At 43.2% G+C, this 57,671-nt stretch carries 53 protein-coding genes, 1 tRNA gene and 6 pseudogenes (1 of these 60 cut by a window edge); 20 read left to right on the forward strand and 40 right to left on the reverse strand.

The annotated features are described in order from the left end of the window. From thyA to ygdT, 5 genes are all read right to left on the reverse strand, one after another. Positions 1-788: the 5' portion of a thymidylate synthase gene (thyA, locus tag ACJHYR_RS03350; protein WP_000816232.1), read on the reverse strand. The gene continues 7 nt to the left of window position 1, outside the view; the window shows 788 of its 795 coding nt (coding positions 1-788); it begins with the start codon at positions 786-788; its stop codon lies off the left edge, out of view. A gap of 6 nt (positions 789-794) precedes the next feature. Further along, a complete protein-coding gene (gene lgt / locus ACJHYR_RS03355; RefSeq protein WP_000204658.1) occupies positions 795-1,670 on the reverse strand; it encodes a prolipoprotein diacylglyceryl transferase in 876 nt (291 codons plus the stop codon). Positions 1,671-1,820: 150 nt separating this feature from the next. Further along, complete coding sequence (gene ptsP, locus ACJHYR_RS03360) at positions 1,821-4,067, reverse strand: phosphoenolpyruvate--protein phosphotransferase (RefSeq protein ID WP_000957927.1); 2,247 nt, start codon at positions 4,065-4,067, stop codon at positions 1,821-1,823. Between the two features lie 12 nt (positions 4,068-4,079). Beyond that, positions 4,080-4,610, reverse strand: coding sequence for an RNA pyrophosphohydrolase (gene rppH, locus ACJHYR_RS03365; protein WP_000564489.1), 531 nt, complete (start codon positions 4,608-4,610; stop codon positions 4,080-4,082). 352 nt (positions 4,611-4,962) lie between these two features. Further along, complete coding sequence (ygdT, locus tag ACJHYR_RS03370) at positions 4,963-5,109, reverse strand: protein YgdT (protein ID WP_001305801.1); 147 nt, start codon at positions 5,107-5,109, stop codon at positions 4,963-4,965. A gap of 185 nt (positions 5,110-5,294) precedes the next feature. On the opposite strand from ygdT, the gene mutH reads away from it, so the two are divergent. From mutH to ACJHYR_RS03390, 4 genes are all read left to right on the forward strand, one after another. Next, on the forward strand, positions 5,295-5,984 hold the full coding sequence (gene mutH, locus ACJHYR_RS03375; RefSeq protein WP_000081853.1) for a DNA mismatch repair endonuclease MutH: 690 nt from the start codon (positions 5,295-5,297) through the stop codon (positions 5,982-5,984). A 68-nt stretch (positions 5,985-6,052) separates the two neighbouring features. Continuing rightward, positions 6,053-6,766 (forward strand): TerC family protein, encoded by a 714-nt coding sequence (locus ACJHYR_RS03380; RefSeq protein WP_000895624.1) that lies wholly within the window; start codon positions 6,053-6,055, stop codon positions 6,764-6,766. 137 nt (positions 6,767-6,903) lie between these two features. Next, positions 6,904-7,122: a lipoprotein YgdR gene (ygdR, locus tag ACJHYR_RS03385; protein WP_000758655.1), complete on the forward strand. Its 219-nt coding sequence runs from the start codon at positions 6,904-6,906 to the stop codon at positions 7,120-7,122. 107 nt (positions 7,123-7,229) lie between these two features. Next, the gene (locus ACJHYR_RS03390; RefSeq protein ID WP_001199299.1) at positions 7,230-8,270 is read left to right on the forward strand and encodes an NADP(H)-dependent aldo-keto reductase; all 1,041 of its coding nucleotides are present in this window, start codon (positions 7,230-7,232) and stop codon (positions 8,268-8,270) included. A 31-nt stretch (positions 8,271-8,301) separates the two neighbouring features. Here the strand turns inward: ACJHYR_RS03390 and lplT are convergent, their stop codons facing one another. Both lplT and aas read right to left on the reverse strand, forming a co-directional pair. Beyond that, a complete protein-coding gene (lplT, locus tag ACJHYR_RS03395; protein ID WP_000004624.1) occupies positions 8,302-9,495 on the reverse strand; it encodes a lysophospholipid transporter LplT in 1,194 nt (397 codons plus the stop codon). Further along, positions 9,488-11,647 (reverse strand): bifunctional acyl-ACP--phospholipid O-acyltransferase/long-chain-fatty-acid--ACP ligase, encoded by a 2,160-nt coding sequence (gene aas / locus ACJHYR_RS03400; RefSeq protein ID WP_000899041.1) that lies wholly within the window; start codon positions 11,645-11,647, stop codon positions 9,488-9,490. The genes lplT and aas overlap by 8 nt, the downstream gene beginning before the upstream one ends. 585 nt (positions 11,648-12,232) lie before the next feature. Here aas and galR point away from each other — a divergent pair. After that, positions 12,233-13,264: an HTH-type transcriptional regulator GalR gene (gene galR / locus ACJHYR_RS03405; protein WP_059327665.1), complete on the forward strand. Its 1,032-nt coding sequence runs from the start codon at positions 12,233-12,235 to the stop codon at positions 13,262-13,264. A 6-nt stretch (positions 13,265-13,270) separates the two neighbouring features. On the opposite strand, the gene lysA is transcribed toward galR, so the two are convergent. After that, the gene (gene lysA / locus ACJHYR_RS03410) at positions 13,271-14,533 is read right to left on the reverse strand and encodes a diaminopimelate decarboxylase (RefSeq protein WP_001120720.1); all 1,263 of its coding nucleotides are present in this window, start codon (positions 14,531-14,533) and stop codon (positions 13,271-13,273) included. A gap of 121 nt (positions 14,534-14,654) precedes the next feature. On the opposite strand from lysA, the gene lysR reads away from it, so the two are divergent. Then, positions 14,655-15,590, forward strand: coding sequence for a DNA-binding transcriptional regulator LysR (gene lysR / locus ACJHYR_RS03415; protein ID WP_000741815.1), 936 nt, complete (start codon positions 14,655-14,657; stop codon positions 15,588-15,590). Here lysR and ygeA read toward each other — a convergent pair. The 5 genes from ygeA to ACJHYR_RS03440 all read right to left on the reverse strand — a co-directional run bounded on the left by ygeA (position 15,577) and on the right by ACJHYR_RS03440 (position 21,226). Then, positions 15,577-16,269, reverse strand: coding sequence for an amino acid racemase (gene ygeA / locus ACJHYR_RS03420; protein WP_000848654.1), 693 nt, complete (start codon positions 16,267-16,269; stop codon positions 15,577-15,579). The two genes, lysR and ygeA, sit on opposite strands and share 14 nt — an antisense overlap. A gap of 128 nt (positions 16,270-16,397) precedes the next feature. Continuing rightward, positions 16,398-17,816, reverse strand: coding sequence for an arabinose-proton symporter AraE (gene araE / locus ACJHYR_RS03425; protein ID WP_059327664.1), 1,419 nt, complete (start codon positions 17,814-17,816; stop codon positions 16,398-16,400). Positions 17,817-18,130: 314 nt separating this feature from the next. Further along, positions 18,131-18,892 carry a 2-dehydro-3-deoxy-D-gluconate 5-dehydrogenase KduD gene (gene kduD / locus ACJHYR_RS03430; RefSeq protein WP_000603518.1) on the reverse strand — a complete coding sequence of 254 codons (762 nt, stop codon included), beginning with the start codon at positions 18,890-18,892 and terminating at the stop codon, positions 18,131-18,133. Positions 18,893-18,921: 29 nt separating this feature from the next. Beyond that, positions 18,922-19,758, reverse strand: a complete 837-nt coding sequence (gene kduI, locus ACJHYR_RS03435) for a 5-dehydro-4-deoxy-D-glucuronate isomerase (protein WP_000383253.1) — start codon at positions 19,756-19,758, stop codon at positions 18,922-18,924. A 286-nt stretch (positions 19,759-20,044) separates the two neighbouring features. Next, positions 20,045-21,226, reverse strand: coding sequence for an acetyl-CoA C-acetyltransferase (locus ACJHYR_RS03440; RefSeq protein WP_000656042.1), 1,182 nt, complete (start codon positions 21,224-21,226; stop codon positions 20,045-20,047). A 254-nt stretch (positions 21,227-21,480) separates the two neighbouring features. On the opposite strand from ACJHYR_RS03440, the gene ACJHYR_RS03445 reads away from it, so the two are divergent. The 4 genes from ACJHYR_RS03445 (at position 21,481) to yqeJ (ending at position 25,420) form a co-directional block, all read left to right on the forward strand. Further along, complete coding sequence (locus tag ACJHYR_RS03445) at positions 21,481-22,710, forward strand: amino acid permease (RefSeq protein ID WP_000065942.1); 1,230 nt, start codon at positions 21,481-21,483, stop codon at positions 22,708-22,710. A 459-nt stretch (positions 22,711-23,169) separates the two neighbouring features. Next, positions 23,170-23,802, forward strand: a complete 633-nt coding sequence (locus ACJHYR_RS03450; protein ID WP_001305805.1) for a helix-turn-helix transcriptional regulator — start codon at positions 23,170-23,172, stop codon at positions 23,800-23,802. A 333-nt stretch (positions 23,803-24,135) separates the two neighbouring features. After that, positions 24,136-24,945 (forward strand): transcriptional regulator, encoded by an 810-nt coding sequence (locus ACJHYR_RS03455; protein ID WP_001305806.1) that lies wholly within the window; start codon positions 24,136-24,138, stop codon positions 24,943-24,945. Continuing rightward, entirely contained in the window at positions 24,938-25,420 is a 483-nt protein-coding gene (yqeJ, locus tag ACJHYR_RS03460) for a protein YqeJ (RefSeq protein ID WP_000568330.1), read from the forward strand. Before ACJHYR_RS03455 ends, yqeJ begins: the two co-directional genes overlap by 8 nt. A 32-nt stretch (positions 25,421-25,452) precedes the next feature. Here the strand turns inward: yqeJ and ACJHYR_RS03465 are convergent, their stop codons facing one another. Next, positions 25,453-25,533 (reverse strand): hypothetical protein, encoded by an 81-nt coding sequence (locus ACJHYR_RS03465; protein WP_072132081.1) that lies wholly within the window; start codon positions 25,531-25,533, stop codon positions 25,453-25,455. A gap of 35 nt (positions 25,534-25,568) precedes the next feature. Next, a complete protein-coding gene (gene yqeK, locus ACJHYR_RS03470) occupies positions 25,569-25,994 on the reverse strand; it encodes a protein YqeK (protein WP_000350603.1) in 426 nt (141 codons plus the stop codon). A gap of 429 nt (positions 25,995-26,423) precedes the next feature. Between yqeK and ACJHYR_RS03475 the strand changes: the two genes are divergently transcribed. The 5 genes and pseudogenes from ACJHYR_RS03475 (at position 26,424) to ACJHYR_RS03495 (ending at position 30,315) form a co-directional block, all read left to right on the forward strand. Continuing rightward, complete coding sequence (locus tag ACJHYR_RS03475; RefSeq protein ID WP_000804519.1) at positions 26,424-26,915, forward strand: hypothetical protein; 492 nt, start codon at positions 26,424-26,426, stop codon at positions 26,913-26,915. A gap of 225 nt (positions 26,916-27,140) precedes the next feature. Beyond that, positions 27,141-27,632, forward strand: a complete 492-nt coding sequence (locus ACJHYR_RS03480) for a tetratricopeptide repeat protein (protein ID WP_001090785.1) — start codon at positions 27,141-27,143, stop codon at positions 27,630-27,632. Between the two features lie 334 nt (positions 27,633-27,966). Continuing rightward, positions 27,967-29,343, forward strand: coding sequence for a HilA family transcriptional regulator YgeH (gene ygeH, locus ACJHYR_RS03485; RefSeq protein WP_000362668.1), 1,377 nt, complete (start codon positions 27,967-27,969; stop codon positions 29,341-29,343). A 167-nt stretch (positions 29,344-29,510) separates the two neighbouring features. Further along, entirely contained in the window at positions 29,511-29,729 is a 219-nt protein-coding gene (locus ACJHYR_RS03490) for a hypothetical protein (RefSeq protein WP_000184108.1), read from the forward strand. Positions 29,730-29,812: 83 nt separating this feature from the next. After that, positions 29,813-30,315: pseudogene (locus ACJHYR_RS03495) on the forward strand (lytic transglycosylase domain-containing protein). 18 nt (positions 30,316-30,333) lie between these two features. Here ACJHYR_RS03495 and ACJHYR_RS03500 read toward each other — a convergent pair. From ACJHYR_RS03500 to ACJHYR_RS03530, 7 genes and pseudogenes are all read right to left on the reverse strand, one after another. Beyond that, positions 30,334-30,966, reverse strand: a complete 633-nt coding sequence (locus ACJHYR_RS03500; protein ID WP_000516283.1) for a LuxR C-terminal-related transcriptional regulator — start codon at positions 30,964-30,966, stop codon at positions 30,334-30,336. Between the two features lie 222 nt (positions 30,967-31,188). Then, a pseudogene (locus ACJHYR_RS03505) lies at positions 31,189-31,895 on the reverse strand (hypothetical protein). Next, entirely contained in the window at positions 31,837-32,418 is a 582-nt protein-coding gene (locus tag ACJHYR_RS03510; protein ID WP_410233064.1) for a type III secretion apparatus protein OrgA/MxiK, read from the reverse strand. Before ACJHYR_RS03510 ends, ACJHYR_RS03505 begins: the two are co-directional and overlap by 59 nt. Positions 32,419-32,433: 15 nt before the next feature. Next, on the reverse strand, positions 32,434-33,168 hold the full coding sequence (locus ACJHYR_RS03515) for an EscJ/YscJ/HrcJ family type III secretion inner membrane ring protein (RefSeq protein ID WP_000875229.1): 735 nt from the start codon (positions 33,166-33,168) through the stop codon (positions 32,434-32,436). Further along, positions 33,165-33,497 carry a type III secretion system inner rod subunit SctI gene (gene sctI, locus ACJHYR_RS03520; protein ID WP_000116709.1) on the reverse strand — a complete coding sequence of 111 codons (333 nt, stop codon included), beginning with the start codon at positions 33,495-33,497 and terminating at the stop codon, positions 33,165-33,167. Before sctI ends, ACJHYR_RS03515 begins: the two co-directional genes overlap by 4 nt. 19 nt (positions 33,498-33,516) lie before the next feature. Further along, positions 33,517-33,756 (reverse strand): type III secretion system needle complex protein, encoded by a 240-nt coding sequence (locus ACJHYR_RS03525; RefSeq protein ID WP_000796272.1) that lies wholly within the window; start codon positions 33,754-33,756, stop codon positions 33,517-33,519. 13 nt (positions 33,757-33,769) lie between these two features. Continuing rightward, on the reverse strand, positions 33,770-34,951 hold the full coding sequence (locus ACJHYR_RS03530; RefSeq protein ID WP_001305813.1) for a PrgH/EprH family type III secretion apparatus protein: 1,182 nt from the start codon (positions 34,949-34,951) through the stop codon (positions 33,770-33,772). A 258-nt stretch (positions 34,952-35,209) separates the two neighbouring features. On the opposite strand from ACJHYR_RS03530, the gene ACJHYR_RS03535 reads away from it, so the two are divergent. Together ACJHYR_RS03535 and ACJHYR_RS03540 are read left to right on the forward strand one after the other, a co-directional pair. Next, on the forward strand, positions 35,210-35,710 hold the full coding sequence (locus ACJHYR_RS03535) for a helix-turn-helix transcriptional regulator (protein ID WP_001195865.1): 501 nt from the start codon (positions 35,210-35,212) through the stop codon (positions 35,708-35,710). Between the two features lies 1 nt (position 35,711). Next, positions 35,712-36,005 (forward strand): invasion protein, encoded by a 294-nt coding sequence (locus tag ACJHYR_RS03540; protein WP_000060686.1) that lies wholly within the window; start codon positions 35,712-35,714, stop codon positions 36,003-36,005. Between the two features lie 69 nt (positions 36,006-36,074). Here ACJHYR_RS03540 and ACJHYR_RS03545 read toward each other — a convergent pair. The 17 genes and pseudogenes from ACJHYR_RS03545 to actS form a co-directional block, all read right to left on the reverse strand. Further along, a pseudogene (locus tag ACJHYR_RS03545) lies at positions 36,075-37,186 on the reverse strand (EscU/YscU/HrcU family type III secretion system export apparatus switch protein). An 8-nt stretch (positions 37,187-37,194) separates the two neighbouring features. Then, complete coding sequence (sctT, locus tag ACJHYR_RS03550; protein ID WP_000503296.1) at positions 37,195-37,962, reverse strand: type III secretion system export apparatus subunit SctT; 768 nt, start codon at positions 37,960-37,962, stop codon at positions 37,195-37,197. Position 37,963: 1 nt separating this feature from the next. Beyond that, positions 37,964-38,224, reverse strand: a complete 261-nt coding sequence (locus ACJHYR_RS03555; RefSeq protein WP_000341004.1) for an EscS/YscS/HrcS family type III secretion system export apparatus protein — start codon at positions 38,222-38,224, stop codon at positions 37,964-37,966. Between the two features lie 9 nt (positions 38,225-38,233). Then, positions 38,234-38,899: an EscR/YscR/HrcR family type III secretion system export apparatus protein gene (locus ACJHYR_RS03560; RefSeq protein WP_000071528.1), complete on the reverse strand. Its 666-nt coding sequence runs from the start codon at positions 38,897-38,899 to the stop codon at positions 38,234-38,236. Further along, a pseudogene (locus ACJHYR_RS03565) lies at positions 38,889-39,876 on the reverse strand (YscQ/HrcQ family type III secretion apparatus protein). Before ACJHYR_RS03565 ends, ACJHYR_RS03560 begins: the two are co-directional and overlap by 11 nt. Then, the gene (locus ACJHYR_RS03570) at positions 39,836-40,405 is read right to left on the reverse strand and encodes a type III secretion system needle length determinant, SpaN/EivJ family (RefSeq protein WP_122986657.1); all 570 of its coding nucleotides are present in this window, start codon (positions 40,403-40,405) and stop codon (positions 39,836-39,838) included. Before ACJHYR_RS03570 ends, ACJHYR_RS03565 begins: the two are co-directional and overlap by 41 nt. A 75-nt stretch (positions 40,406-40,480) precedes the next feature. Beyond that, a pseudogene (locus ACJHYR_RS03575) lies at positions 40,481-40,711 on the reverse strand (type III secretion protein); the annotation flags it as partial. Then, complete coding sequence (locus ACJHYR_RS03580) at positions 40,689-41,147, reverse strand: type III secretion protein (RefSeq protein ID WP_001305819.1); 459 nt, start codon at positions 41,145-41,147, stop codon at positions 40,689-40,691. The pseudogene ACJHYR_RS03575 and the gene ACJHYR_RS03580, both read right to left, overlap by 23 nt. Then, entirely contained in the window at positions 41,137-42,429 is a 1,293-nt protein-coding gene (gene sctN / locus ACJHYR_RS03585; protein WP_000734303.1) for a type III secretion system ATPase SctN, read from the reverse strand. The genes ACJHYR_RS03580 and sctN overlap by 11 nt, the downstream gene beginning before the upstream one ends. Positions 42,430-42,460: 31 nt before the next feature. Further along, positions 42,461-44,521, reverse strand: coding sequence for an EscV/YscV/HrcV family type III secretion system export apparatus protein (locus ACJHYR_RS03590; RefSeq protein WP_001603412.1), 2,061 nt, complete (start codon positions 44,519-44,521; stop codon positions 42,461-42,463). After that, complete coding sequence (locus ACJHYR_RS03595; protein ID WP_000974418.1) at positions 44,514-45,659, reverse strand: YopN/LcrE/InvE/MxiC type III secretion system gatekeeper; 1,146 nt, start codon at positions 45,657-45,659, stop codon at positions 44,514-44,516. The genes ACJHYR_RS03590 and ACJHYR_RS03595 overlap by 8 nt, the downstream gene beginning before the upstream one ends. 4 nt (positions 45,660-45,663) lie before the next feature. After that, positions 45,664-47,366 (reverse strand): annotated as a pseudogene (sctC, locus tag ACJHYR_RS03600) (type III secretion system outer membrane ring subunit SctC). Continuing rightward, complete coding sequence (locus ACJHYR_RS03605) at positions 47,363-48,112, reverse strand: helix-turn-helix domain-containing protein (RefSeq protein ID WP_000568782.1); 750 nt, start codon at positions 48,110-48,112, stop codon at positions 47,363-47,365. The pseudogene sctC and the gene ACJHYR_RS03605 overlap by 4 nt, the downstream one beginning before the upstream one ends. A 345-nt stretch (positions 48,113-48,457) precedes the next feature. Next, positions 48,458-48,637, reverse strand: a complete 180-nt coding sequence (locus ACJHYR_RS03610; protein WP_001305821.1) for a GhoT/OrtT family toxin — start codon at positions 48,635-48,637, stop codon at positions 48,458-48,460. 65 nt (positions 48,638-48,702) lie between these two features. Beyond that, positions 48,703-50,313 carry a glycoside hydrolase family 15 protein gene (locus ACJHYR_RS03615; RefSeq protein WP_000676948.1) on the reverse strand — a complete coding sequence of 537 codons (1,611 nt, stop codon included), beginning with the start codon at positions 50,311-50,313 and terminating at the stop codon, positions 48,703-48,705. A 232-nt stretch (positions 50,314-50,545) separates the two neighbouring features. Then, positions 50,546-50,619 (reverse strand) — tRNA-Gly (locus tag ACJHYR_RS03620). A 78-nt stretch (positions 50,620-50,697) separates the two neighbouring features. Then, complete coding sequence (actS, locus tag ACJHYR_RS03625) at positions 50,698-51,450, reverse strand: amidase activator ActS (RefSeq protein WP_001587386.1); 753 nt, start codon at positions 51,448-51,450, stop codon at positions 50,698-50,700. A 415-nt stretch (positions 51,451-51,865) separates the two neighbouring features. Here actS and xdhA point away from each other — a divergent pair, with 415 nt between their 5' ends. The 3 genes from xdhA to xdhC are packed head-to-tail and all read left to right on the forward strand — an operon-like array spanning position 51,866 to position 55,528. Next, positions 51,866-54,163, forward strand: a complete 2,298-nt coding sequence (gene xdhA / locus ACJHYR_RS03630; protein WP_000388113.1) for a xanthine dehydrogenase molybdenum-binding subunit XdhA — start codon at positions 51,866-51,868, stop codon at positions 54,161-54,163. 10 nt (positions 54,164-54,173) lie between these two features. After that, complete coding sequence (gene xdhB, locus ACJHYR_RS03635; RefSeq protein ID WP_000459165.1) at positions 54,174-55,052, forward strand: xanthine dehydrogenase FAD-binding subunit XdhB; 879 nt, start codon at positions 54,174-54,176, stop codon at positions 55,050-55,052. Next, positions 55,049-55,528 carry a xanthine dehydrogenase iron sulfur-binding subunit XdhC gene (xdhC, locus tag ACJHYR_RS03640; protein ID WP_001016583.1) on the forward strand — a complete coding sequence of 160 codons (480 nt, stop codon included), beginning with the start codon at positions 55,049-55,051 and terminating at the stop codon, positions 55,526-55,528. Before xdhB ends, xdhC begins: the two co-directional genes overlap by 4 nt. 39 nt (positions 55,529-55,567) lie before the next feature. Here xdhC and ACJHYR_RS03645 read toward each other — a convergent pair whose 3' ends face one another. After that, entirely contained in the window at positions 55,568-57,346 is a 1,779-nt protein-coding gene (locus tag ACJHYR_RS03645; protein ID WP_000417794.1) for a sigma-54 interaction domain-containing protein, read from the reverse strand. Positions 57,347-57,671 lie beyond the last annotated feature (325 nt).

Below are 57,671 nucleotides of genomic sequence, written 5' to 3' on the forward strand. Positions count from 1 at the left end.
GCCACCGGCGCTTTAATGCCCGGATGTGGATCGTATCCTTCAATCTCAAAGTCTTCGAAACGGTAGTCGAAGATGGATTCGGGTTTACGTTTGATAATCAACTTCGGCAGCGGACGCGGTTCGCGGCTTAATTGCAGATGAGTTTGATCCATATGGTTGCTGTACAGGTGCGTGTCGCCACCGGTCCAGACAAAATCACCCACTTCCAGATCGCACTGCTGCGCCATCATATGCACCAGTAACGCGTAGCTGGCAATGTTGAACGGCAGCCCGAGGAAAACGTCACAGGAGCGCTGATAAAGCTGGCAAGAGAGTTTGCCGTCTGCCACATAGAACTGGAAGAATGCATGGCACGGTGCCAGCGCCATTTTATCCAGTTCGCCTACGTTCCACGCTGAAACAATAATGCGGCGGGAATCCGGGTCGTTTTTCAGCTGGTTCAATACCGTAGTAATCTGGTCAATATGACGACCATCTGGCGTTGGCCAGGCGCGCCACTGTTTACCATACACTGGCCCGAGGTCGCCATTTTCATCGGCCCATTCGTCCCAGATGGTGACATTGTTTTCGTGTAGATAAGCAATGTTAGTATCGCCCTGCAGGAACCACAGCAGTTCGTGGATGATGGAACGCAGGTGGCAACGTTTGGTTGTCACCAGCGGGAATCCATCCTGCAGGTTAAAACGCATCTGATGACCAAAAATGGAAAGCGTTCCGGTTCCGGTACGGTCGTTTTTCTGTGTGCCTTCGTCGAGCACTTTTTGCATCAGTTCTAAATACTGTTTCATGGTTCCTCAGGAAACGTGTTGCTGTGGGCTGCGACGATATGCCCAGACCATCATGATCACACCCGCGACAATCATCGGGATGGAAAGAATTTGTCCCATGCTGATGTACTGCACCCAGGCACCAGTAAACTGCGCGTCGGGCTGGCGGAAAAACTCAACAATGATGCGAAACGCGCCGTAACCAATCAGGAACAAACCTGAGACAGCTCCCATTGGGCGCGGTTTACGAATATACAGGTTGAGGATAATAAACAGCACTACACCTTCCAGCAACAGCTCGTAAAGCTGTGATGGGTGGCGCGGCAGCACACCGTAAGTATCGAAAATGGATTGCCACTGCGGGTTGGTTTGCAGCAGCAAAATATCTTCTGTACGGGAGCCAGGGAACAGCATGGCAAACGGGAAGTTCGGGTCAACGCGGCCCCACAATTCACCGTTAATAAAGTTGCCCAGACGCCCGGCACCAAGACCAAACGGAATGAGTGGTGCGATAAAATCAGAGACCTGGAAGAAGGAACGTTTAGTACGGCGGGCGAAGATAATCATCACCACGATAACGCCAATCAGGCCGCCGTGGAAGGACATGCCGCCGTCCCAGACACGGAACAGATACAGCGGATCGGCCATAAACTGCGGGAAGTTGTAGAACAGAACATAACCAATACGTCCACCGAGGAAGACGCCGAGGAAGCCCGCATAGAGTAAGTTTTCAACTTCATTTTTGGTCCAGCCGCTGCCCGGACGATTCGCCCGACGTGTTGCCAGCCACATTGCAAAAATGAAACCCACCAGATACATCAGGCCGTACCAGTGAAGCGCTACGGGTCCTATTGAGAAAATGACCGGATCAAACTCCGGAAAATGCAGATAGCTACTGGTCATCTGTCACCACAAGTTCTTGTTATTTCGCTGAAAGAGAACAGCGATTGAAATGCGCGCCGCAGGTTTCAGGCGCTCCAAAGGTGCGAATAATAGCACAAGGGGACCTGGCTGGTTGCCGGATACCGTTAAAAGATATGTATATGATCCGCGCTATAACCCTCCGCGAATCAACCCGCCCATGCCGCGACGCTCCATAAAGGCTGCAACCTGATGGCGAACTTCGGTCGCCAGTTGCGCTTCCAGACTACGCTGCGCAAGATTTTCTGCTTCGGCATAATCAATGCGCCGCAGCAGGTATTTTACGCGCGCTACAGAACGTCCGTTCATAGACAGATGACGATACCCAAGCCCAATGAGGATTGCCACGCACATGGGATCGCCCGCCATTTCACCGCACAAACGGAGATCGATACCATGTATTTCCGCTTCCCGAGCGATCATCGCCAGAGCTCGTAACATTGCAGGATGAAGACTGTCATAAATGTTCGCCACCCGGGTATTGTTGCGATCAACGGCCAGGATGTATTGAGTCAGATCGTTGGTGCCAACAGAGATAAAATCGACCCGCTTTGCCAGATGCGGCAGCATAAATACCATTGACGGCACTTCAAGCATGATGCCGATACGTGGTTTGGGAATTTCGTAACCGATCATCTCCTCGACTTCACGTCCGGCACGTTCAATCAGGCGGCGTGCTTCGTCAACTTCATCGAGGCTGGTGACCATCGGCAACAGAATATTCAGGTTGCCCGTAGCGGCATTAGCACGCAGCATCGCCCGCACCTGGATCAAGAAGATCTCCGGCTGATCGAGCGTAATGCGAATCCCACGCCAACCCAGGCATGGATTCTCTTCGCTGATCGGCATGTAAGGCAGCTGCTTATCTGCTCCGACATCCAGCGTACGCAAGGTGACGGGTTTATCATTGAACATTTGCAGCATCCCCTGATACTGCGCCACCTGTTCTTCTTCCGACGGAAAACCACTTTGCAGCATGAATGGGATTTCAGTGCGATAAAGACCGATGCCATCAATACGGCTGCCCAGTTTTTCTTCATGTTCCGGGCTTAAACCAGCATTGAGCATGACTTTTATACGCTCACCGCTTTTTAACTGGGCGGGTAAATTGACGTCATCTTCCGCCAGACGGCTAAGCTCAATCTCTTCACTAATTAGCCGCTGATATTCTTGCAGCAGTACCGGCTCCGGATCGACCAGCAATTCACCGCGATAGCCATCAACGATCAGCGTCCTACGATGCAGCACCGAAGGCTGAATATCCGCGCCCATCACGGTAGGGATCCCCAGCGCACGTACCATGATCGCAGCATGGGAGTTGGCTGCGCCATCTCGCACGACAACACCGACTAAGCGATCCTGGGGCAGCTCAGCAAGCGTTGTCGCTGACAGTTCATCTGCCACCAGAATGAAACGTTCCGGCCAGGCATTCGGCCCTTGATTAGCGTCATCAAGATGAAACAGCAATCGCTGACCCAGCGCACGTAAATCGCCAGCCCGCTCTTTGAGATAGTTATCGCTTAGCGCGGCAAACTGTTCGGCAAATTTTTCAATGACCGTTTTTACCGCCCACTCTGCCACCGAGCCTTTATCAACCTCGGCAAACAATTCGCGACGCAGCCGGGTGTCCGAAAGCAGGTGCGAGTAAAGATCGAAAATAGCCGCCGTTTCTTTTTGTGCACCGGCGGCAAAGCGTTTGCTGTAGCGGCGAAACTCGTTTGCCGCTCCTTCCAGCGCCCCGGTCAGTCGTTCGCGTTCCAGAGCCGGATCCAGCGTTGATGCCTGATACACCTGTTCCATTAAAGGTAACGTGGCATCCTGCCAACCTTCGGCAATCGCCACACCAGGTGCTGCCGGTAATGCACGGATTCGCGTCTGGCGATATTGCCCAAACAAGGCAGTCAACTGCGACTGAGAAAGAATAGCTGCCATCTGGGTGGCAAGCGTCACCAGGAAGGATTCTTCACTTTCGTCATACTGGCGCAACTCTCGTTGCTGTACCACCAGTACACCAAGCAACTGGCGACGTTGAATAATTGGTACGCCTAAAAACGCGCGGAAACGTTCTTCTTTTACGGAGGGGATGTATTTGAAGCTGGGGTGCTTTTGCGCATCTGCAAGGTTTATCGGTTCCGCCAGCCTGCCAACCAGGCCGACGATCCCTTCATCAAACGCGAGCGTTACAGTGCGACCGCGTGGTTTTTTCAGCCCCCGGGTCGCCATCAGGTAGTAACAACGTCGATCATGATCGGCCAGGTAGACCGAACAGACCTCGGTATCCATCGCAAGACAGATGTCGGTAACCAGAATATTTAACGCCTCATTCAGGCGTGGTGCGCTGGCTACCTTTTCGACTATTTCGCGCAGGCGAGTGAGCATAATTGGCGTGACTTAACCTCTTTTACGTCGATAAGCAGATGCGTTTTGTGGTTTTGGCGTATTTTCCTGCAGTGACATCACCACACTCGCGAACTCTTTCATTACCCTACGGTAGACATCACGTTTAAATGACACCACCTGTCTGACTGGATACCAGTAACTTACCCATCGCCAGCCGTCAAACTCTGGTGTACTGCTGGTTTGCATATTGATTTCTGCATCGCCGCTCACCAGCTGCAAGAGAAACCATTTTTGTTTTTGGCCGATACAAACCGGCTTCGTGTCCCAACGCACCAAACGTTTCGGTAATTTGTAGCGCAACCAGTTACGCGTTGAAGCAAGGATTCGAACGTCTTTGCGGCTTAATCCTACTTCTTCAAACAATTCACGGTACATCGCCTGCTCTGCGGATTCTCCGGGGTTGATTCCGCCTTGCGGAAATTGCCAGGAGTGCTGACCAAATCGCCGGGCCCACATTACCTGCCCCTGGCGATTACAAATCACGATACCTACGTTTGGGCGGTAGCCATCGTCATCAATCACCGGACTACCTCAAAATAAAGCTTTATATACGAATGATTGTTTCATACTCCAGGAAGACGGTAAACCACTCTCTGCAGGGCATTACACACTAATAACAATTGAATAACTCACAGTTATGTGCAGAGTTATAAACAGAGGAAGGGGTGGATAGCCGTTTTTATTCACCTTTTCTGTGGATAGAGTTGTGAAGAACTACGGAATTACTACGGGAAAACCCAGAGCATTCTGAATAAGCCCGATATAGATATTTTAAAATATTCATTATCAGTCAATGCATTACATGTAATTTGAGTAATAAAAAAGAGTAATTCGTGACCCAGGTCACACCTCTCATTTACGGGTTGGCGAAAGATCAACCAATGCGGTATTTATCCACAGAATGTGCCACTAAGTTAAGCACTGAACCACTAAAAACTGGAGTTTCGTCGCACGTCAAGGCTGTAAATGGAAACAGTAGTGGAGGTTTTTCACAGTTATCCCAGCTTTCTGTGGATAACATGGTGTAAGATCCTGTTTATTTTCAGTGACCAGATTTGGAAAACCCATTGCAGTGTTGCGCAACTCGATTACCGGCAACCTAAAAAGCAATATAAATCAGAGAATTGAACAACGCATGTGGAAAAAGTTACACTGCGAATATTCGGCACATAATTGCTGTTTGTTTTTTAACCAAGGTATCGTGACATGTCCCAACCTCACCCACTGCTCTCTCCTCCCGAAACTGAAGAACAGTTGTTAGCGCAAGCACAGCAACTTTCTGGTTATACATTGGGAGAACTGGCAGCACTTGCCGGGCTGGTTACACCAGAGAATTTAAAACGCGATAAGGGCTGGATTGGCGTGTTACTGGAGATCTGGCTAGGTGCCAGCGCAGGAAGTAAACCTGAGCAAGATTTTGCTGCTCTGGGCGTGGAACTTAAAACTATCCCTGTGGATAGTCTTGGTCGTCCGCTGGAAACAACATTCGTTTGTGTAGCCCCGTTAACGGGTAATAGCGGGGTGACCTGGGAAACCAGCCACGTACGCCACAAGCTCAAACGCGTACTGTGGATACCGGTTGAAGGCGAGCGCAGCATCCCGCTGGCGCAGCGTCGCGTAGGATCACCGTTACTGTGGAGCCCGAATGAAGAGGAAGACCGGCAGCTACGCGAAGACTGGGAAGAATTAATGGATATGATTGTTCTCGGTCAGGTTGAGCGGATTACCGCTCGTCACGGGGAGTATTTACAGATACGACCGAAAGCAGCGAATGCGAAAGCGCTGACCGAAGCCATTGGTGCCCGGGGCGAACGGATTCTGACGCTGCCACGCGGCTTTTATTTGAAGAAGAATTTCACCAGCGCGCTACTGGCCCGTCATTTTCTGATCCAGTAGCCATCGCTTTGACCTGCCGCTTTCCGGGCATATAATTACCGCTTCATTTTTTTGGCAGGGCTTTTTAGATGTTATTTGCATGGATAACCGATCCTAACGCCTGGCTTGCGCTCGGTACGCTGACGCTGCTGGAGATCGTTCTTGGGATCGACAATATTATTTTTCTTTCTCTGGTGGTGGCAAAGCTCCCCACAGCACAACGTGCTCATGCGCGGCGTCTGGGATTGGCGGGAGCCATGGTTATGCGTCTGGCGCTGCTGGCATCAATCGCCTGGGTTACGCGCCTGACAAATCCGCTTTTTACAATATTCAGCCAGGAAATTTCCGCCCGTGATTTGATTCTGCTTCTGGGTGGCTTGTTCCTTATCTGGAAAGCCAGCAAGGAAATCCACGAATCCATTGAAGGTGAAGAAGAAGGGCTGAAAACACGCGTTTCATCATTCCTCGGCGCTATCGTGCAGATTATGCTGCTGGATATTATCTTCAGCCTCGACTCGGTGATTACCGCTGTGGGTCTGTCAGATCACCTGTTTATTATGATGGCAGCCGTGGTGATTGCCGTAGGCGTGATGATGTTTGCCGCGCGCTCGATTGGTGATTTTGTCGAACGCCATCCTTCGGTAAAAATGCTGGCGCTCTCTTTCCTGATTCTGGTGGGCTTTACCTTGATTCTGGAAAGTTTCGACATCCACGTACCGAAAGGTTACATCTACTTCGCGATGTTCTTCTCTATTGCGGTTGAAAGCCTCAATCTGATTCGCAACAAAAAGAATCCGCTCTGATACTCCGTACGCTCTCCTGCGGGAGGGCGTACTCACTCCTGTTACTCTCACAGTTTAAGATTTTCCTGCTTTCAAGATATATAACGTAGGTTTATAAAAAGACTATTATCATAGGTGGGCCAAATGAGGATAACCGGATGAAAAAATGGGCAGTAATAATTTCTGCAGTCGGACTGGCGTTTGCTGTTTCCGGGTGTTCCAGTGATTACGTCATGGCGACCAAAGATGGCCGTATGATTTTGACCGATGGAAAACCTGAAATTGATGATGATACCGGGCTGGTGAGTTATCACGATCAGCAAGGTAACGCGATGCAAATTAACCGTGATGATGTTTCGCAAATTATTGAACGTTAACAAATAAGGTCAGCATCCGGCTGGCCTTAAGATTTTTCTCTTTCCCTTTTCCCTTCCCTCTGCCATTTTTATATTCCTTATGTTGTGATTATAAAAAGGAAACGGCTATGCAATATCACCGTATACCCCACAGTTCGCTGGAAGTCAGCACGCTGGGGCTTGGCACGATGACGTTTGGTGAACAGAACAGCGAAGCCGACGCCCACGCACAACTCGACTATGCCGTCGCTCAGGGCATTAACCTTATCGACGTTGCCGAAATGTACCCAGTACCTCCGCGCCCCGAAACGCAAGGGTTAACCGAAACCTACGTCGGCAACTGGCTGGCGAAACATGGCAGCCGCGAAAAGTTAATTATCGCCTCCAAAGTGAGCGGACCGTCGCGCAATAATGACAAAGGCATCCGCCCGGATCAGGCGCTGGATCGGAAGAATATCCGCGAAGCGCTGCATGACAGCCTCAAGCGTCTGCAGACTGATTACCTCGATCTTTATCAGGTGCACTGGCCGCAGCGCCCAACCAACTGCTTCGGCAAACTCGGTTATAGCTGGACAGATTCTGCGCCTGCGGTTTCGCTGCTGGATACACTGGACGCACTGGCAGAGTACCAACGCGCGGGAAAAATTCGTTATATCGGCGTGTCGAACGAAACTGCATTTGGCGTAATGCGCTACCTGCATCTGGCGGACAAACACGATCTGCCGCGTATTGTCACCATTCAGAATCCCTACAGTCTGTTAAACCGCAGTTTTGAAGTAGGTCTGGCAGAAGTCAGCCAGTATGAAGGGGTCGAACTGCTGGCCTATTCGTGCCTGGGTTTCGGTACGCTGACCGGGAAATATCTCAATGGTGCAAAACCCGCTGGCGCACGTAATACGCTCTTTAGTCGCTTCACCCGCTATAGCGGTGAGCAAACGCAAAAAGCCGTCGCGGCGTATGTTGATATTGCCAGACGTCATGGCCTGGATCCTGCTCAGATGGCGCTCGCTTTTGTACGCCGTCAACCGTTTGTTGCCAGCACTCTGCTGGGCGCAACCACGATGGAGCAGCTGAAAACTAACGTCGAAAGTTTGCATCTGGAGTTAAGCGAAGACGTGTTGGCAGAAATTGAAGCGGTGCATCAGGTTTATACGTATCCTGCCCCATAAGATTAACGCCGGTTAAAACCGGCGTTAAATATTAATGACGGCGCTGCCAGATCCACAGCGCCGTTATTGCCAGCGCAAATAGCGCACCGAAGCCAATGCCAATGGGCACTACCGGGATGCCTACCATTACCGCCAGCGAGTAAATGCCCAGCATCAACAACATGGCGCTGTTTTCGCCAAGGTTTTGTACTGCAATTGCATTCCCCGCCCCGACGCTTTTTTTACCCCGTTCCTGTAGCAACGCATTGAGCGGAACGACAAAAAAGCCCCCCAGCACGCCAATCAGCATCAACAAGGCATAGGCTGGCAGCAGCTCATGTTGCAGGGAGAAAATCAGTACCACCACGCCAATCAAAATCCCGGCTGGCATACAGCGTGATACGGTTTCCAGCGTAACCAGCTTCGCTGCCGCACCAGCGCCAACCACGATACCAATCGCAACCATCGCGTTGAGATAGGTCGGCGTAGCGTTATCGGTTATACCCAGCGCCACCGGTACCCACAGCACCAACAGGAAACGCAGCGTGACACCCGCTCCCCAGAATAAACTGGTGCCCACCAGCGAAAAACGCGTTTCACCATTGCGCCATAGCGAGGTGCAGGCATTCAGGAAACTGCGGGTCATGCTGATGAGATTCCAGGACTGCCCCGGACGCGCCGCCGCCAGTTTGGGAATGTAGATATTGGCAACGACCGCACCACCGTAGGCCAGTGCGCATGCGGCCAGGGCGACCAGGACATGCCAGTCAGCCAGCACACCACCGGCTACGGAACCGAGCAAAATCGCCGCTATGGTAGAAGCTTCCATTAAACCGTTAGCTTTCACTAACTTACTACCTGTGGTTAATTCGCCGAGAATACCGTATTTCGCCGGTGAATAGGCTGCAGCACCAACACCCACCAGCGTATAGCCGAGAAACGGATTGATACCAAAGCAGATACTGGCTGCGCCCAGCAGCTTCAGGCCGTTGGCAAACATCATCACCCGGCCTTTGGCGAAGCTATCCGCCACCTGTCCGACAAACGGCGCAAAAAGAATGTAAGCACCTACAAACACCATTTGCAGGATGGGCTGGCTCCACTCCGGATAGAACTGCGCTTTCAGTAACGCCAGAGTGGCAAACAGCAGCGCATTATCGCCAAACGCAGAGAGAAACTGCGCCACGATAACCGCTTTCATCCCCTTCGACCACAACGAAGTGTTAGTGTGCACTGACTCACTCATCGTGTTGTTCCGCTTCGTCTACCCAGCTTTTCAACGTGACAAAGTCAGGTTTGCCGCTGCCAAGTAATGGCATCTGTTTCAGATAGCGAATATCGCGCGGTACAGCAAGCTCCGGCACGCCGTGCTCGCGGGCATACTGTTGCAACTTATCGCGCGTCAGTTCGTTATCTGTGGTGAAAAGCACCAGCGCCTCGCCTTTGCTGGCATCGCTCTTAATCGCAGTGGCATGGACTTTATCTGGCGAAACACCAAGTGCCAGTTGTTCCACCATTTCCAGCGATACCATTTCGCCTGCAATTTTGGCAAAGCGTTTTGCGCGGCCCTGAATCTGCACAAAGCCCTGCTCGTCGAAACGCACAATATCGCCAGTGTCATACCAGCCGCGCTCCATTTCGCCGCGAACATTCTCGGCGGTGGGCACTTCCAGTACACCTGGCTTCTCCACCCGGAGATAGCCGTTCATTATGTTCGGCCCTTTCAGTTGGAGGCGTCCGCCCTCTTCGATACCAGGAACCGACAACAGGCGCGCATCCATTCCTGGTAGAATACGCCCTACCGTACCGGGTTTCGCCGCCATCGGTACGTTGATAGAAACGACAGGCGCGCACTCGGTCACACCGTAGCCTTCAAGGATGCGCAGGCCAAATTTATCCTGCCAAAGCTGTTTGGTACTTTCTTGTAGTTTTTCTGCGCCTGCCACCACATAGCGTAGACGATAGAAGTCATACGGGTTGGCGAAACGCGCGTAGTGACCGAGGAAAGTCGAGGTACCGAACAACACGGTGCAACTGCGGTCATACACCAACTCCGGCACAATGCGGTAATGCAGCGGGCTTGGATAAAGGAACACTTCTGCACCTGTGAGCAGTGGCGTAAACAGGCCTACCGTCAGCCCAAAGGAGTGAAACAGCGGTAACGCCGACATAAAGCGATCGTTGGTGGTGAAGTCGGCAATCGTTTTAATCTGCTCGACATTCGCCAGAATGCTTTTATGGCTATGGACGACGCCTTTCGGATGGCCTTCAGAACCGGAGGTAAAAAGGATCAGCGCCTCTTCTTCCGGCTGCTGTTTGACCTGTGCCAGACGCGGCATCAGCAAATGAGCGAAGATCCATACTTTGTCGGCAGTGGTGACATCTGCTTTTAAATCTTCCAGATAGACCCAGCGCACCTGAGTAAGTTGCTCCGGCAGATGCCAGAGTTTGCCTTTATCGAGAAACTGGCGGGAAGTGAAGATGGTTTTGATTTCAGCCGCCGTAATAGCACTGGTCAGCCCTTTTACCCCGGCGGTGTAGTTCATCATTGCGGGAATGCGGCGACGGGCGATGGCCCCAAAAATCACTGCCGCACTGATGCCTGCATTGGGCAGCATTAAGCCGATGCGTTCGCCTTCAACACTGTATTTTTCAAGGATGCGTCCAACAAACAGCGTTTTCGTAAGCAATTTGCGATAGGAGTCCGGGGTAAAGTTAACGTCTTCGACACATTTCTTCCCGGCACCGAAGCGGTACATTGCACTCAGTAAAGATTCGTACAGCGTTTCACGCGGGCGCACCGCCATACGCGCTTCCATCATTATTTGATGCAGCATTTCGCCAGCGATTTTGCGACGGTCACGGGCACGCGGCGCATCCGGCATCTCCACCTGCGTTGGTGGCAAAATATGCAGAGTAATTTGCGGGAACAAGCGACGTTTAACCAGGCCTTTCAGGCGGCTGAAGTGCGTAAGTTCCGCACCTTCAATACGCACAGGAATAACCGTTGCACCAGACTTCGCCGCGACAAAACCCGCGCCATCGTAGATTTTCATCAGCGAGCCTGTGGTGGTGATTCGTCCTTCAGGGAAAATCACCACTGGTCGGCCCTGTTCCACCAGACGTACCAGATGTTTAATCGCCATAGGTTGCGTCGGGTCGAGAGGAACAAAGTCGATAAATGATTTCAGCCAACGCATATACCACTGTTGGCTTATTGAGGTGTAAACGGCAAATACCGGACGTACGGGTAAAAACAATGCCAGCAGTATGCCATCAATAAAAGAGACGTGATTAGGCGTGATTAGAACGCGCTCGCCCTTCAGTGCCTGGGTGTCACCCGTAACGCGAACGCGATACAAAACACGGCACAAATTTCGAAAAAAGCTAAAAAGCATTCCAACTCCCTTTGCTCTGATTCAGTAAAAGCGAATGGAGGGAGATTACACGAGATAAAGAACGCGAGCGACAGTAAATTAGGTGCGAAAAAAAACCTGCGCATCCGCGCAGGTTGGTGCAAGAGACAGGGTACGAAGAGCGTACCGAATAATCTCACCAATCAATACCTCTGGGATCTTGATTGTGGTCTGCACGACGACTCTTCGCCAGCGAGAAAACGCAAAGGAATGAAGGGAAATGCAACGAGGTGTGTAAATTGTCGGTTACTGTTACAGATTGATGACCGGCAAAAAAAAACCTGCGCATCTGCGCAGGCTGGTGTAATTCATGTGCTCAACCCGAAGTTGACTTCACCTATCAATACCTCTGGGATCACCACTTTAGCAACCTGAAGCCAAACGCCACCAGCGGTCAATCGCAACAGCGTTTCGCAAAGTGTAACCAAAGGTTTGCAATCTCTTTTTTTGTCTTACTTATTTGCGTTTGGCTCACATTCCCAGGATGAAAACACGCCACCCCTTGAACCAACGGGCGTTTTCCGTAACACTGAAAGAATGTAAGCGTTTACCCACTAAGGTATTTTCATGGCGACCATAAAGGATGTAGCCCGACTGGCAGGCGTTTCAGTCGCCACCGTTTCCCGCGTCATTAATAATTCACCCAAAGCCAGCGAAGCTTCCCGGCTGGCTGTGCATAGTGCAATGGAGTCTCTTAGCTATCACCCGAACGCCAACGCCCGTGCGCTGGCGCAGCAGACCACTGAAACTGTCGGTCTGGTCGTTGGTGATGTTTCCGATCCGTTTTTCGGTGCAATGGTGAAAGCGGTCGAACAGGTGGCTTATCACACTGGTAATTTTTTATTGATTGGCAACGGTTACCACAACGAACAAAAAGAGCGTCAGGCCATTGAGCAACTGATCCGCCATCGCTGTGCTGCGCTGGTTGTCCATGCCAAAATGATCCCGGATGCCGATTTAGCCTCATTAATGAAACAAATGCCCGGTATGGTGCTGATCAACCGTATCCTGCCTAGCTTTGAAAACCGTTGTATTGCTCTGGACGATCGTTACGGTGCCTGGCTGGCTACGCGTCATTTAATTCAGCAAGGTCATACCCGCATTGGTTATCTGTGCTCTAACCACTCTATTTCTGACGCCGAAGATCGTCTGCAAGGGTATTACGATGCCCTTGCTGAAAGTGGTATTGCGGCCAATGACCGGCTGGTGACATTTGGCGAACCAGACGAAAGCGGCGGTGAACAGGCAATGACCGAGCTTTTGGGACGAGGCAGAAATTTCACTGCGGTAGCCTGTTATAACGATTCAATGGCGGCGGGCGCGATGGGCGTGCTCAATGATAATGGTATTGATGTACCGGGTGAGATTTCGTTAATTGGCTTTGATGATGTGCTGGTGTCACGCTATGTGCGTCCGCGCCTGACCACCGTGCGTTACCCAATCGTGACGATGGCGACGCAGGCTGCCGAACTGGCTTTGGCGCTGGCGGATAATCGCCCTCTCCCGGAAATCACTAATGTCTTTAGTCCGACGCTGGTACGTCGCCATTCAGTGTCAACTCCGTCGCTGGAGGCAAGTCATCATGCAACCAGCGACTAACCACAGTTAAAGCAATTCCAGCGCCAGTAATTCTTCGATGGTCTGGCGACGGCGAATCAACCGAGCCTGACCATTATCAAACAGAACTTCTGGTAACAGCGGACGACTGTTGTAGTTGGATGACATTGATGCGCCATATGCCCCCGTATCATGCAATACCAGATAATCACCCGCCTTCACTTCCGGCAAGGCGCGGGTTTCGACATTTCCCCCTTCCTGCTGGGTAAAGACATCGCCCGATTCACATAACGGTCCGGCGACGACGGTTTCCACCGTTGGTGCGTGTTCCAGAGAACGACCATCAGCTGCCAGGGCACTGATATGGTGGTAACTACCGTACATTGCCGGGCGCATCAGATCGTTGAACCCGGCATCAACCAGCACAAAGTGGCGGCTACCCATTTGTTTGACGCTCCGCACTTGAGTAATTAATACGCCAGCCTGCGCTACCAGAAAGCGACCCGGTTCAATTTCCAGTTTCACAGGATGGCCCAAATGGCGGGCGATTTGCTCACGCGCGGCATTCCACAGACCATAATAATGTTCGGTATCAACCGCCTCTTCACCCTGTTGATAAGGAATAGAAAGCCCACCGCCCGCAGAAATAGCCTGTAAATCCTGACCGAATTCGAGGACCTGACGCACCATAGCACCACACACTTGCTCCAGATGGGCATAATCAACGCCAGAACCAATGTGCATGTGAATGCCGACCAGCTGCAGATGATGACGTTGTATCACGTCCAGTGCGGCGGGCAGATCGGTATACCAGATACCGTGCTTGCTGTTTTCGCCACCAGTATTGGTTTTTTGGCTATGCCCGTGACCAAACCCCGGATTAACACGCAGCCATACCCGATGCCCTGGCGAAACCTGACCCAGTTGGTCGAGCATATCAACAGAACCCGCATTCACCGGAATTTGCAATTCACTGACGCGTTCAAGCGTCGCCTGATCGATAACATCTGCCGTAAAAACAATATCATCGGGGTGCGTTTGCGGATTGTAACCCGCCGCCAACGCACGCTCTATTTCGCCTAACGAGACGGAATCCACTTTCACGCCCTGCTCACGCATTAAGCGCAAAATATGAATATTGGAACAGGCTTTCTGTGCGAAGCGCACCACATCAAACTGTTTCAGCGCTGCAATCTGCCGACGAATAATTTGCGCATCGTAGACCCACACCGGGCAGCCAAATTCTGCGGGCAAACGCAGCAGATTTTCGGCGGTGAGATCGGTATCAGTGCTGAACAGTGAATGTGGCATAACAAACTCCAGATAAGTGCTTTTTTATGATTACGCCACATCATAAAAAGAATAAAAAATATCGATTTATGTTGAGTCTATGCAAAAATGATATGGATTACCGGATTGCGAGAGAGCGCTAATGGCCGCCGTTAACTTACGTCATATTGAAATTTTTCATGCGGTAATGACCGCCGGAAGCCTGACTGAGGCGGCACACCTGCTACACACCTCACAGCCAACTGTCAGCCGCGAACTGGCGCGCTTTGAGAAGGTGATCGGGCTGAAATTGTTTGAGCGCGTACGTGGACGATTGCATCCTACCGTGCAAGGACTGCGTCTGTTTGAAGAAGTGCAACGATCCTGGTACGGACTGGATCGCATTGTCAGCGCCGCAGAAAGTCTGCGCGAGTTTCGCCAGGGAGAACTGTCTATTGCCTGCCTGCCGGTCTTTTCGCAATCTTTTTTACCGCAGCTCCTGCAACCCTTTCTGGCACGTTATCCCGATGTCAGCTTAAATATCGTGCCCCAGGAATCACCGCTACTTGAAGAGTGGCTCTCGGCCCAGCGTCATGATTTAGGACTCACTGAGACACTCCATATGCCTGCGGGAACAGAACGTACCGAATTACTCTCTTTAGATGAAGTGTGTGTGTTACCTCCGGGTCATCCGCTGGCGGCAAAAGAGATATTAACGCCAGAAGATTTTCACAGTGAGAACTACATCAGCCTTTCCCGTACTGACAGCTATCGCCAGTTGCTGGATCAATTGTTTACTGAGAATCAGGTTAAACGACGCATGATCGTAGAAACCCACAGCGCCGCGTCAGTCTGCGCAATGGTACGGGCGGGGGTAGGTGTTTCGGTGGTTAACCCGCTCACCGCACTGGATTATGCGGCAAGCGGTTTAGTGGTGCGGCGGTTCAGTATTGCGGTTCCGTTCACCGTCAGCCTGATCCGCCCCCTGCACCGCCCGTCATCAGCGCTGGTGCAGGCGTTTAGTGAGCATTTACAAGCGGGATTACCGAAACTGGTCACTTCTCTTGACGCTATTTTGTCGTCAGCTACGACAGCATAAAAGCGACAGCATCCTCGGCATGGATCGCCGCGGTATCAAACACAGGCAGAACACTGCGCTCTTCTGGCACCAGTAAACCAATTTCTGTGCAGCCAAAAATAACGCCCTGTGCGCCCTGTTCTGCAAGGCGAGCAATCACTTGCGCATAATAAGCGCGTGACGCTTCGGTAAATTGCCCCAGACACAGTTCTTCAAAAATAATCTGATTAATTTTCGCCCGTTCATCCGCTTCAGGAATAAGACAGTTGATGGAAAATTGTTCCGTCAGCCGCCCGCGATAAAAATCCTGTTCCATGGTGTAACGTGTCCCCAGCAGCGCCACACGAGTCATTCCTGCCCCGGTAATTGCACGTCCAGTGGCATCCGCAATGTGTAAGAAAGGCAGAGAGCAACGAGACTCAATGGCATCCGCCACTTTGTGCATCGTATTGGTACATAACACAATACCTTCTGCGCCCGCCCGCTGTAAGCCAAGCGCCGCCTCAGCCAGAATATCCCCGGTTTTGTCCCACTCACCGCGACGCTGGCACTCTTCTATTTCATGAAAATCGACGCTATGTAGCAGCACTTGCGCAGAGTGAAGCCCACCAAGCCGCTGTTTAATGCCTTCATTTATCAGACGATAGTAAGGAATAGTGGATTCCCAACTCATTCCTCCCAGCAAACCAATTGTTTTCATTCCTCTCTCCTGATGTGTGTTACCGCAACAAGGCTGAATAAGGAACGAGACAAACGCCTCAACGGCCAGGTGCCCAATCTCTATTAACGAAAAAAGGACCGGATGTACAGCACATCCGGCCCGTGAAATCAGACGCCGATATTTCTCAACTTCTCGCCTGCCATCAGTTTGCGTTCGATATGTTCCAGCGTGACATTTTTGGTTTCCGGAATGAGCCAGAAAGTGATGCCCACAAACGCAATGTTCAGCGCAGTGTAGAACCAGAACGTACCGGCAGCGCCAATGCTATCAAGCAGTGTCAGGAAGGTCGCGCCGATAATCATATTCGACACCCAGTTTGTCGTCGTTGAGCAGGTGACGCCAAAATCGCGGCATTTCAGCGGCTGAATTTCAGAGCACAAGATCCACACCACTGGCGCGGCGCTCATCGCATAACCGGCAATACACATCATCGTCATGCCAACAGAGAGCCAGGACAAGCCACTGGAAGCCGTACCGTTATCAAACTGCATCAGGCAGTAACCCAGCACCAGAGTGCCTAACGCCATCACGCTGAAACCAATTTTCAGAGCCGGCTTACGCCCTGCTTTATCTACCGTAAAGACCGCAATGAAAGTGGCGAACATAAAGGTCAGCCCCACGACCAGAGTCGCAATCATCTGTTGTTCTGTGGTCGTAAAGCCCGCCATTTTGAAGATACGTGGCGCGTAGTACATGATGATGTTCATACCGGTAAACTGCTGCATCGCCTGCAACAACATACCGAGAAATACAGCACGACGGACGTTACGGTTGATCTTAAACAATGCCCAACCGCCCTGTTTTAACTTCAGGCTTTCACGAATTTCGTTGAGTTCTTCTCGCGCTTTTTCCGACGTATCGCGCAGCATACGCAATACTTCTTCCGCCTCAATATGACGCCCCTTTTCCGCCAGCCAGCGCGGGCTATTTGGCAGGAAGACCACCAGAATAATCAGCAGAACTGCTGGTAAAGCAAGAACCCCCAACATTGCGCGCCAGTTACCGCTATAACTGAACGCTGTATCGGATAAAAACGCCAGCACGATGCCGAGAGTGACCATCAACTGGTACATGCTGATCATCTTACCGCGAACGTTTTCACTTGCCATTTCAGAAAGATATAGAGGAGCGGTGTAAGACGCGATCCCGACAGCAATGCCCAACACCACACGAGCGGCGATTAACATCTCTACGCTGGTCGCAAAAGCGGACCCTATCGAACCGAGTACAAACAGGATGGCCCCCGCCATCAGGCTGTATTTACGCCCCAGGCGGAACGACAGCCAACCATTAAACAGCGCACCAATTGCTGCGCCGAGCATCATGCTACTGACCACCCATTCCTGCAAACGACTGGTCAGCACAAAGTGATCGGTAATGAACGGCAACGCTCCGGCGATTACGCCGATATCAAGACCAAATAACAATCCTGCGACCGCAGCAGCTACCGAAACAAACATATTCATACGCCGCGTATCCCGCAAAGAACGTGGCGTTAAAGCAGATTCCGTATTGATAGTAACCATTTTTTCCTGCCAGCAGAGAGTAAGACATAGTGAAAAAATACGTGAACAATTCACACAGGTGTCAGGTCGGAAATAGCATAAATATGGATTAAATTGCTGCGACATGTCGTTATGTGATGGATATTCCAATTTTCAAATTAAGTTGAATTATTGAGATTATTATTAACCACCTAATTTTAAAGCAGATAAAATTCATAAAGTTCATTAATTGATAATTGATATGGATTATTTCATAACCATGATATGGATTATGATGATCTACAGGTAAAAAAAACCCTGCCATGCGGCAGGGTCATAAAAGTAAGAAGAATGGATTAACGAGCCAGCCAACCGCCATCCACGGCAATGGTATAACCATTCACATAATCTGAAGCACTGGAGGCAAGAAACACTACCGGCCCCATCAGGTCACTCGGCAGTCCCCAACGGCCAGCTGGAATACGGTCGAGAATTTCCGCGCTACGTTGTTCATCTGCCCGTAGTTGTTGAGTATTGTTGGTCGCCATGTAACCCGGAGCTATCGCATTAACATTAATGTTGTGTTTAGCCCATTCATTCGCCATCAATCGCGTCACGCCCATCACGCCGCTTTTTGATGCGGTATAAGAAGGCACACGGATCCCGCCCTGGAAGGAGAGCATTGACGCGATATTGATAATCTTGCCGCCATTGCCTTGCGCGATAAAGTGTTTCGCCGCTGCCTGAGACATGAAGAATACGCTCTTGATATTCAGGTTCATGACATCGTCCCAGTCTTTTTCGCTGAACTCGAGAGCATCTTCGCGGCGAATCAATCCGGCGTTATTCACCAGGATATCAATATGACCAAACTCAGCTACCGCGCGATCCAGCAGTGCTGGAATGCCATCAATCTTTCGCAGATCGGCGGTCAGGCTTAAAAAACGACGCCCCAGCGCCGTGACCTGCTTGATGGTTTCAGTCGGTTCAACGATGTTAATGCCAACAATGTCACAGCCCGCTTGCGCCAGCCCCAACGCCATCCCCTGACCCAGTCCAGTATCACAACCAGTGACGACCGCAACTTTACCTTCGAGAGAAAATGCACTTAAAATCATAACAATACCTTATTCGTTTATGCCCACAACTAGCGCAAATCTTTAACGGCCACATGGTCCATATCATCAAAGACCTGGTTTTCACCGACCATGCCCCAGATAAAGGTATAAGCTTTGGTTCCGACACCGGAATGGATCGACCAGCTCGGGGAGATCACCGCCTGCTCGTTATGCATCACAATATGACGCGTTTCTTGCGGCTGCCCCATCATGTGGAAAACGCAGGCGTCATCATCCATATTGAAATAGAAATAAACTTCCATCCGGCGCTCGTGGGTGTGACACGGCATGGTGTTCCACAAGTTACCCGGAGCCAGCTCCGTCAGCCCCATACTCAATTGGCAGGTTTCCAGTACATCCGGGACAAAATATTTGTTAATCGTGCGACGGTTACTGGTGAGGTTATCGCCTAACGTGACTGGAGATACTTCGTCCGGTGTGACTTTTTTGGTGGGATACGTCGTATGCGCAGGTGCGCAATTGTAATAAAACTTCGCCGGAGTAGCGGTATCAATACTGGAAAAGACAACTTCTTTTGCGCCTTTACCAACATACAGGGCTTCGCGGTGACCGATTTCATAGCATTGACCATCGACGGTAATCGTACCGGCACCGCCAATATTGATAACACCTAACTCGCGACGTTCCAGGAAATAGCTTACGCCGAGTTGTTTACCAACTTCCCCGCCAACGGAAACCGTTTTAGTTACCGGCATAATGCCGCCAACAATAATACGGTCAATGTGGCTGTAAACCATGGTGTACTCATCGGCGACAAATACCTTTTCAACCAAAAATTCATTGCGCAGCCCCTGGGTATCCAGCGTTTTTGCATGCGCACTGTGGATGCTCTGTCTTACGTCCACATCAACCTCCGATAATCAGTGAAGCGTGAAAATAGAAAACGATAGTGAAACGCTGTTTCGTTTTCTCTATAAGGGGATGATATGCCCACGGGATAGGGTTTTCAATTAAAAATAAAACAATGTTTCATTTTTAAGTTAAGGACTGAAAAAAGTGCAGTGTCGATCACGAATATGTCATGAAAATGGAAAAATCAGGGAGCCCTGAAAATGTATGTCGACTCGCCAGCCACCATTATTCAACAGATTGATGACGGCTGATATTTATCGGTAAGGAGGAAATGCAGAGCTATTCGTCACGTTCAATGGTCAATGCCACGCCCTGGCCCCCGCCGATACAAAGCGTAGCCAGTCCTTTGCGGGCATTACGTTTCACCATTTCATGAACCAGAGAAACGAGGATTCGGCAACCGGAAGCGCCTATTGGGTGACCGAGTGCGATCGCGCCACCATTGACATTGACCCGACGCTCATCCCATTCAAGCATCTTGCCAACCGAAAGCGCCTGTGCAGCAAACGCTTCATTAGCCTCGATAAGATCGACATCAGCCAACTGCCAGCCAACACGCTCCAGGCAACGGCGGGTCGCATACACCGGCGCAATTCCCATCAATGCCGGATCTACACCAACGCTGGCAAATGCGCGGATGCGGGCCAGCACGGGTAAATTCAACGCTCGTGCTTTGGCTTCGCTCATCATCATTACTGCAGCTGCGCCATCGTTTATGGATGATGCATTACCCGCTGTCACAGAGCCGAGACTATCAAATGAAGGATTTAAACGGGCTAAGCCTTCTGCACTGGCGTCAGTGCGTGGCTGTTCATCGGTATCTACAACCAACGTCTGACCGTTACTTTGGGTCATTACCGGGACGATCTCATCTTTAAATCGTCCGGCGTCAATCGCCGCTCGCGCTTTTTGTTGCGAGCTAAGTGCGTAAGCATCCTGCAACTGACGGCTGATGCCATATTCGCGAGCCAGATTTTCGGCGGTGACACCAATATGATAATCATTGAAGGCATCCCACAACCCATCGTGCACAAGACTATCAACCAACTGGCTATTGCCAAGCTGTGCACCGGTGCGGCTATCAGTCAGAACATGTGGTGCGCGACTCATGTTTTCCTGACCACCGGCGATGACAATATCAGCCTCGCCACACTGTATCGCCTGAGTAGCCAGATGCAGTGCTTTAAGCCCGGAACCGCAAACGTCATTAATCGTGATTGCAGAAACGCTGTTAGGAAGACCACCTTTAATAGCCGATTGCCTTGCCGGATTCTGCCCTGCCCCTGCAGTCAACACCTGACCAAGAATCACTTCATCCACCGCATATTCAGAAACACCGGTACGTTCTATTAATGCTTTCACGACCAGGCTGCCAAGTTCCACGGCGGAATGACCCGCTAACGCACCACGAAAGCAGCCGATAGGTGTCCGTAACGCCCCGACAATCACAACGTCTTTCATCACAACCTCGCACCAATTAACAGTGCAATAGTAAATGATTGTTAATTACAGTTATCTTAATTGTTTAAAAAAAGTGATTTTTATCACAAAGGGAATACGCCTGACCAGCAGTCAGAGACATAACTGGCACGTAAGGTTTGCAACCACTAACCCACCAATAGAGAGGTAGAAAGGGCGTTAATCTCCCATACTTAACCTGGTTTATGGTAAATTGCCCTCCAATTTGTTTAATTTGTAGATGATACGTTCAGATAATGTCTAATATTTGGTCAAAAGAAGAAACTCTGTGGAGTTTCGCGCTCTACGGCACAGCCGTTGGTGCAGGCACGCTCTTCCTTCCTATTCAGTTAGGTTCGGCAGGGGCTGTGGTCCTGTTTATTACTGCTCTGGTCGCCTGGCCTTTAACATATTGGCCACATAAAGCCTTATGCCAGTTCATCCTCTCATCAAAAACATCAGCAGGTGAAGGGATAACGGGCGCGGTAACACACTACTATGGCAAGAAGATTGGTAATCTGATTACCACGCTGTACTTCATCGCCTTTTTTGTCGTCGTGTTGATATATGCCGTGGCAATTACCAACTCACTTACGGAACAGCTGGCAAAGCATATGGTTATTGATCTTCGCATCCGTATGTTGGTGAGTCTGGGTGTTGTATTAATCCTGAATCTCATTTTTCTGATGGGACGCCATGCCACTATTCGGGTAATGGGATTTTTGGTATTCCCATTGATTGCCTATTTCTTATTTCTTTCTATTTACCTGGTCGGTAGTTGGCAACCTGATCTATTAACTACCCAGATAGAGTTCAATCAGAATACCCTTCACCAGATATGGATATCGATTCCCGTGATGGTTTTCGCCTTTAGCCATACGCCCATTATTTCTACGTTTGCCATAGACAGACGTGAAAAATATGGCGAACATGCTATGGATAAATGCAAAAAAATTATGAAAGTCGCTTATCTCATCATCTGCATAAGTGTACTGTTCTTTGTCTTTAGCTGCCTGCTTTCTATTCCACCTTCGTATATTGAAGCGGCTAAAGAAGAAGGGGTTACCATTTTATCGGCGCTTTCTATGCTGCCGAACGCCCCAGCATGGTTGTCAATTTCCGGGATTATTGTCGCAGTAGTTGCGATGTCGAAATCATTCCTGGGTACGTACTTTGGCGTTATTGAAGGTGCCACAGAGGTCGTCAAAACAACACTACAGCAGGTTGGTGTAAAGAAAAGTCGTGCATTTAACCGCGCACTATCAATTATGTTGGTATCGCTGATTACCTTCATTGTTTGTTGCATTAACCCGAACGCGATTTCGATGATTTACGCGATCAGCGGCCCGCTCATTGCCATGATACTTTTCATCATGCCTACGCTGTCAACGTATCTCATCCCGGCGCTTAAACCCTGGCGTTCCATCGGAAATCTGATTACGCTGATCGTGGGTATCTTGTGCGTATCGGTAATGTTCTTTAGCTAATATCCATTGTGAATGGTTCAAAATTGCTACAATTTTGAACCATTCCAGTTTTCATAATGTTCATTTGTTATAATTCCGCTCTATCACTTCTCTCGTCATATCCTAGTATTATCAGTTAGTTAAACACACAAAGAGATCTGAACATCTTAAATAAGACTATTTAAGATGCATAACTTAGATTCGCAAGATATCTTCTGGTCATTCAAAAACAATTTGCGATATAGATATTCTCATACCATGAGATAGTTATCTGAACCACCATCAACCAGGTAAGATTAAATCAGTGAAACATAATCATATTTAATAACGAGAAATGCATTTTTAAATGCTTTACTCAGAATTATAGCAAATTCAGATTAATCGCAATTTTTCCCAGCAAATTTACAAAATCATGGTGTATTGACATCATCAATAACCAATGAAATTATGCAATTATATACGGATAGGGAGGTTCTTAACATGGGGCTTTGTAGTCGTTATAAAAGTCTTACATGCAATAGTTGCTCAATGCATTGCCAAATAATGCCAGAAGAGTCACCGCGTTTGCAGTATTGCGCAAACTCGTGTTTTTGTATGTGGCCCGAAGAAAGTTCATATTTTAATCGTGGTGTGGTGGAAGGTATTTTAACAAAAAACCACAATGCGAGATTAAGCGGATATATTTTTGTCGATTTTTCAGTAAGTTTTTTACGTCTATTCCTTGAAAAAGACTGGATTGACTATCTTGCAAGTACTGACATGGGGATTGTTTTAGTCAGCGACCGAAATATGCAATCGTTAGCTAACTACTGGCGAAAACACAACTCTGCAATATCTGCTGTCATATATAATGATGATGGTCTTGATGTTGCCAACGAAAAGATCAGACAACTATTTATTGGTCGTTATTTATCATTTACCAGAGGGAACACATTAACTCAGATGGAATTCACCATAATGGGGTATATGGTTTCTGGTTATAATCCATATCAGATTGCTGAAGTTCTGGATATGGATATCCGTAGCATCTACGCGTACAAGCAACGAATCGAAAAGAGAATGGGTGGTAAAATAAACGAGTTATTTATTCGTTCACATTCGGTCCAACATTGATACTCAATAATCTGCCAGAATCATACTCTGCTTATACGGGCATCTATTGAAATGCCCGTATTTTACAAATAAGCAGTAACCCCAAGAGTAAACAACATGGTATTTAAAACCATCACACGAAAAATTCAGAAGCATTACGAAATATGAATTTACAAACAATAGTGGCATAAATGTTAATCATGTTAATTTACGTAAAGTTTTAGGTTGCGACATTAAAGCCTCATTTCAATCATTATGATAAATATAAAATTAATATATATTTATGCCGTAAATACCAATATACTTAGCAAACTATGTGATTTCCATTTCGATTGATTTAGTGTCTATTGACGTATGTACTGGATTATTAACGATAATATCGAGTTCTGGCCTGAGCACCGAAAATTAATATCGGTACATAACGCCGATCTTAACGTCGTTCTGACAACGCCAGCCAGTCGTTGTTTATCACTTCTACTTGAAGCTTTTCCTGATGTGGTTGCACAACAAGATTTTTTCACCAGAGTCTGGGAAGAAGAAGGTATGCGTGTGCCAACTAACACGTTATATCAGAACATATCCATTATCAGACGCGGATTTCGCGCTGTTGGTGATACCACCCACTCGCTTATTGCAACCGTGCCGAGAAGAGGATTCAAGATTCATAATGACATTAACATACAAAATCATGCAATAAACTCTTCAACAGACGCACATACACACAATGCCCCACCTGCCGTAAAAGGTAATGCGGGGTACAAAGAGAGCATTAGTGGCGCAAACAATTTCAATAACAAAATCCTCAAACATATAAAAAGTTATCTAATTATGTTGAGCATATTTGCTATAGGCGTATATTCTGCACATTGGCTATGGAATAATAATCAACCGAAGCCATTCTTCAAGGATTACAAGACTGTTGCGGAAATTAATGGCTGCCATTTTAATGTGACAGAAGATACAATTGATGGGTTGAAAGAGTTCGATAAATATAAGACACGGATACTGGATTCGGGGATTAACTGTAAAAAATATCCGTGGTTATACTTCCCTCTTGCAAAATCCTCACCAGGGATGATTGTTATGGCATGCAATAAAAACTATAACCAACATGAAGTGGCAGGCTGTTTAACCCTGTCTTACCGTGAGGTTAATCGTGATTGATTATAAAAAAAACTTATTATTTATTTTAGTTTTTATCAGTGGGTTTATTCTCTTCATTGTTTACTCTTATACTGCAGAAAAAATGATATATAATGAAACATGCACTGCAAATTGGGTAATTTTTAATGACAAGGGGCGAGCAAATCTTACCATCGACTTTATGTATAACAAAAAAAATAAAACAGGAACTGTTGCGTTGAGCGGAACCTGGCAACAGGGTAACAGAGAAAGTAAGTCAATACGGCGAAATATTGAATACACATGGATTGAAAACTATGACACAGCCCATTTAACATCAAAGAAAGTTAATAAATTTGAGATCATGGATCAAGTCGATGATGATAGACTTGCAGAACTTATTCCTGATTTTTATGTCTTTCCAGAAAAAAGTGTAAGCTATAATATACTAAAGCAAGGTAAGCATGCTTTTATTTTGAGTATTGGTAACAGAGCAATAATGCATTGTGCAAGGTAAACTTAAATAGATAACAAAAAGATGGAACCTCGTTAATCATAAAACAATAAAATTAAATATGCTTGTAGTATATGCCAGTATAAAGCATCAAAGTTTTGATCAACATCTTTCATTTTAGATATCACCTTGCAATGTAAAATATCATGTATCAACAACATCTGGTGCAAATCCATGAGTCGAACTCAACATTCATCTTAGCTCTATTATTATTCCTTCGTACAGTCGATGTAAACAATACAGAAAGAGGATTATTAAGAACCAGTTTACTTAGAGAATCAATAGAGGAAAGGACTAACGTTTCTTTAAAAGAATTGATTTCATCATCTGTTAAACTAAACTCATCATTGACAGATCGTGAGATATAACTGTTTTTAACTTTACTCTTTACGTTGACTTTACTGACAGAATTAACATTCACATATCTTGAATTTAGTGCCCATGATGTTGTTTGCGTGAGAACCTTCTCAGCATTAAGGAATTTTTTTAACGGAATCCTTGGTTTCTTTTTCGAGTCCGAATTTACAATATCATGCATATAGACCATTTCATGAATCTGCGAAAACTCAATGTCCATTATATACCTCACATTTTTACCGTGACTCGATGTTACTGTTCAATAATCACCTTCCATCAATACTAAATTTAATACCCCTAATGTGCCGATAACAAATATAGTCATTCTACGTAACGTCTCCATAAGGTGATAACCTTGATCAAATGAATTTCGAAAATAATAAAGGAAATCTTTTGAGATGTTTGTCACGAATAAAGCTATTTATGTTACCAATATCATTTCGAGTGTGCACACTATCTATCTGTTTTTTCAGGACATAAAAAACAACATGTAAGTTATGTAAATTGCCGATGCTACTAGGTAACATTATGGTAAAAAAAGTAAAAATGAGCGATTTTTGATAGAATAAAGCATGAGAAAAGGTGATATTTGACATTATCAGAAGCTGCGAATTCGGATTTTGCTCTAATCAAATGAGAGAAATGTAAAATGAAGCCACGAAATATTAATAATAGCCTACCACTGCAACCATTAGTTCCTGATCAGGAGAACAAAAATAAGAAAAATGAAGAGAAATACGTGAATCCAGTTAAAATTACGATGAGGTCTGGTTTAAATTATATTGAACAAGAATCTCTTGGAGGAAAATATCTAACACATGATTTGTCAATAAAGATAGCGGATATTTCTGAAGAAATAATTCAGCAAGCAATATTATCGGCTATGAGCATATATAAATTTCCGATAACAGATGATTTAATGAGTATGGCTACAAATGAACTCATAAAACTGGCCAAAATAGAGAATAATTTAGACCTGAATAAATTCTCTACTATATGCACCGACGTTCTATCCCCCCTCGTCACCAGACATAATAAAGAAAAAAAACCAGACGATTTACTACCCTTCGCAAAAATCCCCTTTTTAATTTTCATCGAAAAAATGGAAATTGATAATATGAATCAAGGTCATGCATATTAAGGCATTTATGAAATGTCGTAAATAAGATGACTAATAAGGTGAATATTAGCAAAACAACTAATTACATTATTGGTTTATAGTGGTCAGTATTTTTACTAATAATGAACCAATATACCCATAAGCAATACAAGCTTAAAACTCATAATTCAAAAAAGATAAATGCAAAAAAATAATGAGTCAATTAATAATAATTTAGCATCACGAAACACATCACAGAGGAATATTATGAACACAGATACACTTGAAATATTCAATAACAGTGATGAATGGGCAAGTCAACTAAAACACGCATTATCACAAGGAGAAAATCTGGCATTACTACATGGATTGACTCCTGATATCCTTGATAGAATATATGCATATGCATTCGACTACCATGAAAAAGGTAATATAACGGACGCAGAAATTTATTATAAATTTCTGTGCATTTATGCGTTCGAAAATCATGAATATCTAAAAGGTTTTGCATCAGTATGCCAGTCAAAAAAGAAATATCAACAAGCATATGACCTTTACAAACTAAGTTACAATTACTCCCCGTATGATGACTATTCAGTTATTTATCGTATGGGTCAATGTCAAATTGGGGCTAAAAATATCGATAACGCAATGCAATGTTTCTATCATATTATTAACAATTGTGAGGATGAAAGTGTTAAGAGCAAAGCGCAGGCATATATTGAACTCTTAACCGATAATTCAGAAGATAATGGCTAAGCATTACAATCATTTGGTTAAAATTGCTGGTTATAGTGCAGTTAACCACTATGACCATCTTCTCTTATGTTTTCTTAAATCAACATCTTAAAACAGTTAAGAACACACTATAAATTATTATTTTTCAACGCGTTAGAGAACAATCTATTTTATCAAAATTGAATAAGGCTATTTCAGATTACATCACTGAATTCCTAAGATAAATTAGTGAACACAACCATAGATATGTCGAATGTAAACTCCTATAGCATTAATGACACATAAATATGAATAGCCACAATTTCTATTGCTTATGCAGGATGCAAGAAACCAATTTTTTCATAGAGGTTAACTAATGGACTTAGAAAATAAATTCTCATATCATTTTCTTGAGGGATTAACGCTCACGGAAGATGGAATTCTTACTCAAGGAAATGAGCAGATTTATATTCCACCGAAAGAGTTAGGAGTATTGATCGTATTACTTGAATCCGCTGGTCATGTTGTCCTGAAAGATATGATCATCGAATCAGTATGGAAAAATATTATTGTAAGTGACGAGTCCCTGACAAGATGTATCTATTCTTTGCGCTGCATTTTTGAAAAAATTGGCTATGATCGTTGCATAGAAACAATCTACCGGAAAGGTTATCGTTTCAGTGGACAGGTTTTCAAAACTAAAAGAAATGAAGATAACACTTCAGACTATTCCATAGCTATATTTCCTTTCACCACTTCAGTGAATACCCTGGATCCATTAATACTTAATCAGGAATTAGTACAAAACATTTCGAATAAAAAAATCGATGGCCTTTATACCTATCCGATGGCTGCGACAAATTTTTGTAATGATCACATATCGCAAAATTCATTCTTGAGAAGATTCAAGCCAGATTATTTCGTTACAGGAAGAATAAACCAGAATAACGCGGTGAAAACTTTATACATTGAACTGATCGACGCTAAAAATCTTTTCCTCATCGCCAGTAATCATCTTCCTGTTGATGAACTAAATAACACATCACAATTTATTATAGATAATATCCTTCAAACGGTACATAATCCAGAGCGATCTGTAAGATTAGCTAAATCAGATCAAGGTTACAAGAATCATTATTTATCAGATGAACTGTTGGCTGGTAAGAAAGAACTTTACGAGTTTACACCTGAAAGCATTTACAGGGCTATGACTATATTTGATGGATTACAAAATAAAAGTGATATACAGACGCTAAAAACAGAATGTTATTGTCTGCTAGCGGAATGCCATATGTCTTTGGCACTTCATGGAAAATATGAACTTGAACTTGCTGCTCAAAAAGCATTAGAGCTTTTACATTATGTATCAGACATAACCAATGTCGATGGAAAAATTTTAGCTATTATGGGACTGATAACTGGTCTGTCTGGACAAGCAAAAGTATCTCATATCTTATTTGAACAGGCTAAGATACACACAACTGATATAGCCTCTCTCTACTACTATAGAGCACTTGTCAATTTTCATAATGAAAGAATTGAAGAGGCAAGGATTTGTATAGACAAATCACTACAACTCGAACCCAGAAGACGAAAAGCAGTTGTGATAAAAGAGTGTGTAGATATGTATGTGCCTAACCCGCTCAAAAGCAACATGAAACTCTACTATAAAGAAACTTCGAGTGAAAGCCATCGAGTTATAATTGACAACATTTTGAAACTAAAGCAACTGACAAGAATTTGTATGCGATAAATCTTTATTGTCGCAATTTTATTGTTTAGATGTATGCAACTGGTTATTTAAACAACAGAGATGAAAATATCTAAGATATTTACCTTATTGCAATATATATCAAATACTCTAGATTAAAAAGTATTGTGTATAGGCTATTGGCCTGGACAAATAAAAAAGGGAACTTTATGACTAATCCAATCAATATGAATAATTTTTCTCAAAGTTTAAATATAACAACCGCAACGGGTGATGAAGTCGTTTCATTAGATAAACACATCACCACCAGTGCTACTGATACAGATCAAATACAAGCATTTATAGTTTCAACATGGATGGCATCTTTTCAAAATGATATGTATTCGAAAGATAATCCTATCTCTCCTTACTATGAACTGGAATGGTAGACAATTGACCACTTAAATGATTAACGAGATACTGATTATATTAGTATCTCGTTCCTTTCCTTCAATCCTACACATAAAAATATATGCGCTTACCCAAAGTTAAAATCTTATCCATCTTCATCTTTTCTATATTAATTACAAAAATGTCTTTCGCCAGTAGCGCTTGCTTTAATGAAGCAGGATCAATTTTCAGAATCGAACCAAATTTGATCAAAGCTATCGCACTTGTTGAAAGTAATTTAAAAAATGATAGCATCGGCAAGAACAGGGATAAGAAAAACAATATAAAGAGTTTTGATTATGGTTTAATGCAGATAAACCAGATGCACATTCCCATGTTAAAAAAACGTGGAATAATAAAAGATGAACGAGATTTGTTAGATAACCCCTGTCTGAACATTAAAATAGGGACCGAGATTTTATATAATCATTTTTCACGTTGTGGGGTAACGTGGCAATGTCTGGGGACTTATAACGCGGGTTTTGCAATGGAAAACCAAAAAAAGAGGCTGCAATATGCAAAAAAATATATGTTGTATATACCAGACTTAATGAAATAGACAAGCGTAAGGCTTTAGCAAAATGAGCCTAAAGCCTCTTTTTTTTATATAGTGCAAACACCCATACGTAAAGCTGTTTTGATCAACTCGATACCACTGTGAACATCTAATTTCTTCATGATATTGAGTCTATGAGTTTCGACTGTTTTCCTGCTTAACTGCAAGAAATTAGCGATTTCTTTGTTTGTTTTTCCATCAGCTATGAGTTGTAGTATTTCAGACTCACGATTTGTAAGTTGATTATCAGAGGAATATCTTGAAGATATTTTTTCACAATCCATATGTACACTATCAAAATAAGTGTAACCATTACTAATCGAATCAATAGCGCGATTTAGTTTCGCCGGGTGACTGGTTTTCCATACGCATCCTTTCGCACCGGCTTCAAGCAATTTTATTGAATCAATATACGGCATTTTTGCTACAAATGTAATAATATGAGCATCTATTTTATGCGATTTAACCCATTTTATGAGTTCGGACCCCATCATTCCACCTGCAAATTCTCCTAAAATAAATATTTGGGCTGCAGATTTGTTACACTCCGCTATAGCTTTCTTCAGATCTTTATAGCCCCCAACAACCTCATATAAATCGGGATAATGTCCGAGAAATCCAATTATCCCATCAATCATAAACGGCTGCTGATCTGAAACTACAATTTTAATCTTTCCCATATATTCATCCTGAGTGTAAATGCTATAACGCATTCATTTATAATCATCCCTTCCATTATTATTATAAGCAAAATCCAAAGAATACATTGATGAAATAATAATGAAATATAATTAAAAATAAAATTTTTGCGTAAACAGAATAACACCAGTGTTGAAAAATCATTAGGCGTTTAAAATATTAGAATTAGATTATATTCAAGTCATTAAACCGGAGACAGTGATCTATAAGTCCTCTGGGTTCGTCAAATTAGAATTATTCATAGCCAAAGAATCTGTTTCACACATTCTTCCAACTAAATAATGTCTGGCATGTTCACAGATTTCATTAACCTTGTCAGGGGAAAAACAGTGATTGCTAATTAAATATTGCTCACAATTATCCACAAATTCCTGCGGACTAAATTCAGCAATAAATTGATCTGTAAAAAAATAAAACGTTTGTCATCATGATATGAAATATGGACATTCCATATTGACTTGTCGACAAAATATGACTCTACTTCAATAGACTTATCTTTGAAACTGGTAGGTATATAGAGATTTAAAGGGCCTGATATTGACGGTAATTTTGGTACCCAACTTTCAAAAATTTTGATAAAAACTTCAACTTCCTCTGAAGATTTTAACAATATGCTCTTCAGATCGTTTATCATGTTTATTCTGTTTTTTTCTAATTCTGAGCTTAGCAAACTTATCAAGGGTATAAAATTATCCATCACATCAATAATGCCTTTCGCATAGCCATCATAATAACCTTGAATAACTTTTTCTTCTCTCTTTTCCTCAATACTCTGAATTTTTGCGGTAGTTTCAAGAAGGATCTGTTCTTTTAGAGAAACTATTTCTTTCAATCCATCAGAAATTATTCTTTTAATCACAACACCATTTGCAGGAGATTTTATCAAGCTCATCTCTATTTTTTTTCGCATATAATGTAATTCTCTCCAAAAGAGTAGACGCAAGTGGTAACGGCAATTGTATATGGTCAACAAAATCAGGAAATAATAAATTAAATCGTTGCTGCATTGCCAACGGTTGTTGCCTTACATAGGGTAACAACGTTGAAAAACCACATGTGATGATATTCTGATAGTTAGCGATGCCAGGTTTATATCGTGCCTTTTCATTTATTTCCACCGGTATAGCTGATAAATAATTCCTTAGCACATCAGGAACCTTGTAAAAAAATCCGCGTTCTGCAAACCTTTCTCGATAAAAGTGACAACCACTGAGTAAACAGATCAATGGAAATAATTTCCAATTGTTTATGTAGTAAATAAGTGAAGTATTCAGACTAAAATGCTCAACTGAAAGATTGTACTGTAGGAGTATCATTTCATTGGTAATAGATCTAAGTACCGGATTGCTAATACGCGTATTATTCAAACTTACTCGTTGAGGATGAATATAACTAATTGGATCATATATAATCTTTCTAAGGGCAAGATTCATAACGTTCTCATATGTCTACTTATTTTTTAACCTGATTAAATTAGTTAGAATAGCCCTGTACTTCCATAACAGCCAGCAAGTCGCAATGGACATTAATGCAAGTAAGATAGAAACCGGCATAGTCTTATCATAAGCAAAAACAGGTTCGCTAATTTCATATGTTGGTGCTTGTTCAATAATATCTCTTCGTTTTGACAATACGACTGAAATATTCTCATATTGTACGCTTGCAAAGCTATTAACAATAAATCTCTTAATGTCATTTATTTTTATTTCTGGATTGATATCTTTTTCATATACCGCAAGTACAGAAATATGAATTGGTAAAGCAGTTTTGCCACTATCACCTGTATCAACATCGTAACTAACATGTACTCTTGAAGAAACAATACCATCCATAATTTTGAGAGATTGCTCTAAACGCTGTTCAATAGCAGAATACAATCTTGCTTTTTCCGCTCGTGGAGAGGAAACGAGCGCATCTGCAGGGAACATCTGCGATATTTGAATATCAGGCTTACCCGGGAGATTGTAGATTTTTAGCCAATCCACCGCAGAAGCAAAATCCGTTGGTTCTACATAGATTGAAAATCCAGTTTTGCCTTGATCCTTCTTCTCAGCATTAATATTATGTCTTTGTAAAACAGCAAGGACATCATTAGCTTGCTGTTGATCAAGATGGTTCAATAATTCCTGCTGCTTGCAACCGCACAGCAGCAGGATAAACAAGAATAATGATATATATTTCATGAGCGAGTCAACGTCTCAACTGCAGCGACAATTTTTCTTGCTAATGTTCCCACCAATGAAACCTCGACATTATAATTAAGCACATGATCCTGCAAGACTAATAATTTTTCAGGAGTTAACCCCTTTTTATCAGACCTTAATGCTTGTAACGCATTTTGCTGCCAATTTTCAGTTTGTACCGCATAGTTAGCAAAAGCGGAGATCATTTTATCATCTGGGTTATCAAGATTGAGAACCCGGTCATTTAAATCAATAACTTTCGCTTGCTGTATTTTATGAGCAGCTGATTGCTCAGCTCTATCAATAGGTGGCATATTGCTTACTGACATAATAAAATCCTTATCCAGTTTAGCGGAAGTTTTGTATGATTGCCGAATCAAGATCTTTATACGCTTTTACAACGTTAGATTGCGCATTTCGATATAATGTATACTCAGCTAATGCACTCTGATATTCGGCAAGGAATTTCGGGTCGGAAGGATTGGTTGCTAAATCCTCCAACGCCTTTTCAACTTGTTGGTTCAGATCATCAACGCCCTGATCAAATTGTTTGCTGATATCCATAATATAACCATTCCAATCTGCCATAAGTCCTCCTCAATTATTCCTGAAATGTCCACTTGCTACCTTGAGACTTCTCGAATCGGTTATCTCCGTAGCTAAATGAACTATTATTTGTGTCCTGATTTTTCAAATTCACATTAAATCTTACATACTGTTTACCCCATTGTTTATAATATTCGTCAACATAATTATTAATTTTATTTAATTCACTGTCGCTTAACGTACCAATGATATTGAAATATACATTGTTAGCTGTTTTATATTTTTCATAAGAAAGACCTATTGCCGACAATGTTTCAATTGCCTGACTTTCCAATACATTATCATCTAATACCGCAATACTTATATTGCTGGCATATGGCATAGTTTGCAGCAATCCTTTAATAAGATTATCGATTAGTTGCTGTGTGATAGCATTCCGTTGCTTACTCACTGTCAGTCTTGGATTACTGGCATCTAATAGCTGTAGTTTAAAATATTGTAGATCTGGGAAATTATCAGCAAGCCATGAAAAAATTCGTATCGATTCATCATCAGGATTTATCACCCGTACTGGCTTTCCTGGTTGATTTTTTTCCAGTGCTTGTTTGACCCAGACAGCTTCATCCAAACTATTGGTATTGATATAGATGACATGATCCCTACCATATAAAATTTCATAATTTCTATTTTTGTTTACAAGAATTTTATCGATATGTCTCAGCTGCGGATCATTACTGGCATTAACAATATAAAAAGCTATAAAAATGATAGCAAAAAGAAAAAATAGCGTTACATATTTAAACAGCGTACTACTAAAGAAATGTTGTCTTGTTGAAGTAATGTTATTTTCAACAATACCTGGTATTGAATACTGCCAAACTTCATTTTTTCCTTTTACAGCAAATTTGAGGCCTAAAACTTCTATTTGCTGATTCAATGTTAACGTTCTATCTTCAGGTTCTTGTGCTGTTAATTCTCTGATTGTTACAACCAGATCAGGGTCGGTAGTGATTATTACCTCAAAACTGCCTGTAAGCTCTCCATAAGGAATGACTATCGTATTCTCTGGTAACTCAGAAAAAGAATCACTTCTTCCTAACGAAACATCATTACCAACGATAACGAGTACACGCCCATTAAGTATTTCATACTCGCATCCATTCAATGGTCCGCTCAATAAACGAATGGCATAAGATTCCAATAAGTCTTGTGATAAGAATTTATCATTATTTTCCATGAATACCACCCGCTAATTCCATAAGCTCTAGTTTAGAGTAGTGTAACAAGACGGAAATTTCATGACCAAATTATGATGACACACAATAAAAAGATTATAATTTTCGAGAACCATTTTAAATGTCTACATACATAAATTTATTTGCAATTTAAGGTATACACCCTATTCCCTCATTGATAAGCAAATATAACAATTACCATTATTTTAAATTTTACACGTAATATTTACCCTAAATGATTTTAGAGTGCAGGTTGGCATATGCAAGTCTTTTCCAGTGATGTCTACTTCACTGTAGGCACTAATGCATTATTAGCATCCCAAAAGGAATATTACAGCGATTTGGTTGCGTTGGTTGATCTTGGACATTCGTTCGTTGTTATTGATGAGCACCAACATCGAAATCTCAAACCAAATACAGAACCTGTAAACACCCTTTTGAGCAACAATTTCATCAGGATCAATAAGAATATTACATTATCTGATTTAACGCATTTCCTGGTTTCGAATCTTCATACACAAAATGTGTATTCCACTCAAGAACCACTTACCCATGATGAGATAGATATCCTGCGGTTATGTGTTTCTTATTCGTTAAAACAAATAGCCATTATCAAAGGAATTGATTATAAAACAGTATCATATCACAAAATAAGAGCCCTAAATAAACTTAACATAAAAGGTACTGTTGAGTTGTTTATAGCACTCTGTGAATGGGATAAACATTATTTTAAACTCCAATCTTGCATAAGAGAAAGTTGATATGTCATTAGTAAGATATAATAGTAAAATCATAATAACTGTCGCGCTGATATCGTTGCTCTCTGCATGCACCAGAGAAAATTCATTAAAGGATACTCAGAATAAAAGAAGTGGCGAATCTCAAGCGATAGTAGATGCAAGAAAGTTCTTTAGCGAACACCCGGAATATATATCATCAGCAGAACTAGAGCAGAAGCTATATCGCGAATTTGCGCAGGTTACTACTGTTCCAGCTTATAAAGAGATGAGTATGTATCAATTGCTTGTCATTTCGCAAGATCGTTTAACACATTAAATAATAATCTACACGCTTTTTGCGTGTAGATTATTATAAATTTCCGACTATGATAGATGTTTAATTTTTTTAATTATTGTCTTTATTCTCGTTTTTTGTGTCTTCACCTTCTTTGAATTTATCTTCTGAGGAGAACAGTTCATCTGGAACAGGTTGTCCAGCATTCTCCACATCTTCAAGCCACAGCAGAAGACGCAAGATCTCATCTATATTTTCGAAGCTAACATAATCGTAGCGACGATGGGTGGCATAAATTTTTCGTGCTAATTTTTTATCTGTAATAATTGGTATTCCGATTTCCTTTGCATATTTCCTTACGGCTAATGCTACCTCATTAGTTTCTCTTACAGAAATCAATGGTATAGGTGACAGATGTGGCTTAAAGTATATCCCTATGGCAATGTGCGTAGGGTTTGCAATCATCAGACGGCTATTACTGACATCAGATTTCAATTGCTCTGACAGAATTTCTTGATGGCGTTCTCTGCGTTTAGACTTAATTTCTGGATTTCCTTCTTGTTCCTTGTATTCTCTTTTAACTTCTTGTTTATCCATTTTCATATCTTTCATAAATAAAAAATACTCAGCGATAAAATCAAATATTAGAACAATTATCATACTGCCGAGACAATATAGTATGAGGAGGAATAGCATCTCTCCCCAATCTGATAATAAAGAAATGATATCTCCATCAAGAGTTTTAAAAAGCAGTGATTTATGGTTACTCCAAAATACTTTGATCGCCAATGCAAAAAAATAATATAAAGTATTGCTTTAACAAATTCTTTTACGGTTTTTAAGCCAAATATACGTTTTAAGCCATTTACTGGATTTAATGAATCAAACTTAAACTTAATAGCTTCAGTTGCTAATTGCATTTTACTTTGAAACCATGAGACAAGTATTGTTGTAAACATACATACCAGCAAAAAAGGAATGATCGTTTTCAACCAACCTATCCCCATAGCTTTAAAATAGTCCCAAATATCCGGTTTAGCGTTATGATCAAGGATGTATTCAAGAATCGACATAATATGATGCACATCAAATACATATCCGAGATATAAAGTACCCACAAGCATTATTACAGAGACTGTTAAGTCTCTACTTTTTAGAATTTGCCCTTTTTTAGAAGCATCCTGGAGTTTCTTTTGTGTTGGCTTTTCAGTTTTATTTGCCATGAAACACTCTATTTATCAATGTATAATTGCAATTGTTCTGGGAAAAAGGATAACGGCATAACTCGTTCAGCCAGTATTGGGCCAAAATAAATAATTAATATTAAAAATGCCAGCGCACTTTTGACAGTTAGTGAGATGGCAAAAGCATTTAGTTGTGAAGCATAGCGTGCCAGCAATCCCAGGACAGCTTCACCGCCCAGCATAACCGCAATCACGGGGCTTGCGTAAACGATAGTATGAGTCATTATATTATTAATATATGAGAATAAAGGCTCTAATTTAGGAAAATTAAAATTTCCTGAAGGCCATAAGTTATAACTTTGCCATAGAGTCTCCAGAATAAAGTTCAATCCACCGTTAGTAAGATAAACTGCTGCAGAGAAAAGGTTAAATAATCTTGCTAATTCCGATGTATCGACACCTGTAGCCGGATCCAAAGTACTACTTAACGTTGCACCACGTTGGTTATCGATAAAGCTGCCTATAGCAAGGAAAATCCAAAATGGGGATGCTAATAAGCAAGCAATAAACAACCCTATGATAATTTCTCTGGCAGCAAACAAAGCGATATCTATTTCATTTAGGGTAGATAATTCATAGTGGTAATGCTGAACTAATGCACATGATACCACTATTATTATTGGGTGACGAACTACTGTTGGTATATTCCCACTGGCGAAAAATGGTAACAAATAGAAAGTTGGTGCCAATCGGCAAAAACCGAGCGCTGTAGCAGCCAGCAGACTATGCAACTGATAGAGTATCGCCTCCCCCATGCTATCCTCTCGCGAATGCTAAATTCAGCATTTCGATACCAAACGAATATAATTTTTCACCATACCATCCGCTCATTAAAAAAAAGCAAATACTTACGCACAATAATTTGACGCCAAATGGCAACGTCTGTTCTTGCAACTGTGTTACCGTTTGAAAAAGCCCTACCAATAAACCAACAAATGTCGCAACTGCAATAGGTCCTGCAGACATAACTAAAATCAGATACAGCGCCCTATTCCCCGCAAAAACAATGTCGTCCATATTTTTTCCTCAGGGATTAATGGATAGGTCAAAATATTGTAAAATGAGTCCTTTCGATAACATTGTCCAACCGTCCATCGCGACAAACAGAATTAATTTTATCGGTGTAGATATGGTTACCGGACTCATCATCATCATACCTAACGTTAACAGAACGCTGGATATAACCAGATCAACTACAACAAAGGGTAAATAGATATAGAAACCTATAATAAATGCACTTTTTATCTCACTCAACGCATATGCCGGGAGTAACGAGAAAATTGAAATATTCTCATCATCGATTATCTCTTCATTATCTTCAGAACTATTCACCTTCTGAATCTTTTCAAAAAAGCTAACCAACTCCGGTTCAGAATATTTTATCAAATATGATTTATAACCACTCATGCCTGTCTCAACAAAATTAACAACCGACGCTACATTATTGAATGAAAGATTCTCATTCTGACTGTTATTATATATTTCCTTCCCAACCGGCATCATTACGAACATTGACAATAGCAAAGCTATCCCATTAAGTGTCATATTTGATGGCACTTGCTGAAGTCCCAGTGCGTTTCGGACAATAACAAAAACAATCGAGAATTTAATAAAACATGTCCCGGATGCTATTATAAACGGTAATAGTGTAAATAATGATAATATCGCTATCAGCGAAATGCTATTTGACATTATTATTCCCTGATAACCAAGAATGAATTTCTACGCCCAATTTATCATCCACTTCAACAAGTTCGCCATAGCCAGTTAGCGTGCCATTTACACGTATCTCTATATTTTTCTCCGCTTCAGGAAGCAAAGATATAATTCTTTTTGCACAGAGATCGTCTATTTCATATAGATTCATTATTTTCTTTCCAAGAACAAACTCAATTTTTACAGGCAAGTCTTCAAAACTATTAATCTGCTGATAGTCATTTTCATCATTAATCTCGCTTTCGCTTTTTTTGATATCAAAGTCATCTGTTTCAAAATCTTCCTCGTACTCAAAATGATCAACCATTTTTAACTCCTCTGGATAAATTAAATCACAAATCTTTGTATTATAAATAACCGCATAAGCAAAATTATTTGAAATTAATAAAACATCACCAACTTCAATATCAACAATGGTTCTATAACATGTTTTACTAAATCCAATTACAAAATGAATGGGCCAATATAATGATTTTTTGTCTAGCGTTGGAGCGTTTTCGTATTGGCAGACTGTGACTTTATCTAACCAAATATTTAATTCCCCTGTCCATATTCTTATCAGTGGTTGAGCTGGACTCAATACTCCATCAAATACTTTACCGACACACAAACGATTATATTTTAGTTCAGGATACTTTAGATTTAATGGGGTACTAGATAAACTGAGCCATTCCACTATTAACCTTTCCGTTTCTGGCATTAAAGCCATCCCAGCGAGCTCGGCAGAAATTAAGGGAAATAACTCTCGAAGTAACACCCATCCAGACCAGCTGCCGCTCTCTTCTGCTATCGGTAGCCATTTGGCGCTAAATTCGGGCATTAATAACGCAACATCTTCACCCTTTTCTTTCCAATTTTGAAAAGTGGTTTCAAAGGAATGAGTGTTTCCATTTACTTTTCTCAGACCGAACATTAACTTTCGTCCTTCTGATCGTTTTCGAATTTACCTTCATTTTCTTGCTCATCATGAGGCTGATGTCGTTGCCCTTGTCGTTCATCTTGCTCAGTCAATACCCAGCGTTGTGCTGTAACATCATTGTGTTGGGCTTCATGGAGTCTGTCGGAGACAATCGTGTCTGATGGTTTTAGTCGTATCCCTTCACTACTTTCCAGAATCCGAACTGTATGATTCTGTCCCCAACGCTGAAACTGATATGTCAATTCATTTTCGGGTACATTGGCACTATTAACAGAATTATTTATATCATTCTGATTGAGCGTATGAACATTCCTTTGCTTTTCGATATGTTGAGTAAACATGGTTTTGTTATCAGCAAACCTTCTTTCGTTAGTAATATCTATTAAATGGGCTTGCTCTCCATTTTTTTTGTCTCCATCGCGATATTTTTTTTCACGCTCTTTATTATTACTGTGGTTTTGAACTGTGATGTTTTCTGTATGGATACCATTATGGATTCCCCCCTTAAATTGTATCGTTTTATCAGATAGTTCAAAATTAATACCCTGATCTCGTGAAGTCATATTGAGGACTTTCTTTGTAGAAAGTTGCTCTATTCCATTTGTTTGCAAAGAAAAAGATGAATTCCTGTCAACCTGGAGAGACGATTTGTTATCAATAGACTTCATTTGCCCATTCTTTTTCCCAAACGTAGGGAATTGGCTATCCTGAGCCTGACGTAATAACTGGAGAATGGATCCAGCAACAATCTCACTCATTTCTTTATTTTTTTTGTTTTTCTTTAAGAAACTGTCTAAATCCGCAGCAGAATTCTCGGATGTGTCTGTGTTTAAAATTTTATAATGTTCAATTTTCTTGACTTCGTCCATTATATTTCTCCTCCTGTTCAAGCTCGTCTTGATAAAGCATCTGATTTAAAAGTTGTTTTTTGATGCGCTTCTTTAGTCGATCGTACTTTTCTCCTTTTAGCCACCAGTGTTTTCTTTGTGCTTGCTGTTGAACTATTTCCTTGTTAAGTATTTTTCGCCGCTCTGCTATTTTTTGCTTTTCAAGATTTATCTCAGCGATCTGCTGCTGAATGACTGCAACTTTACGTAACGAGTAAAATATATCCTGGCGAAATACAACTTCGCCGAGTAACTCCTTCATATCTAACAGAGACTGTAGGTTTTTAAGTTGCATATCATACAGGCGTTCCTTTTCGACTAACTTTTCTTTTTCTGCATTTAACTTTTGTAATGATGCTTCACATGCAGCCAGGCTCTGCGCTGTTCTTCTGATAAGTCGATTAACTTTACTTAACAATTCGTTCAAGCTCTTTTAGCGTTTCACTCATTGGCATTTTTTCATTAACTGACTGTTTTAACCAATTTGTGAGTTTAGGCCGGGCATTCATAGCAAAATCATTTTCAGCATTTTGCCCAGCGCGATATTCCCCTAAATCAATAAACACCTGTAGTTCTTCCAAAGTTGTGAGGATCTTCCTTACCCGTGCAGCATTATCTCTGTGTTTTTCATCAGTGACCTGACCAAATACTCGACTCACACTTTTTAGAACATCTATTGCCGGATAATGACCTTGCCCAGCGAGTTTGCGACTTAGATAGATATGGCCATCAAGGATTGAGCGAATTTCATCACCCAGTGGGTCTGATTCATCCTCCCCCTCCAGTAATACGGTATAAAAGGCAGTAATACTTCCTTTTAGCGTTGGTCCCGGTCTCTCCAGTAAGCGAGGTAAACTGTCAAAAACAGAAGCAGGATAACCACGTCTGGCAGGTGGTTCACCCGCTGCCAGCTTCATATCGCGTAGTGCTCGTGCATAGCGCGTCATTGAGTCGATAAAAAGTACAACTCTCTTTCCTCGATCTCTAAAATACTCTGCCACGGTTGTCGCCATCAGGGCGGCATTACACCGATCTACTGACGAAAAATCAGAGGTGGCATAAACCAAAACACATTTTGCTGCATTTACTGATTTTTTCAGCGATTCCGCGCATTCCGTAACTTCCCTTCCACGTTCGCCAATCAAGCCAATAACAAACACATCAGCTTCAGTGTTGTTTACAAGCATATGCATTAAAACCGTTTTGCCACAGCCAGCCGATGCGAAAATCCCAACACGTTGACCAATGCCACATGTCAGTACGCCATCAATGACTCTTATCCGTGTCTCTAGTGGTGTATTAATAACTCGACGTTCCTTATACGACGGTGGCAGTTCATCAATCAGGCGTAAATTTCCCCTTTCGCCTGGAGTGTCCGGGACAAACCTTTCCATAATTTGACCAGAAGCATTCAAAACTGAACCAAGAAAGGCATCATTGATCTGTATGGTTAACTGCTCTCCCGTTGGTTTCAATACTGCAGTACGTGTAAGCCCCACAGAGCTGCCTATAAGGTTTAATAATGTCTTTCCATTGCGAAAGCCAACGACCTGAGCCCTGGCTATACGTTCATTTGCTTGCCAGCTCGCATAAATTTCGCATACTTCGCCCACTGAAACGTCGTCAAGCTCTGCTTCAATGAGCGCTCCGTTTATGCTATGTAAGTAGCTGTATTTATTTAATAGTTTTAATTTTTTCATACCAGCATGCTCCATATCGCAAGACATTATCCTAAATAGTTTTCAGAATATTAACGGGAACATTTTCCGTTAGTTCCCCGTACGAAAGTACTTCGAGGTCTCGATAACTAGATTCAATAAGTTTTTTGATAAAACGACGAATATCCACAGATCCCAGTAAAATAATGTCTTTAATAGGAATATTGATTCCAGAAAGTGCCAGTTTAAAATTATCCAGAATCATCTCAGCTTCGGATGCATCGAGATTAAGAAAAGTACCGCCAGCGGTAGGCCTGACACCATCTCTGATTCTGTCCTCTATTTCAGGCGAAATCACAATTGCTTTAATTTCTCCAGAATATGAAAACTTATGGCAAATGTAGCGACCTAATGCACCTCGTACATGCTCGACGAGTGTAATTATATCTTTCTCTCGTGGGCTCCATAATGCTAAAGCCTCCATAACTAAACGCATATTGCGCACTGAAATTCGCTCCTGGATCAGACGCTGAATTACCTCTGAAATGCGCTGCACGGTTATATATCTTAAGATTTCTTTTAATAGATCAGGATACTTCATCTCTAATTGATCAAGAATATATTTTGTTTCTTGTATACCAAAATACTCATTAATATTATGAGCCAGACATACAGATAAATGATTGTACATTTCATCCATGGCCGTGCGAGTATAACAGCCAATTTTTGTTAATTTTTGGGCATCACTTTTTGTAACCCAATAATATTGTTCACCATTACTATTTACGATGACAGGTTTCTTGATCAAAGTCGAAACCACTTCATCTGAATATTCAACCAACAAGACGAGATCATGATAAATTTTAAATTGCGAGGCTCTGACTTCATTTAGCATTAATATAACATCTTCATCATTAAGGCCTTCCCCCTCGCGAATGACAATACCGGGAATACGGATACCATACTCAATAAAAAACTGACTACGAATCCTATCTGCAAGATTGATTTCAGTGTATTTTTTAGCCTGTACACTATTCATAATCAAAACCAAGGGTACCGTTTCGGTAATAACCTGATCAAGTTTATTAATAATACCTAATGAAATATCATCATCCTGATTATAGGGTTCCAACCCAACGGTGATATCTCCCTCAACAACCGTTTCTTGAACCCCTTTCTTTTTGAATTTAAAGTAAAAATAAATCCCTAAGATTACTGCCAAACATAAAAACACAAGAAGGGGAAAACCTGGAAGCAACCCAATACTTAGCGCGAGAACACATGTCACAATAATGACAAAAGAATTACTTAATAACTGGGACATTATATTTTGCCCCATATTATCACTATCGCCATTCACGCGCGTTACGATAAACCCTGCGCTAATAGCAATTAATAAAGCTGGAATTTGAGAAACAAGACCATCACCGACGGTAAGAATTGTGTAGACGGTCAACGCTGTCGAGAAATCCATTCCATTTTGGCCTACTCCTACTGATAGCCCACCGATAATATTAACAAAGATAATAATAATGTTTGCAATAGCATCACCTTTGATAAATTTCATCGCACCATCAAAGGAACCATACAGCTGACTCTCTCGTTCTAATACGCTACGACGTTCTTTTGCTAAATCTGCATCAATGATCCCGGCGCGTAGATCGGCGTCAATACTCATTTGTTTACCTGGCATACCGTCAAGCGAAAAGCGGGCAGCAACTTCAGCCACACGTTCCGAACCTTTAGTAATCACGATAAACTGAACAATAGTAACAATGGAGAAAATAACAAAACCAACTACCAGGCTATCTCCAATAACGAATTCACCAAAACTCGTTATAATTTCTCCGGCGTCCGCCTCAAGAAGTATAAGTCGACTGGTACTGATCGCCAGCGCCAAACGAAATAACGTTGTGATGAGAAGAATTGATGGGAATGAAGAAAAACTTAAGATCCTATCAACATAGAATGATCCTAAAAACACAAGTATTGCCAATGTTAAGTTCAGCCCAATCAAAAAATCGATTAAGTAGGTGGGCAATGGAATTATGAGCATGGCGATAATCATCACCATTAATCCAAGAATTATTAATTCTGGATGACTCCTTAAACCTATCAAAACTTTGTTAAACATTGAACATTACCTTCTTCCATGGTTTTTTATTTTGTTTTTTATTACTGTTTTGTGTATCAAAGAGCTCTGCTGCAAATGTTACTTTTATTGCCTGTTTACAACACTCCCTAATCTCTAATAATTGTTCATTATTAATAAAAAGTGAAAATGGAAGATTTGTACATCCGCTGTAAATCGCCTTCAGGAGTAACGTTTTGTCTTTATAATTAGCATCTGCGGGTAGGGTTACCAGTGCATTTTTCAGGAGTTCCTCTGCAGTCTCAGGAAATTTTATTAACGATATCAGAAAAAATATCCAGTAATCTTCTGCGCTAATAAATTTTTTAATTGTTGGGTTATTCATTAAAGTTTTCAGAAATAAAGCCTCTGCCGACTGAAGAGACAATAGTTGTGACAACTTATTGAGAAACATACCAAATTCCAATGATGAACAACTCGCATCAAGTGCATTTATATCTGAGAAAAGCGTCTCTTTGATAAATTTTGTCACCAGCATTCTATTTTGATAGCCATAACTACCAATCCATTCTACATAAGTATCTACAGCATCGTCTTCTGCCATTAAAAATTGTCGATAACTTGCCCTTAGTAATTTGGGATTTAATGACAACGCCTGGCCAAATAACTTTGCTTTTAATGCCGAGTTAATACCGCTATTAATGAATTTTTTAGTAGTCTCTTGATTAACTTTTTTAAGTAATGCTTCAGCGTTTAGCCGCACATTTTCAGATATTTGTTTTTTACGTAAAATTGCACGTAATACAACCACCAGATCGCTTTCATCTGGAAATAATTTTTTAGCAAAGCTATACACTTCATAGTCATGGGTAGTTGCTGCCTTAAGCGCCTCCATGACTTTATCGGTTTTTTCTATTGGCTGATCTTCCAGGACATATTCTTCTCCGTCCAGAAAGTTGGCCAGTTGTTCTTCGTAGATTTTTTTCTTCATAAACTGCGTTAACGCTGCTGACATCTCGTCAGTAGCTTGTAAGAATCGAGCTTCTTTACCGGCGGGATCATCTCCCATTTTAGGCATTTCAGCTTCAATATCTTCATTATCTTCTGTGATAATGTCCTCTAAGCGAGAAACTTCTCTGGCTCTTTCTAATACACCGACATGCTCTACATGAATCGCCATTTCACTATCCTCCGACGACTTCACGATTCAGGTAAGTTTTTATCCATTTCTGCAGTAATTCATCGTTGATTTCTTTATTTTTTGCCATTTGCTGTGTTATTGCTCTGGCGTCAACCGCAGCCTCATTCGCATTATTCATCATGCGCTCATCGATCTCTCTTGGCTCAATAAGAAAGACACGAACGATGTTATTCGCATTTGTTCCTTCATATCCAAATAATTTACCAATAAATGGAATACTGCCTAATATTGGGATCTTGCGACTTTCATAGGTATTCGTATCTCGTGTATATCCACCAATCAAAAGACTTTTCCCTTGAGGCACGCGCGCAATAGTACTTATTAGCGTTCTACCAACCTGAGGCAGATCATCAACATTGGTCTTGTCGGAATTGATTTCATTGCCATCTTCAATATTCAAGAGTAATTCAATTTGATTTCGCGAAGCAAATCGTGGTAGCACGCTAATCATCGTACCATAGGTTACTTCATCCAACTCCGCAGTACGCTCGCCGACTAATTTAGTATAGAAAGTACGGTTATTATCAAATATAGCAGGAATATTCTCCTGTGTTAAAACGACAGGACGCGCAACAACGGCGGCTCTTCTTTTTTGCGCAAGTGCCTGTATTGTTGCAATAAACTGTGTCCCATCCAGGGTACTAATTGAACCTGAATTATTAAATGATGCACTTAGGCTGGATCCAATTTTTATCGTGCCCGACCAGTCAGCTCCTAACTGTTCTAGATCAGTCTTATCAATATCTATTATCCATAAAGATAATTCAATATGTCGCTTTGGAATATCGAGCGTAGCTACTAACTTCTCGATAAAATCAACCTGAGATACTGTTCCTTTAACAAGTAAACTGTTGGTATCAGGATATGCAATAATTTGTATATCGTCAGTCTCTGGCGCTCCAGCTGTCGATATTATTTTCTCTACTTGTAGGTCATCATCTTCTTCAGCACCAGGAAAAGGAGGCATACGTGATACGTTTTTTAGTTGTTGACGACTTGAAATTTCAGAAAGTACGTTCACCCCTGTGCTTTGCTTAATGTTATTATTTAACAATGTTGATAGTACTTTTGCCATGCCAGGAATAACTATCTTTTCGCCACGTAATTCATAAGTCCGATCATTAACGAATGTGTTGACCAGATGAATTATTCCTACTTTATTGCGTCCGATCTCGATGCCATCGCTGTTTTGCTCCATTAATTTCGCAGCATTAACGACCAGGTCAACATAAACCGGTGGCCCCGATACATAGAAAGTACCATTGCCGCCCCCTTTAATTTCATAACGAGAGTTATACAGACCCGATTTTTTAAGAAATTATTAAACTCATTAGTCGATACCTTTCTCAGATTAATCAGTGCATTACGCATCTCTGATGAGTCATAGATATAAATAGCTTTGCCATCATCATACCAAATAAGTCCCATCTGCGCCGACAGGCGTTCAATCAAGGCATAGGGTTCGGTTAAATCAAAATTTCCGCTGATCTGTTTCTTCATGGCAAGCTTACTTACTATTGTAGGCTTACCCGCATATGATGAAACCGTTTCAAAAAAACTACGTAGATTTTCTTTATTTGCTACGTATCCATTCGCTGTTGCGGCATATGCACCAGGAGTCAATAATCCATTAAAAATGCATAAGGCTGAAATTAATATAATAGTAATGCATAATTTTATTTTCATAACTTTTTACATAGTTCTCTCGGTGTTTTTCCTAACCGGCTTTTTACTTCGGCTGAAAAGTGTGATGAGGATGAGTAGCCATATTTATGCGCAATTGTTGTCATATCACTGTTTCCTTCAATGATTTCCAACACGGCTCTGGCAACTCTCCAGCCACATAATTCCGTTTTAACTTTACCACCCAATGCATAACTACATAAACGGCGAAAATGTGAATACGATACGCCGTAAAGCTCACCAAGATCATAGAGTGAAGTCTGTATGAGCGATTGCGATAATAAATAGCGAACCAGTTTATAGCATTCTGTTTTTCTTAGATGCTGAAACAGAATTTCATTAATATTATCGCTGCTCAGATAAGTGGCTAAAAACCAGGCTTCACTTGCAACTTTACTGAATAGCACAACTTCTGATGCAAAGGGCAAGGCATCAGCAAACAACTCATGGTGTTCCCTTTCCACACTCCCCGTTGATTCATCTATAAAAGCTAATAATTTACTCAGGATATCAATGCGAAGTGGATGATAAATTACTTTCCCTGCAGTTACCTCAATTTGGCTTCGGTCAATGAGCAGTAATATGTCTTCCACTACCATTAATTTTTGATGGTTATTACCAATCGTAATAACAAGGGTTACATCCTTGTTTTCATTTCCCCGTAAGAACCACATTTCAGGGTCCAGTAGGGTTAACTTCTGTCCTTGAAGCAAAACATTCATTGGAAGTAACAGCCCTTCTTCAATCATGTTTCATCTCCTTATTCCATATTATCATTCTCCATAAACTTGCAATAAAAACATGATTAAAAAGTGATGATTCCTATTTATAAAATAATGATTTTGTTATGAGCGAATAGCTATCAGCCACTTACAGTAGTAAGTCATCCTGCCCATATACAGAATTGCAACGGTTGATATGTTTTACTTAAACATACCCCGTATTTCTTATAACACTTGTTTGGTGACTATTTTCAATAAAAATCATATTTGTTAGTTACACATTAACGCACTGCGAGTGTTTTGTTACTCCCCTCATATATTTTATTCTCTTTTTCGATTCTATTTTTCTTAATCGCTCATATAATTTTCTTGTTAGTCGGATTTACGAATCATGAGACTTATGATGGATGGAATGAGGCTAAGCGGCCAGGTCAACCCTGTAATTACTGCAGCAAACAACCGATATGTTACTTTTTCTTCCGAGAAGATAAATATTAAGGTCGATGTCACAACCAGACCTATCAGGTAAGCTAACAGTAATTTATTGATCACTTTTACCTCCCTTACGATTTCTCTTTGAGCGGTCCTTTTAATCCAGGACCGCCTCATTATGAAAACTATTTAATTCCCTCATCATTGATAAGGTTGGACATTTCTTTCAACATAAGAGTCATTGAGGCTTTCGACCAGTTTAGCGGAATGATAGGGCTTGGCGCTTCATGCAAAGTTCCTGACTTGTGGATATAGTTATAGCTCTCGGGAAGTGCCATTTCAGGTACGCTCCTGCCATTTGCACCAATCATATTCTCGCCTGTTATTTGGGCCAATGATCTATTCATAAATTGCACTGAGTCATTCAAATATTCTTCTTTTCTTGATTCTTTATAAACAATTGCTGCTGATTTTGCATACCATGAGTCAAAAAACCATTCTGCTTCTGTTGATGGAATGAAGCTCTTTTCTCTTTTCGCATGTGAATTTTGATCGGTATCAGTTTTAATATCATTGAACCAAAAATTTGCCGACTGATAATTATCCTTCTCGTATCTTTTTATACCATACGGACCTGCTAGTTTTTTAACTATTTTTAGAACTTGCTCTTTTCTTCTGGTATTTATCTTTGAAAGATTTGCAGGATAAATAACATTAAGTAAAGCCGCATCGGCTTCTCTGTAATGTTTATCTTTTTCCAGATAACCTGGGGATTCTCCCCCTAAATCAAGCTGTAACGTTATTCTTTCATAACCTTTATCTATGAGGTGGTTCAACCTCGTTGTTGAAAGAGGTTCATCCAGTTCATTAGCTTTAGCTTCGCGTAGTAAATCAGAGACAAAAACAGAGTCTTTCTTCGAGAGTAAGTTCGACAAACGTTCCAGTCCAGAGGTCACCAGTGCAACGGAAGATGTGTTTAATCTGGCATCTTCTTCCCACGCTCCGGAATCTTCCATAACATAGAAATTGGCTTTATCCAGATAAGCAATCAGCAGCGCAATCGATTTTAATCGGTCACCTTTTTCCCAGTCTTCAGCGTTAATAGTACCAGTGTCGATGGCTTGTATAAGGAGATCAAGATAAAGACCTAAAGCATCATTTTGTTTATGGTTCCACAGCTGCGGCTTGCCTTCTTCCTGCACATCTGCCATCACGTGGGAGTTGCTGTCAAATCGGATATGTACAGCATTCATTTGCCCAGGAATACCATCCAGTCGTTTTGGGTTGCTAATGACGTCCTGCATCCGCTTAATCTGGTCGGGCGTAGACATATAATCCCACAGAGTGAGCAGAACCTTTTTTGCGGCTACACTATTTCCCTGATCTGATACTAATGCCATATAGCCCCATAAACTATCCCTCAGCCAGACAGCATCATAGTGGGTTTCTGCCGCTGTTTTGTCATCTTCGAAAGTAGAAGCAAGAATAAATGTTCCCCAGGGTTTCTCCGTCAACGTTAACTTTCGTGTATTTTCTGTTAATGTTAACAATCCTTGAATTTCGTCTTTGGTATAGTGGCTCTTTATTTCATTTTTTAATTTGGCTGAGTGAATCAGAAGACGATAATTAGGATACTTATCTGGATTTAACGATAAATAACTTTTATCAGTTGCTGCCCCCGTGGAATTAAGAATGTTAAATACAGATTCACTCGTCACTTCTGCCCCTGTCGCCTGGCATGTGCCGCATGAAAATATACCAGCGAGCAGAAGAGTTAATGTAGATTTCCCTTTCATAAAAGATTCCATCAATCGTTTGTTAAAAGCGTAGATAACCACTTATTTAACAACTTGAAAATAAGGTGTTTTACCTGGGTTGTTACAAATGGATTGCATTGTGTAAACGCTTTTATTTACAAAAAAATGGGGAAGTATTACGGCGATTGCGAAAAGTCTGAAGCGATTGAATTAAGATAATATAGAAAATCAGATACAACAAAAATGGCAGGTTGATGAGGTGAAGATAAATTGGAGCGGGCGAAGGGAATCGAACCCTCGTATAGAGCTTGGGAAGCTCTCGTTCTACCATTGAACTACGCCCGCTTCGAGATGCGTAAGGCATTATAAACCTTACGCTCTCCTTAGCAAGTGCCGCGCTGCTGACTGCTGATTAATTCGCCATCAGCATTTTGGCTTGCTGCCCTGAGGCGGCAAGTAACGTAGCGGATCAATTGCCGTTGCACGGTAACGAATCTGGAAATGCAGGCGAACCGATGCCGCATCAGTGCTCCCCATAGTGGCGATTTTTTGCCCAGCCTTCACGCTTTGCCCATTATTTACCAGCATCGTGTCATTATGGGCGTAAGCCGTAATGTAATCTTCACTGTGTTTAATCATGATGAGATTACCGTAGCCACGCAGCTGGTTGCCCACATACACCACCTTTCCTGCACCCGCGGCGTAAATAGGTGTACCCCGTGGAGCTGAGATATCAATCCCTTTATTGCCGCCATCAGCTGTCGAATACGGCATGATAACTTTCCCTGTCGTTGGCCATAACCAACAACGTTGCCCTACTGGCGGCCAGGAAGATTTCGGTACTGCTGATGACGGTGTAACCGATGCGGTTTTGGTCGTTGATTTGGCGGTTGATTTACGTGTACTGCTACTTTTCGCCCCACCCAGTTTTAGTTTCTGACCAACTTCAATGGTGTAAGGGGGGGAAATGCCGTTCAGTCGCGCCAGCTCTTTTACGCTGGTTCCCGTGGTGCGCGAAATACGATATAGCGTATCCCCCCGTTTCACGGTGTAAACGGAGCCGGAATACGTTCCTGTATCGGATGATTTGCTACCCGAGCAGCCCGCCAAAAGCAGTCCAATCGATAACAACATCACGATACCCAGAGATTTTTTATTCAGGCGTCCCGCACTCAAAATCTTTCCTCGCTTAAAAAACAAGACGCCATATCATAGCAGCCAGCCTCTGGATACCCAATCTCTTGCTTCTCGAAAAACGCGGTAATAGAGAAAGAGGTTAATTTCATTTGGCAAAGGGAAGTATCATCAGCAAAATATTCGCTGCAGAGGTATCGAATTTCCTGACTTTTTTACCCTATTTCCCATCCTGATGCGTAATAATCCTGATTTATCACATTGATTTTATCGCCACTCATATTGATACGTATCACTGCCCCTATTCAGAGTCCTGTTTCGTATCATATCTGTGTTTTTTTAACGTCATCACACTTCCTTCCTCCCCTAACGCTTATCGTCGTTTCTGGCGTAAATCTTGCCTGCTTAGACTAAATCTTTGCCATAAGAACCAAATGTTCAAATCGAGGGGATTTCTATGGAAGCGCGGGAAGCAACCGCTACGGGTGAATCTTGCATGCGCGTCGATGCCATTGCTAAGGTCACCGGGCGGGCACGATATACTGACGATTATGTTATGGCGGGCATGTGTTACGCGAAATATGTACGTAGCCCTATCGCACATGGTTATGCCGTAAGTATTAATGATGAACAAGCCAGAAGTTTACCAGGCGTACTGGCGATTTTTACCTGGGAAGATGTACCTGATATCCCATTCGCTACAGCTGGGCATGCCTGGACACTTGACGAAAACAAGCGCGATACCGCCGATCGCGCACTGCTAACTCGCCATGTTCGTCATCATGGTGACGCCGTTGCCATCGTCGTGGCCCGTGATGAACTCACGGCAGAAAAAGCGGCGCAATTGGTCAGCATTGAGTGGCAAGAATTACCCGTTATCACCACGCCAGAAGCGGCGCTGGCAGATGACGCTGCACCAATCCATAACGGCGGCAATTTACTAAAACAAAGCTCGATGTCGACGGGTAATGTCCAACAAACAATCGATGCCGCCGATTACCAGGTGCAGGGGCACTATCAGACGCCGGTCATTCAACATTGTCACATGGAAAGCGTGACATCGCTGGCATGGATGGAGGATGACTCGCGAATTACCATCGTTTCCAGCACCCAGATCCCGCACATTGTTCGCCGTGTGGTTGGTCAGGCGCTGAATATTCCCTGGTCATGCGTACGAGTCATCAAACCGTTTGTCGGTGGCGGTTTTGGTAATAAACAGGATGTACTGGAAGAGCCAATGGCGGCATTCCTGACCAGCAAGCTTGGCGGCATTCCGGTGAAAGTTTCCCTTAGCCGTGAAGAGTGTTTCCTCGCAACCCGTACCCGCCACGCTTTTACTATTGACGGGCAAATGGGCGTGAACCGCGACGGAACATTGAAAGGTTATAGTCTGGATGTTCTGTCTAACACCGGCGCTTATGCATCTCACGGGCACTCCATCGCTTCTGCAGGGGGGAATAAAGTCGCTTACCTTTATCCTCGTTGTGCCTACGCTTACAGTTCAAAGACCTGCTATACCAACCTCCCCTCGGCTGGTGCGATGCGTGGTTATGGCGCGCCACAAGTCGTATTTGCCGTTGAGTCTATGCTTGATGACGCCGCGACAGCGTTAGGTATTGATCCTGTTGAAATTCGTTTACGCAACGCCGCCCGCGAAGGAGATGCTAATCCGCTCACAGGCAAACGTATTTACAGCGCAGGGTTGCCGGAGTGTCTTGAAAAAGGCCGGAAAATCTTTGAATGGGAAAAACGCCGTGCAGAGTGCCAGAACCAGCAAGGCAATTTACGCCGCGGCGTTGGCGTCGCCTGTTTTAGCTACACCTCTAACACCTGGCCTGTCGGCGTAGAAATTGCTGGCGCGCGCCTGTTGATGAATCAGGATGGAACCATCAACGTACAGAGTGGTGCCACGGAAATCGGCCAGGGTGCCGACACCGTGTTCTCGCAAATGGTGGCAGAAACCGTGGGGGTTCCGGTCAGCGACGTTCGCGTTATTTCAACACAAGATACCGACGTTACGCCGTTCGATCCCGGTGCATTTGCCTCGCGCCAGAGCTATGTTGCCGCGCCCGCGCTGCGCAGTGCGGCACTGTTATTAAAGGAGAAAATCATCGCTCACGCCGCTGTCATGCTACATCAGTCAGCGATGAATCTTACCTTGATAAAAGGCTATATCGTGCTGGTTGAACGACCGGAAGAGCCGTTAATGTCGTTAAAAGATTTGGCGATGGATGCCTTCTACCACCCTGAACGCGGCGGGCAGCTCTCTGCCGAAAGCTCCATCAAAACCACCACTAACCCACCAGCGTTTGGCTGTACCTTTGTTGATCTGACGATCGATATTGCGCTGTGCAAAGTCACCATCAACCGCATCCTCAACGTTCATGATTCGGGCCATATTCTTAATCCGCTACTGGCAGAAGGTCAGGTACACGGCGGAATGGGAATGGGCATTGGCTGGGCGCTATTTGAAGAGATGATCATTGATGCGAAAAGCGGCGTGGTCCGTAACCCCAACCTGCTGGATTACAAAATGCCGACCATGCCGGATCTGCCACAACTGGAAAGCGCGTTCGTCGAAATCAATGAGCCGCAATCCGCATACGGACATAAGTCACTGGGTGAGCCACCAATAATTCCTGTTGCCGCTGCTATTCGTAACGCGGTGAAGATGGCTACCGGTGTTGCAATCAATACACTGCCGCTGACGCCAAAACGGTTATATGAAGAGTTCCATCTGGCAGGATTGATTTGAGGATAACATCATGTTTGATTTTGCTTCTTACCATCGCGCAGCAACCCTTGCCGATGCCATCAACCTGCTGGCTGACAACCCGCAGGCCAAACTGCTCGCCGGTGGCACTGACGTACTGATTCAGCTCCACCATCACAATGACCGTTATCGCCATATTGTTGATATTCATAATCTGGCGGAGCTGCGGGGAATTACGCTGGCGGAAGATGGCTCGATACGTATCGGCTCTGCAACGACATTTACCCAGCTCATTGAAGATCCTATAACTCAACGTCTTCTCCCGGCGTTATGTGCTGCGGCCTCGTCCATTGCTGGACCGCAGATCCGTAACGTCGCTACCTACGGTGGAAATATTTGCAACGGTGCCACCAGCGCAGATTCTGCCACGCCAACGCTCATTTATGACGCGAAACTGGAGATCCACTCCCCACGCAGTGTTCGTTTCGTCCCGATTAATGGCTTTCACACTGGACCGGGCAAAGTGTCTCTTGAGCATGACGAAATCCTTGTTTCCTTTCATTTTCCGCCCCAACCGAAAGAACACGTGGGCAGCGCGCATTTTAAATATGCCATGCGCGACGCAATGGATATTTCAACGATTGGCTGCGCCGCACATTGCCGACTGGATAACGGCAATTTCAGCGAATTACGTCTGGCATTTGGTGTTGCCGCGCCAACGCCGATTCGCTGCCAACATGCCGAACAGACTGCACAAAATGCGCCATTAAACCTGCAAACGCTGGAAGCCATCAGCGAATCAGTCCTGCAGGATGTCGCCCCGCGTTCTTCATGGCGGGCCAGTAAAGAGTTTCGTCTGCATCTCATCCAGACGATGACCAAAAAAGTGATTAGCGAAGCCGTCGCCGCGGCGGGGGGAAAATTGCAATGAATCACAGCGAAACAATTATCATCGAATGCACCATTAACGGGATGCCTTTTCAGCTTCACGCCGCACCAGGCATGCCGCTCTCGGAATTACTCCGCGATCAAGGACTGTTAAGTGTCAAACAAGGGTGCTGCGTGGGTGAATGTGGTGCCTGTACGGTGCTGGTCGACGGCACAGCAATAGACAGTTGCTTATACCTTGCCGCCTGGGCTGAAGGAAAAGAGATCCGCACGCTGGAAGGTGAAGCGAAAGGCGGAAAACTTTCTCATGTTCAGCAGGCTTATGCGAAATCCGGCGCAGTGCAGTGCGGGTTTTGTACGCCTGGCCTGATTATGGCTACCACAGCAATGCTGGCGAAACCACGCGAGAAGCCATTAACCATTACGGAAATTCGTCGCGGACTGGCAGGAAATCTTTGTCGCTGCACGGGGTATCAGATGATTGTAAATACAGTTCTGGATTGCGAGAAAACGAAGTAAAAGGGTATCCGGCCTGAATTCAGGCCGGATTCACTGAGGTTATGTGTTTAACAACTCATATTTCTTAATCTTGCGATAGAGCGTAGCAATGCCGATGCCCAGTTCATCAGCAACTTGCTTCTTGCTGTTATGACGTGAAAGCGCCTCGCGGATCATTTGCTTTTCCATCTCCTCCAGCGCCGTGCCGCCCGCATCATCGAGTGCCAGGTGCGCCTCGTTGACCTCTGTTACATCACTTTGCTCCGTTGTGCCATTATTCAGCAGATTTGGCGGCAATAGCGTGCTGTCGATAACTTCACCTGAAGGAACCACGTTAACCAGATATTCCATCAAATTGCTTAACTCGCGCAGGTTTCCGGGCCAACGATGCTTACGCAATATTTCGACGACATCGGGAGCAATGCCCGGATAAACCGATCCCAGACGACGGGTATGCAGATGTAAAAAGTAATGCACCAGTAGTTCAATATCTTCCTGACGTTCACGCAGCGGTGGCAGAGTTATCGGGATAACATTAAGTCGGTAGAAGAGATCTTCGCGGAATTTACCTTCGGCAATGAACTGGGCCAAATTCTGGTTAGTTGCAGAAATGATGCGAATGTCGACTTGTATTGGGCTACTGGCACCAATCGGCAGAATTTCACGCGCCTCAATAGCGCGCAGTAATTTAGCCTGCAACATTAATGGCATATCACCTATTTCATCGAGAAACAGCGTGCCCGTATTCGCCGCCTGAATCAACCCTGTTTTACCGTTGGCAGAAGCGCCAGTAAATGCGCCTTTAACATAACCGAACAGTTCGCTCTCCAGAAGCTGCTCCGGAATCGCGGCACAGTTGATAGCAATAAAGGGTTTATTCCGTCTTCCGCTCAACTTATGGATTGCACGGGCGACGACTTCTTTACCCGTGCCGCTTTCACCAACCACCATAACGCTGGATGGGCTGGGTGCAATACGGCTAATGAGTCGTTTTAATTGCCGCATAACACGGCACTCGCCAACCAATTGTTCAATATGCGGTTCATCAGGTGCATTTGCTACAGAAAAACTGGTATGCGATTGGTGAAACGCCATTAAAAATAATTGTCGGCCCTGAATGTTATGCAATTGACCAATGATTAATTCACTTTTATCGTCCCACGAAACAATATGCTGCATATGTCCATGGGTAAAATTACTCTCAAATGTTAATGGTCTGAAACGGATAGGTTTCCCAACAATATTATTTTGCACAACACCGAGTGTTTTTAAGGCAGTCTGATTAACAAACTGAACCCGATTTTCGTCATCAACAACTAAAACGCCCTGATCCATATTATCGATCATGGTCGCGAATATTTTACTGATGTTATCTCCTGGCCCCTGATCCTCCAGAAGTTTCGAAACAAAAATGGTGGATATATGGCGAACGTAATCAGAAAATTCGCGTAAATTATCACTGATATGTTCTTGTTGCTCGTGGGTAACGGCAATCAAACTTATCACCCCAACACAACGATCCTGTAAAATGACAGGCGTACCCAGAAATGCTTTTTCACGGCAATTTTCTTTACTATCGCAACCTTCGCAAAGGGGATCGAAGCGAGATTGTGTCACAACCTTTTCAGTTTTCGTTTCCAGGACGTGGCGAAGCAGGCGTGAGTTGCCGCTCAACTGGCGGCCAAGAAACTTCCCATACGCGCCCGTTCCGGCGACGCGACACAAGTTTTCATCAACGATCTCAACCTCAAGCTGCAACACGCTGGCAAGCATTCTGGCAAAACGCTGAATTGTCGGTTGAATTTGCATCAGTACTGACTGCGTAGTAGCAAGCTCCATAGCTTTACCTTCCAGACTTACTTAAAAGTCGATCATTGAAGACGTTGATGGTTCACAGATCATGATGATATTAACTCAGGCGAAATTGGCTTTGATAAAAACATAAGATTTTTATCACTTTCTAATGAAATTATGGAAGAGATATCACATTTCTATATCAATATGAGAATTACGGCGGTGAGTTTATCAAACTGACGAGGGATAGCCTGCCCCTTTATCTTATTTCTGATACTTAGCAGCAAATAAATAACGCAATAAAAAAAGCCAAACGTTTTCGTATTTTACAAACAACCGGAAGCTGGCATCAATTTGTGATCAACCCCAC

The organism is Escherichia sp. WS1450 (assembly GCF_046487395.1).
Classification (GTDB): Bacteria; Pseudomonadota; Gammaproteobacteria; order Enterobacterales; family Enterobacteriaceae; genus Escherichia; species Escherichia coli.

Bases quoted from the DNA above. Each gene is read 5' to 3' on its own strand.
- lgt (WP_000204658.1), bottom strand. From the start codon at position 1,670: ATGACCAGTAGCTATCTGCATTTTCCGGAGTTTGATCCGGTCATTTTC.
- ptsP (WP_000957927.1), bottom strand. From the start codon at position 4,067: ATGCTCACTCGCCTGCGCGAAATAGTCGAAAAGGTAGCCAGCGCACCA.
- ygdT (WP_001305801.1), bottom strand. From the start codon at position 5,109: ATGTTATCCACAGAAAGCTGGGATAACTGTGAAAAACCTCCACTACTG.
- mutH (WP_000081853.1), top strand. From the start codon at position 5,295: ATGTCCCAACCTCACCCACTGCTCTCTCCTCCCGAAACTGAAGAACAG.
- ACJHYR_RS03380 (WP_000895624.1), top strand. From the start codon at position 6,053: ATGTTATTTGCATGGATAACCGATCCTAACGCCTGGCTTGCGCTCGGT.
- ygdR (WP_000758655.1), top strand. From the start codon at position 6,904: ATGAAAAAATGGGCAGTAATAATTTCTGCAGTCGGACTGGCGTTTGCT.
- ACJHYR_RS03390 (WP_001199299.1), top strand. From the start codon at position 7,230: ATGCAATATCACCGTATACCCCACAGTTCGCTGGAAGTCAGCACGCTG.
- lplT (WP_000004624.1), bottom strand. From the start codon at position 9,495: ATGAGTGAGTCAGTGCACACTAACACTTCGTTGTGGTCGAAGGGGATG.
- aas (WP_000899041.1), bottom strand. From the start codon at position 11,647: ATGCTTTTTAGCTTTTTTCGAAATTTGTGCCGTGTTTTGTATCGCGTT.
- galR (WP_059327665.1), top strand. From the start codon at position 12,233: ATGGCGACCATAAAGGATGTAGCCCGACTGGCAGGCGTTTCAGTCGCC.
- lysA (WP_001120720.1), bottom strand. From the start codon at position 14,533: ATGCCACATTCACTGTTCAGCACTGATACCGATCTCACCGCCGAAAAT.
- lysR (WP_000741815.1), top strand. From the start codon at position 14,655: ATGGCCGCCGTTAACTTACGTCATATTGAAATTTTTCATGCGGTAATG.
- ygeA (WP_000848654.1), bottom strand. From the start codon at position 16,269: ATGAAAACAATTGGTTTGCTGGGAGGAATGAGTTGGGAATCCACTATT.
- araE (WP_059327664.1), bottom strand. From the start codon at position 17,816: ATGGTTACTATCAATACGGAATCTGCTTTAACGCCACGTTCTTTGCGG.
- kduD (WP_000603518.1), bottom strand. From the start codon at position 18,892: ATGATTTTAAGTGCATTTTCTCTCGAAGGTAAAGTTGCGGTCGTCACT.
- ACJHYR_RS03440 (WP_000656042.1), bottom strand. From the start codon at position 21,226: ATGAAAGACGTTGTGATTGTCGGGGCGTTACGGACACCTATCGGCTGC.
- ACJHYR_RS03445 (WP_000065942.1), top strand. From the start codon at position 21,481: ATGTCTAATATTTGGTCAAAAGAAGAAACTCTGTGGAGTTTCGCGCTC.
- ACJHYR_RS03450 (WP_001305805.1), top strand. From the start codon at position 23,170: ATGGGGCTTTGTAGTCGTTATAAAAGTCTTACATGCAATAGTTGCTCA.
- ACJHYR_RS03455 (WP_001305806.1), top strand. From the start codon at position 24,136: ATGTACTGGATTATTAACGATAATATCGAGTTCTGGCCTGAGCACCGA.
- ACJHYR_RS03465 (WP_072132081.1), bottom strand. From the start codon at position 25,533: ATGAAAGATGTTGATCAAAACTTTGATGCTTTATACTGGCATATACTA.
- yqeK (WP_000350603.1), bottom strand. From the start codon at position 25,994: ATGGACATTGAGTTTTCGCAGATTCATGAAATGGTCTATATGCATGAT.
- ACJHYR_RS03475 (WP_000804519.1), top strand. From the start codon at position 26,424: ATGAAGCCACGAAATATTAATAATAGCCTACCACTGCAACCATTAGTT.
- ACJHYR_RS03480 (WP_001090785.1), top strand. From the start codon at position 27,141: ATGAACACAGATACACTTGAAATATTCAATAACAGTGATGAATGGGCA.
- ygeH (WP_000362668.1), top strand. From the start codon at position 27,967: ATGGACTTAGAAAATAAATTCTCATATCATTTTCTTGAGGGATTAACG.
- ACJHYR_RS03490 (WP_000184108.1), top strand. From the start codon at position 29,511: ATGACTAATCCAATCAATATGAATAATTTTTCTCAAAGTTTAAATATA.
- ACJHYR_RS03500 (WP_000516283.1), bottom strand. From the start codon at position 30,966: ATGGGAAAGATTAAAATTGTAGTTTCAGATCAGCAGCCGTTTATGATT.
- ACJHYR_RS03510 (WP_410233064.1), bottom strand. From the start codon at position 32,418: ATGAATCTTGCCCTTAGAAAGATTATATATGATCCAATTAGTTATATT.
- ACJHYR_RS03515 (WP_000875229.1), bottom strand. From the start codon at position 33,168: ATGAAATATATATCATTATTCTTGTTTATCCTGCTGCTGTGCGGTTGC.
- sctI (WP_000116709.1), bottom strand. From the start codon at position 33,497: ATGTCAGTAAGCAATATGCCACCTATTGATAGAGCTGAGCAATCAGCT.
- ACJHYR_RS03525 (WP_000796272.1), bottom strand. From the start codon at position 33,756: ATGGCAGATTGGAATGGTTATATTATGGATATCAGCAAACAATTTGAT.
- ACJHYR_RS03530 (WP_001305813.1), bottom strand. From the start codon at position 34,951: ATGGAAAATAATGATAAATTCTTATCACAAGACTTATTGGAATCTTAT.
- ACJHYR_RS03535 (WP_001195865.1), top strand. From the start codon at position 35,210: ATGCAAGTCTTTTCCAGTGATGTCTACTTCACTGTAGGCACTAATGCA.
- ACJHYR_RS03540 (WP_000060686.1), top strand. From the start codon at position 35,712: ATGTCATTAGTAAGATATAATAGTAAAATCATAATAACTGTCGCGCTG.
- sctT (WP_000503296.1), bottom strand. From the start codon at position 37,962: ATGGGGGAGGCGATACTCTATCAGTTGCATAGTCTGCTGGCTGCTACA.
- ACJHYR_RS03555 (WP_000341004.1), bottom strand. From the start codon at position 38,224: ATGGACGACATTGTTTTTGCGGGGAATAGGGCGCTGTATCTGATTTTA.
- ACJHYR_RS03560 (WP_000071528.1), bottom strand. From the start codon at position 38,899: ATGTCAAATAGCATTTCGCTGATAGCGATATTATCATTATTTACACTA.
- ACJHYR_RS03570 (WP_122986657.1), bottom strand. From the start codon at position 40,405: ATGACTTCACGAGATCAGGGTATTAATTTTGAACTATCTGATAAAACG.
- sctN (WP_000734303.1), bottom strand. From the start codon at position 42,429: ATGAAAAAATTAAAACTATTAAATAAATACAGCTACTTACATAGCATA.
- ACJHYR_RS03590 (WP_001603412.1), bottom strand. From the start codon at position 44,521: ATGTTTAACAAAGTTTTGATAGGTTTAAGGAGTCATCCAGAATTAATA.
- ACJHYR_RS03595 (WP_000974418.1), bottom strand. From the start codon at position 45,659: ATGGCGATTCATGTAGAGCATGTCGGTGTATTAGAAAGAGCCAGAGAA.
- ACJHYR_RS03605 (WP_000568782.1), bottom strand. From the start codon at position 48,112: ATGATTGAAGAAGGGCTGTTACTTCCAATGAATGTTTTGCTTCAAGGA.
- ACJHYR_RS03615 (WP_000676948.1), bottom strand. From the start codon at position 50,313: ATGAAAGGGAAATCTACATTAACTCTTCTGCTCGCTGGTATATTTTCA.
- xdhA (WP_000388113.1), top strand. From the start codon at position 51,866: ATGGAAGCGCGGGAAGCAACCGCTACGGGTGAATCTTGCATGCGCGTC.
- xdhB (WP_000459165.1), top strand. From the start codon at position 54,174: ATGTTTGATTTTGCTTCTTACCATCGCGCAGCAACCCTTGCCGATGCC.
- xdhC (WP_001016583.1), top strand. From the start codon at position 55,049: ATGAATCACAGCGAAACAATTATCATCGAATGCACCATTAACGGGATG.
- ACJHYR_RS03645 (WP_000417794.1), bottom strand. From the start codon at position 57,346: ATGGAGCTTGCTACTACGCAGTCAGTACTGATGCAAATTCAACCGACA.